General features: G+C 59.3%; 52 protein-coding genes (2 of these 52 cut by a window edge). 29 read left to right on the forward strand and 23 right to left on the reverse strand.

Annotated elements, in window-relative coordinates:
• Nucleotides 1-84 carry the 3' end of a methyltransferase domain-containing protein gene (locus tag K1X75_10945; protein MBX7058571.1) on the forward strand. It extends 753 nt beyond the left edge of the window, so 84 of the gene's 837 nt are visible here — the last part of the coding sequence; the start codon falls outside the window, past its left edge; its stop codon occupies nt 82-84.
• Nucleotides 85-91: 7 nt separating this feature from the next.
• A complete protein-coding gene (locus K1X75_10950; GenBank protein ID MBX7058572.1) occupies nt 92-1,513 on the forward strand; it encodes a sodium/proline symporter in 1,422 nt (473 codons plus the stop codon).
• Here the strand turns inward: K1X75_10950 and K1X75_10955 are convergent.
• From K1X75_10955 to K1X75_10970, 4 genes are all read right to left on the reverse strand, one after another.
• Nucleotides 1,510-2,376: a hypothetical protein gene (locus tag K1X75_10955; GenBank protein ID MBX7058573.1), complete on the reverse strand. Its 867-nt coding sequence runs from the start codon at nt 2,374-2,376 to the stop codon at nt 1,510-1,512. The genes K1X75_10950 and K1X75_10955 overlap by 4 nt on opposite strands.
• A 57-nt stretch (nt 2,377-2,433) precedes the next feature.
• The gene (locus K1X75_10960; protein MBX7058574.1) at nt 2,434-2,808 is read right to left on the reverse strand and encodes a hypothetical protein; all 375 of its coding nucleotides are present in this window, start codon (nt 2,806-2,808) and stop codon (nt 2,434-2,436) included.
• A 255-nt stretch (nt 2,809-3,063) separates the two neighbouring features.
• A complete protein-coding gene (gene dauA / locus K1X75_10965) occupies nt 3,064-4,842 on the reverse strand; it encodes a C4-dicarboxylic acid transporter DauA (GenBank protein MBX7058575.1) in 1,779 nt (592 codons plus the stop codon).
• Nucleotides 4,843-5,032: 190 nt separating this feature from the next.
• Nucleotides 5,033-5,887: an arginyltransferase gene (locus tag K1X75_10970; protein MBX7058576.1), complete on the reverse strand. Its 855-nt coding sequence runs from the start codon at nt 5,885-5,887 to the stop codon at nt 5,033-5,035.
• Between the two features lie 49 nt (nt 5,888-5,936).
• Here K1X75_10970 and serC point away from each other — a divergent pair, with 49 nt between their 5' ends.
• The 5 genes from serC to K1X75_10995 all read left to right on the forward strand — a co-directional run bounded on the left by serC (nt 5,937) and on the right by K1X75_10995 (nt 10,144).
• Nucleotides 5,937-7,019: a 3-phosphoserine/phosphohydroxythreonine transaminase gene (gene serC, locus K1X75_10975; protein MBX7058577.1), complete on the forward strand. Its 1,083-nt coding sequence runs from the start codon at nt 5,937-5,939 to the stop codon at nt 7,017-7,019.
• 6 nt (nt 7,020-7,025) lie between these two features.
• A complete protein-coding gene (locus K1X75_10980) occupies nt 7,026-7,229 on the forward strand; it encodes a hypothetical protein (protein ID MBX7058578.1) in 204 nt (67 codons plus the stop codon).
• Entirely contained in the window at nt 7,226-7,921 is a 696-nt protein-coding gene (locus K1X75_10985; GenBank protein MBX7058579.1) for a hypothetical protein, read from the forward strand. Before K1X75_10980 ends, K1X75_10985 begins: the two co-directional genes overlap by 4 nt.
• A gap of 106 nt (nt 7,922-8,027) precedes the next feature.
• Entirely contained in the window at nt 8,028-9,122 is a 1,095-nt protein-coding gene (locus tag K1X75_10990) for an alkene reductase (GenBank protein ID MBX7058580.1), read from the forward strand.
• Between the two features lie 155 nt (nt 9,123-9,277).
• A complete protein-coding gene (locus K1X75_10995) occupies nt 9,278-10,144 on the forward strand; it encodes an alpha/beta hydrolase (GenBank protein ID MBX7058581.1) in 867 nt (288 codons plus the stop codon).
• A 41-nt stretch (nt 10,145-10,185) separates the two neighbouring features.
• Here K1X75_10995 and K1X75_11000 read toward each other — a convergent pair whose 3' ends face one another.
• The 4 genes from K1X75_11000 to K1X75_11015 all read right to left on the reverse strand — a co-directional run bounded on the left by K1X75_11000 (nt 10,186) and on the right by K1X75_11015 (nt 15,437).
• Nucleotides 10,186-10,497: a hypothetical protein gene (locus K1X75_11000; protein ID MBX7058582.1), complete on the reverse strand. Its 312-nt coding sequence runs from the start codon at nt 10,495-10,497 to the stop codon at nt 10,186-10,188.
• Between the two features lie 27 nt (nt 10,498-10,524).
• Complete coding sequence (locus K1X75_11005; GenBank protein MBX7058583.1) at nt 10,525-12,882, reverse strand: SpoIIE family protein phosphatase; 2,358 nt, start codon at nt 12,880-12,882, stop codon at nt 10,525-10,527.
• Between the two features lie 275 nt (nt 12,883-13,157).
• Entirely contained in the window at nt 13,158-14,735 is a 1,578-nt protein-coding gene (locus tag K1X75_11010; GenBank protein ID MBX7058584.1) for an ATP-binding protein, read from the reverse strand.
• On the reverse strand, nt 14,736-15,437 hold the full coding sequence (locus K1X75_11015) for a transporter substrate-binding domain-containing protein (GenBank protein ID MBX7058585.1): 702 nt from the start codon (nt 15,435-15,437) through the stop codon (nt 14,736-14,738).
• A gap of 253 nt (nt 15,438-15,690) precedes the next feature.
• On the opposite strand from K1X75_11015, the gene K1X75_11020 reads away from it, so the two are divergent.
• Both K1X75_11020 and K1X75_11025 read left to right on the forward strand, forming a co-directional pair.
• Entirely contained in the window at nt 15,691-16,635 is a 945-nt protein-coding gene (locus K1X75_11020) for an NADP-dependent oxidoreductase (GenBank protein ID MBX7058586.1), read from the forward strand.
• 21 nt (nt 16,636-16,656) lie between these two features.
• Nucleotides 16,657-18,426 (forward strand): ABC-F family ATP-binding cassette domain-containing protein, encoded by a 1,770-nt coding sequence (locus K1X75_11025; protein ID MBX7058587.1) that lies wholly within the window; start codon nt 16,657-16,659, stop codon nt 18,424-18,426.
• A gap of 33 nt (nt 18,427-18,459) precedes the next feature.
• Here the strand turns inward: K1X75_11025 and K1X75_11030 are convergent, their stop codons facing one another.
• The 4 genes from K1X75_11030 to K1X75_11045 form a co-directional block, all read right to left on the reverse strand.
• The gene (locus K1X75_11030; GenBank protein MBX7058588.1) at nt 18,460-20,568 is read right to left on the reverse strand and encodes a cation:proton antiporter; all 2,109 of its coding nucleotides are present in this window, start codon (nt 20,566-20,568) and stop codon (nt 18,460-18,462) included.
• 32 nt (nt 20,569-20,600) lie between these two features.
• Entirely contained in the window at nt 20,601-21,464 is an 864-nt protein-coding gene (locus tag K1X75_11035; protein MBX7058589.1) for a methylated-DNA--[protein]-cysteine S-methyltransferase, read from the reverse strand.
• A gap of 71 nt (nt 21,465-21,535) precedes the next feature.
• Complete coding sequence (locus K1X75_11040) at nt 21,536-22,462, reverse strand: patatin-like phospholipase family protein (GenBank protein MBX7058590.1); 927 nt, start codon at nt 22,460-22,462, stop codon at nt 21,536-21,538.
• 78 nt (nt 22,463-22,540) lie between these two features.
• Nucleotides 22,541-23,002 (reverse strand): hypothetical protein, encoded by a 462-nt coding sequence (locus K1X75_11045; protein MBX7058591.1) that lies wholly within the window; start codon nt 23,000-23,002, stop codon nt 22,541-22,543.
• Nucleotides 23,003-23,162: 160 nt separating this feature from the next.
• Here K1X75_11045 and K1X75_11050 point away from each other — a divergent pair, with 160 nt between their 5' ends.
• On the forward strand, nt 23,163-24,599 hold the full coding sequence (locus K1X75_11050; GenBank protein ID MBX7058592.1) for a FapA family protein: 1,437 nt from the start codon (nt 23,163-23,165) through the stop codon (nt 24,597-24,599).
• Nucleotides 24,600-24,609: 10 nt separating this feature from the next.
• On the opposite strand, the gene K1X75_11055 is transcribed toward K1X75_11050, so the two are convergent.
• Nucleotides 24,610-24,942 carry a helix-turn-helix domain-containing protein gene (locus tag K1X75_11055; GenBank protein MBX7058593.1) on the reverse strand — a complete coding sequence of 111 codons (333 nt, stop codon included), beginning with the start codon at nt 24,940-24,942 and terminating at the stop codon, nt 24,610-24,612.
• Between the two features lie 124 nt (nt 24,943-25,066).
• On the opposite strand from K1X75_11055, the gene K1X75_11060 reads away from it, so the two are divergent.
• Both K1X75_11060 and K1X75_11065 read left to right on the forward strand, forming a co-directional pair.
• Nucleotides 25,067-26,038: an NAD-dependent epimerase/dehydratase family protein gene (locus K1X75_11060; protein MBX7058594.1), complete on the forward strand. Its 972-nt coding sequence runs from the start codon at nt 25,067-25,069 to the stop codon at nt 26,036-26,038.
• Nucleotides 26,035-26,511 (forward strand): hypothetical protein, encoded by a 477-nt coding sequence (locus tag K1X75_11065; GenBank protein MBX7058595.1) that lies wholly within the window; start codon nt 26,035-26,037, stop codon nt 26,509-26,511. Before K1X75_11060 ends, K1X75_11065 begins: the two co-directional genes overlap by 4 nt.
• Before the next feature lie 13 nt (nt 26,512-26,524).
• On the opposite strand, the gene K1X75_11070 is transcribed toward K1X75_11065, so the two are convergent.
• The gene (locus K1X75_11070; protein MBX7058596.1) at nt 26,525-27,799 is read right to left on the reverse strand and encodes a hypothetical protein; all 1,275 of its coding nucleotides are present in this window, start codon (nt 27,797-27,799) and stop codon (nt 26,525-26,527) included.
• A 103-nt stretch (nt 27,800-27,902) separates the two neighbouring features.
• On the opposite strand from K1X75_11070, the gene K1X75_11075 reads away from it, so the two are divergent.
• The 4 genes from K1X75_11075 to K1X75_11090 all read left to right on the forward strand — a co-directional run bounded on the left by K1X75_11075 (nt 27,903) and on the right by K1X75_11090 (nt 31,134).
• On the forward strand, nt 27,903-28,847 hold the full coding sequence (locus K1X75_11075; protein ID MBX7058597.1) for a magnesium transporter CorA family protein: 945 nt from the start codon (nt 27,903-27,905) through the stop codon (nt 28,845-28,847).
• Nucleotides 28,838-29,665 carry a hypothetical protein gene (locus K1X75_11080; protein ID MBX7058598.1) on the forward strand — a complete coding sequence of 276 codons (828 nt, stop codon included), beginning with the start codon at nt 28,838-28,840 and terminating at the stop codon, nt 29,663-29,665. The genes K1X75_11075 and K1X75_11080 overlap by 10 nt, the downstream gene beginning before the upstream one ends.
• Before the next feature lie 605 nt (nt 29,666-30,270).
• Nucleotides 30,271-30,522, forward strand: a complete 252-nt coding sequence (locus tag K1X75_11085; protein ID MBX7058599.1) for a hypothetical protein — start codon at nt 30,271-30,273, stop codon at nt 30,520-30,522.
• A 105-nt stretch (nt 30,523-30,627) separates the two neighbouring features.
• Complete coding sequence (locus K1X75_11090) at nt 30,628-31,134, forward strand: SRPBCC domain-containing protein (GenBank protein MBX7058600.1); 507 nt, start codon at nt 30,628-30,630, stop codon at nt 31,132-31,134.
• A 41-nt stretch (nt 31,135-31,175) separates the two neighbouring features.
• On the opposite strand, the gene K1X75_11095 is transcribed toward K1X75_11090, so the two are convergent.
• The 3 genes from K1X75_11095 to K1X75_11105 all read right to left on the reverse strand — a co-directional run bounded on the left by K1X75_11095 (nt 31,176) and on the right by K1X75_11105 (nt 34,644).
• Entirely contained in the window at nt 31,176-31,565 is a 390-nt protein-coding gene (locus K1X75_11095; GenBank protein ID MBX7058601.1) for a DUF427 domain-containing protein, read from the reverse strand.
• Nucleotides 31,566-31,572: 7 nt separating this feature from the next.
• A complete protein-coding gene (locus tag K1X75_11100; protein MBX7058602.1) occupies nt 31,573-32,469 on the reverse strand; it encodes a formylglycine-generating enzyme family protein in 897 nt (298 codons plus the stop codon).
• Nucleotides 32,470-32,547: 78 nt separating this feature from the next.
• Entirely contained in the window at nt 32,548-34,644 is a 2,097-nt protein-coding gene (locus K1X75_11105; protein ID MBX7058603.1) for a right-handed parallel beta-helix repeat-containing protein, read from the reverse strand.
• A gap of 109 nt (nt 34,645-34,753) precedes the next feature.
• Between K1X75_11105 and K1X75_11110 the strand changes: the two genes are divergently transcribed.
• The 3 genes from K1X75_11110 (at nt 34,754) to K1X75_11120 (ending at nt 37,365) form a co-directional block, all read left to right on the forward strand.
• A complete protein-coding gene (locus K1X75_11110; GenBank protein ID MBX7058604.1) occupies nt 34,754-35,380 on the forward strand; it encodes a Maf family protein in 627 nt (208 codons plus the stop codon).
• Between the two features lie 62 nt (nt 35,381-35,442).
• Complete coding sequence (locus tag K1X75_11115) at nt 35,443-36,984, forward strand: hypothetical protein (GenBank protein MBX7058605.1); 1,542 nt, start codon at nt 35,443-35,445, stop codon at nt 36,982-36,984.
• Nucleotides 36,985-37,047: 63 nt separating this feature from the next.
• On the forward strand, nt 37,048-37,365 hold the full coding sequence (locus K1X75_11120; GenBank protein MBX7058606.1) for a hypothetical protein: 318 nt from the start codon (nt 37,048-37,050) through the stop codon (nt 37,363-37,365).
• A 74-nt stretch (nt 37,366-37,439) separates the two neighbouring features.
• On the opposite strand, the gene K1X75_11125 is transcribed toward K1X75_11120, so the two are convergent.
• Nucleotides 37,440-38,108, reverse strand: coding sequence for a PilZ domain-containing protein (locus K1X75_11125; GenBank protein MBX7058607.1), 669 nt, complete (start codon nt 38,106-38,108; stop codon nt 37,440-37,442).
• A gap of 255 nt (nt 38,109-38,363) precedes the next feature.
• On the opposite strand from K1X75_11125, the gene K1X75_11130 reads away from it, so the two are divergent.
• The 5 genes from K1X75_11130 to K1X75_11150 all read left to right on the forward strand — a co-directional run bounded on the left by K1X75_11130 (nt 38,364) and on the right by K1X75_11150 (nt 45,577).
• Nucleotides 38,364-41,228 carry a hypothetical protein gene (locus K1X75_11130; protein ID MBX7058608.1) on the forward strand — a complete coding sequence of 955 codons (2,865 nt, stop codon included), beginning with the start codon at nt 38,364-38,366 and terminating at the stop codon, nt 41,226-41,228.
• Between the two features lie 150 nt (nt 41,229-41,378).
• Nucleotides 41,379-42,332 carry a hypothetical protein gene (locus tag K1X75_11135; protein ID MBX7058609.1) on the forward strand — a complete coding sequence of 318 codons (954 nt, stop codon included), beginning with the start codon at nt 41,379-41,381 and terminating at the stop codon, nt 42,330-42,332.
• Between the two features lie 82 nt (nt 42,333-42,414).
• A complete protein-coding gene (gene gpmA, locus K1X75_11140; GenBank protein ID MBX7058610.1) occupies nt 42,415-43,113 on the forward strand; it encodes a 2,3-diphosphoglycerate-dependent phosphoglycerate mutase in 699 nt (232 codons plus the stop codon).
• Entirely contained in the window at nt 43,113-43,670 is a 558-nt protein-coding gene (locus K1X75_11145; GenBank protein ID MBX7058611.1) for a hypothetical protein, read from the forward strand. The genes gpmA and K1X75_11145 overlap by 1 nt, the downstream gene beginning before the upstream one ends.
• Before the next feature lie 92 nt (nt 43,671-43,762).
• Nucleotides 43,763-45,577 (forward strand): ABC-F family ATP-binding cassette domain-containing protein, encoded by a 1,815-nt coding sequence (locus K1X75_11150; GenBank protein MBX7058612.1) that lies wholly within the window; start codon nt 43,763-43,765, stop codon nt 45,575-45,577.
• Nucleotides 45,578-45,904: 327 nt separating this feature from the next.
• Here K1X75_11150 and K1X75_11155 read toward each other — a convergent pair whose 3' ends face one another.
• From K1X75_11155 to K1X75_11165, 3 genes are all read right to left on the reverse strand, one after another.
• Nucleotides 45,905-46,915, reverse strand: coding sequence for a lactonase family protein (locus K1X75_11155; GenBank protein MBX7058613.1), 1,011 nt, complete (start codon nt 46,913-46,915; stop codon nt 45,905-45,907).
• 184 nt (nt 46,916-47,099) lie between these two features.
• Nucleotides 47,100-48,440: a hypothetical protein gene (locus K1X75_11160; protein ID MBX7058614.1), complete on the reverse strand. Its 1,341-nt coding sequence runs from the start codon at nt 48,438-48,440 to the stop codon at nt 47,100-47,102.
• A gap of 107 nt (nt 48,441-48,547) precedes the next feature.
• Complete coding sequence (locus tag K1X75_11165) at nt 48,548-50,323, reverse strand: SpoIIE family protein phosphatase (protein ID MBX7058615.1); 1,776 nt, start codon at nt 50,321-50,323, stop codon at nt 48,548-48,550.
• A gap of 158 nt (nt 50,324-50,481) precedes the next feature.
• On the opposite strand from K1X75_11165, the gene K1X75_11170 reads away from it, so the two are divergent.
• Nucleotides 50,482-51,495, forward strand: coding sequence for a BMP family ABC transporter substrate-binding protein (locus tag K1X75_11170; GenBank protein MBX7058616.1), 1,014 nt, complete (start codon nt 50,482-50,484; stop codon nt 51,493-51,495).
• Entirely contained in the window at nt 51,492-52,124 is a 633-nt protein-coding gene (locus K1X75_11175) for a hypothetical protein (protein MBX7058617.1), read from the forward strand. Before K1X75_11170 ends, K1X75_11175 begins: the two co-directional genes overlap by 4 nt.
• Here K1X75_11175 and K1X75_11180 read toward each other — a convergent pair.
• A complete protein-coding gene (locus K1X75_11180) occupies nt 52,093-52,917 on the reverse strand; it encodes a hypothetical protein (protein MBX7058618.1) in 825 nt (274 codons plus the stop codon). The genes K1X75_11175 and K1X75_11180 overlap by 32 nt on opposite strands.
• 174 nt (nt 52,918-53,091) lie before the next feature.
• On the opposite strand from K1X75_11180, the gene K1X75_11185 reads away from it, so the two are divergent.
• Complete coding sequence (locus tag K1X75_11185) at nt 53,092-54,009, forward strand: NAD(P)/FAD-dependent oxidoreductase (GenBank protein ID MBX7058619.1); 918 nt, start codon at nt 53,092-53,094, stop codon at nt 54,007-54,009.
• A 5-nt stretch (nt 54,010-54,014) separates the two neighbouring features.
• Here K1X75_11185 and K1X75_11190 read toward each other — a convergent pair whose 3' ends face one another.
• The gene (locus K1X75_11190; protein ID MBX7058620.1) at nt 54,015-55,184 is read right to left on the reverse strand and encodes an acyltransferase; all 1,170 of its coding nucleotides are present in this window, start codon (nt 55,182-55,184) and stop codon (nt 54,015-54,017) included.
• A 105-nt stretch (nt 55,185-55,289) separates the two neighbouring features.
• Between K1X75_11190 and K1X75_11195 the strand changes: the two genes are divergently transcribed.
• Together K1X75_11195 and K1X75_11200 are read left to right on the forward strand one after the other, a co-directional pair.
• On the forward strand, nt 55,290-56,144 hold the full coding sequence (locus tag K1X75_11195) for a polysaccharide lyase (GenBank protein MBX7058621.1): 855 nt from the start codon (nt 55,290-55,292) through the stop codon (nt 56,142-56,144).
• Nucleotides 56,145-56,259: 115 nt separating this feature from the next.
• The coding region annotated (locus K1X75_11200) for a hypothetical protein (protein ID MBX7058622.1) crosses the window boundary (this coding region is incomplete at its 3' end): on the forward strand, nt 56,260-57,671 show 1,412 of its 2,027 nt. 615 nt of the annotated region lie beyond the right edge of the window.

Consider the following 57,671-nt stretch of genomic DNA (forward strand, 5'->3'; position numbering starts at 1 on the left):
ATGCGTTCCGGTCTGCAGCGCTGGATCGAGGCCGGCCGCAGCGGCAATTTGACCTGGGGCGTAATCCAGATGGATCGCCGCTGAGCGCGCCATGGTCATTGGCAGTTTCCTTTTTTTTCTTTCGATCTTTCTGGCAATTGGACTGTGGTCGGCGCGCTACAGCCGTAGCACGCCGGAAGACTATCTGCTGGCTGGCCGCTCTGTGCCGGCCTGGCTAACGGCGCTTTCGGCGGTCGCTACCAACAACAGCGGATTCATGTTCATCGGCCTGATCGGTCTAACCTACAAGGCGGGCATCAGTTCGATCTGGATCATGGTTGGCTGGATTGCCGGGGACTATTGCGCGTGGCGCTTTGTGCACCGTCCTTTTCGTGTGCACAGCGCTGCGCTCGGCAGCCGCTCCATACCGGAGTTCCTGGCCAGCGATCGATCTGGAAAGAGATCGCGAGGGCTTTCGCTGCTGGCGGCGGCGCTGGTAATCGTTTTCCTCGGAGTCTATGCCGCCGCCCAGCTCAAGGCCGGCGCCAAAGCGCTTCATGTACTTTTTGGCTGGGACTACTACTGGGGCGCGACAATTGGAGTCGTCATCATCGCCGCCTATTGCCTGGCCGGCGGACTGCGCGCCTCGATCTGGACCGATGCGGCGCAATCGATGGTGATGATCCTGAGCATGACTTTGTTGCTGGCCGCCGCATTGTGGCAAAGCGGCGGGGTTGCAGAACTATTGACGAATCTTAAACATCAGGATCCACAACTGTTGAACTGGCGGCCGCTGGGATTGAGTTTTGGATTTGGCGCTTACTTGCTCAGCTGGTTGTTTGCAGGCTTTGGAGTTCTCGGCCAGCCGCACATCATGGTACGCCCGATGTCGATTGAGTCGCCGGATAAGATTGCGTCGGCGCGGCGCATCTACTTTCTTTGGTACATCGCTTTCACCGTCGCTTGCGTTTGTGTTGGATTGGCCTGCCGCGCTCTCTTGCCTGCCGAAGGCTTTGACGCCGAATTGGCCCTGCCCCGCCTGACTTCGCAGTTGCTGCCGTCCGTACTGACTGGCCTGACGCTGGCCGGCGTCTTTGCGGCCACAATGTCGACGGCCGACTCACAGGTACTTTCCTGTTCTGCGGCAATCACCCATGATCTGTTCCCGCGAACTGCGGATAACTACTGGGCCAGCAAAGCCGCGACTCTGAGCGTCTCTCTTTTGATTTATCTGGCGGCAGTCAGCGGTTCGCAGAGCGTATTTGAACTGGTTGTCGACGCCTGGGCGGCGCTGGCTGCGGCGCTGGCGCCCCTGCTGCTTTTGCGCGCCCTGCGTCGACCGCTGGGGGCCAGCGTGGCGATCACCATGGCGCTCAGCGGTCTTGCCGCGGCGACTGCCTGGCGTTTTGCTGATCCAGGCTGGCGGAGTTCGCTGTACGCCGCACTGCCGGGAATGAGCGCTGGTTTTCTGGTCTACCTGGCGTCGCGCTTGTTTGCACGAAACGGCGTTATGGGCGGCGACAGCACAGGCTAGAACATGAGTCCGGCGCCAAGACCGATACGCGCAATCTGTAGATTGCCGCGTCGTGGATTCACCAGCGTTTCGGTGCGATCGAAGAAATTCGAGGGCCCGGTTCGCGCCTGATAGTAGTTGTAGCCGCCTTCCAGATTGATGAAGTACTGAGCGGCCAGCCGGAAGCGAAACCCCAGAGCCAGGCCCAGGTGCGCCTCCTGAACATAGGGTCCTTTGCCAACGTAGCCAAGCCAGCCGCGCCCGCCGCCAAAGATCAAACGCGCGTAGGGACTCATTCTGGCCAGACCGTTGGCCCGCCAGATCAGAAAGCCCTCCAGCTGCAGTACGCTGGCCAGCGGGATGCGGCCGGCGCTGCGTTTCGTTACCTGATAGGCCAGCGGCGGACGCAGGTTGCTGGCGTCGATTGGCAGCTCCGGCGAATAGAGATAGGTATCCGGAATATCGACGCGGCCATTGATGTCCAGGAAGGAGAAGCTTGCCCCCCAGGCCAGATCCTGCAGCGGATCGTGCTCGTATTGCAACGAAACAAAATTGGACCAGAGGGCGATCTCTGGTATCCGATAGAATGGCCCGGCCGATCTGACGCCCGGAGTGATCACGGGATTGTAGAGTATGCCCGTATTGATCAGGTCTTCCAGAAATTGCAGCCCGGTCTGGGAAGACCCAATGATGCTGCCGGTTGCGCTTAAGCCGGCGGCGTAGTTTACAGATAGCGCATGAAAGGGCGGTCCGGGGACATCCGCCTGGTCGCCGTGTAAATAGACATCGGGATCAATGGCGCTTGCTTCGGCCAGCAGCGGGCTTGCAAAGAGCGCAAAACATACAAGCAGAAGGGCATCCAGGCTTCGGGGTCCGCGTAGCATAGGACGTGTTCCCCGCGCCAGCGCGGCGGCGCCAGTGTTTCCTGACAGTGGTCCGCGCTATTGTTCGATGGCCGAAGCGATCAGCTGGTAAGGAAAATGTGCGCCATTGTCCAGAGCGATGGAAATTAACGTGAATTCCATTTCTGTCTCAGCGTTCTCTATCTTGCGCACGGCGCCAATGAAAGGATAAGCGCCGTGCAGACCGGGCCCCCAGATCAAACCATCGACGCGCGAACCAGGCACCAGCGGCGGATCGCGCTCAAGGATTGCCAGGTCCAGAGCCTGCGGTCCAATCTCGACTGGCTGCGCGCGAAGCGCAGCGCGCCCGTGGCGCAATTCGATGCGATAGGTGCGCAGATCCTCGCCTACCAGTGTTTTGCGATCTGAATCGCCGTGCTGGATATCCTGGCCTTCGTCTTTTCGGTCTGCCATGCTACGCTCGTGGTTTCAGAGGAGATCCTCTACTGATACATTTACAAGGGTATGGCATTGCGGCAATCCTAAAATGGGGGAATGGCGGCAGGAAGTGATGGCGGCGGGATTTTGTTGCGGCCACTGCGTAAACAGCAAGCATTCCCGGCTGCGCCTGCCTTGCTGCCCTGCGTGAAACTGTCACCACTTTGCAATCTGACAGATCAATTTGCTTTGAGCTGAAGACTGGGCACAAGGCCCGACGCCGGTCGCCGCTCAGACCTTTTCGGCGCGCGGCGAGGTCCGACGATCGTAGTTTGCGGCTCGCTGCAATGCGCCGCTCAAGTCATCAAAATACTCAACGTGGAATCGCTCCGCAAGCCTGGCGCGCTCCAGCAAGCGCTTTGGCTGCTCCTGTACGCCACAGAGCAGCGATAGCGTGTGCGTCGCCTTCAGATCCTGAAGGGCGCTTTCCAGGGCCACCAGGCCGGTGGCGTCCATGGCATGAACCTCGGACATCAAGAGGATTACGGCCCGCGCCTTGGCGGCGGATGTTGCCAGGGCGCCGATCGCCTTCTGAGCGGCGCCAAAGAACAGCGGCCCACTGATTTCATAGACGATAACGCCAGGCGGCAGGCTCGCGCCCTCCAGCATTGGGTGGTCTTCGCCGCCGAGGCGCGCCTGCGTTACCTCGGCCATGCGGCGCATGAAGAGAAAGGCGGCCATGACCATGCCGACGGCGACGCCGGCGGTCATGTCGACCAGCACCGTCAGGGTAAAGCAGACGCCCAGCACCACGGCATCGCTGCGCGGCGCCACGCGTATGGTGTGCACAAAGTGTCGGGCTTCGGACATATTCCAGGCTACAACCACCAGCAAGGCGGCCAGCGAACTCATCGGCAGGTAGCCAAGCAGCGGCGCGAGGGCCAGTACCGCGGCAAGCATCGCCAGGGCGTGAATTGCGGCGGCCAGCGGCGAGCGCGCCCCGTAGCGTATGTTCGTGGCGGTGCGGGCGATGGCGCCCGTGGCCGGAATGCCTCCAAAAAAAGGCGCGGCCAGGTTGCCAATGCCAACAGCAATCAGTTCAGAATCGGGATCATGTCGGGTGCGCGCCAGACCATCGGCGACGACTGCTGAAAGCAGCGATTCAATGGCGCCCAGCATGGCGATGGCAAAGGCGCCAGGCGCCAGCTCGCGCAACAGGGCAAAACTGACGGGGAGCGACTGTCCCTGACTGGAGGGCCATTGCCAGGGCAGCCGAAATTCTGGCGGCAGTTGAGGGATGCCATGGAGCAGTCCCGATGGCGTCTCGGTTATGAAGCGCGACGCGATGGTATCGACCTGAAAGCCTGGAAACCAGATGGGCAGGATGGCCGCCAGCGAAGCGGCCAGCGGCAAGGCGACAAGCGGCGCCGGTATGCGCCGCGTGAGTTTTGGAAAAATAAGTAGTACGAACAATGTAAATCCGCCAATCAATGCCGCCGAGGGCTGAAAGGTGCCAATGGCCGATGCCAGGGCGGCCACGCGGTCGACGTAGTGATCCGGGGCGCTTTGCAATTGCAGACCCAGCAAATCCTTCACCTGCAGGGTGGCAATGACCAGGGCGATGCCGGAGGTGAAGCCGGTGGTCACCGGGTGCGGCACATATTCAATCAGGCGGCCCAAACGCGCCAGGCCCAGGCCCAGCAGAATTGTACCGGCCATTAATCCGGAGATCAAGAGGCCGGACAGTCCGTATTTGGACGCAATCGGCGCCAGGATGACGACAAAGGCGGCGGTTGGACCGCTGACCTGGATGCGCGATCCACCCAGCACCGCCGTCAGGAAGCCGGCGACGATTGCTGTGTAGATTCCGTGCTGTGGCGCCACGCCCACGGCAATGGCCAGCGCCATGGACAGCGGCAGGGCTACCGCGCCAACCACCAGGCCGGCAAGCAGGTCGCTGAGAAAATCGCGTCGACCGTAGCCTTCGCGCAGGGCGGCGCGCAGCGCGGCCGCTGGCAGATGATGAATTGCAAAGCGGTCGGTTGGACTCTGGTAGCGGGTGCGCGGCATCAGGCCAGGGTCGGAGCAGGGCCCATCGGCAGTCAAGAAGCTCAGAACTCTTCAGCCGGCGCCAGCGAAAGTCGCCGCCCCCCTTGCGGGGGGCGACGGAGTCAGAGTTTATCAATCACTCAAGCTATGTATCGGCCGACGGCGATGCTCCTTAATGCGCCGGAATCAATTTTTTACGGCCGCTCATCGGCTAAAGTTTGGGACCGACGCCGCCGCCATCGCGCAAGGCGCGCTGGCCTGATCGCCAGTCGCGCGCGCCAATCTCACGCATCTCGTTGGGGCCAAAGCGAGCCTTGTAGTTCATTGTCGCGCAGCCGTGAACGTAGTAGCCAGGATAATAGTATCGAAGCCCACGCTTCCGCGCCAGCTCCAGTTCACAGAGCATCGAAAAAACGCCAGGGCTCAGCTCGGCGCAATCTGGATCAAAGTAGAAGTACACCGAGGAAAGTGCATCGCCTACCAGATCGACAATTCCCACGCCAGCCAGCTGGCGATCGCGCCACAATCGCAATTCACGAGTGCCCTCGCCCAGAAAGCTATCCACAAAGAATTCCTGGTACTGAGTGTCGCTCAGGGAATTCTCGTTTGTGGCTGCGTGCTGGAAGGCGAGGTAGCGCGAGTAAAGTTCGATTCGTTGTGCATCGACGATCGGCTCCGCCAGTTCGTAACGGAGCGAAGCGGAGGCCCGCCGCCAGACGCGCCGCTGGCTGCGCGTCGGTTGAAAGGAAGCCAGGGGCAAACGCAGAATGCGACACTCGCGGCAGCCGCCGCAATCGGGTCGATAGATGTGCTGTCCGTGCCGACGGTAGCCGCGGTCCAGGAGCAGGCGGTAGAGTTTGCCTACTTCCCTGCCGTCCAGCAGCATCAGCGCTTGCTGGCGATCTGGCAGATAGGAGCAGGGGCCGCGCACATGGCCCAGGTAGAGCTGATCTTCGAGCACATCGGCGCAGAGCTCCAGCACATCGACGTTGCGCATGGTCAGTCCAGAGATCAGGCGCCGCTCTCGCCATGGCAAGCGCGCTTTGGCGGGCGGCGCGTCAAACATGGCAGCTGATTGGTTTTGACCTCGGGATGACAGCCAAAAACCTGGCGCCATGAGTCGTGCAATCAACTTCTCCGCCGGTCCGGCTACCCTGCCCCTCGAAGTCCTGCAAGAGGTGCAAAGCGAGCTGCTCGACTACAAAGGCAGCGGCATGTCGATCATCGAGATGTCGCATCGTGGCAAGGTATTCGACGCCGTTTACAAGGAAAGTATCGAACGATTTCGTCGTGTGGCTGCCATTCCGGAGCGCTTCGACGTACTCTATATCCAGGGCGGCGCCTCGCTGCAGTTTGCAATGATCCCGATGAACCTTTCCGGGAAAGGGCGCAGCGCCGCCTACGTAAATACCGGCGTATGGTCGGAAAAAGCCATTGAACAGGCAAAGATCCAGGGATTGGAGCTATGTCTGGCGGCCAGCTCGGAAGACCGGAATCACAACTATATTCCAGCGAAACTGGAGCTGCGTCCCGGTCTGGATTATTTGCATCTAACAAGTAACAATACAATCTACGGCACACAGTGGGCGCAATTCCCCGATGCCGGCGACTGCCGCCTGGCGATTGACATGTCATCGGATTTTCTCTCGCGGCCCATCGACTGGCGCCACATTGGACTGGCCTATGCTGGCTTGCAGAAGAATGCCGGACCCTCCGGGCTTACCGTCGTGGTCATTGACCGCGAGTACTACGGACGCGAGGCGGAGCATACGCCGACCATGCTGCGCTACAGCACCTACGCCAAAAACGACAGCATGTACAATACGCCTCCCACCTTTCAGATCTACGTTTTCGGGCTGATCCTGAAATGGATCGAATCAATGGGCGGATTGACCGGCGTGGAGCGGCACAACCAGGCCAAGGCGGCGCCAATCTACCAGGTCATCGATGAGTTCCCGGAATTCTACGCCGGTCATGCGGTGCGCGAGGCGCGCTCGCTGATGAACATTACCTGGAATTTCCCCAACAAAGAACTGGAAGCGGAGTTCTTGAAGGGCGCCGAGGCGCTGCACATGGATGGCCTGAAGGGTCATCGTCTGGTTGGCGGATTGCGCGCCTCGATCTACAATGCCATGCCGCTGGAGGGCTGTCAGGCCCTGGCCAATTTCATGCGCGAGTTTGCACGCCAGAAAGGCTGATTGGCCATGTGGATCCGGCTGGGCGACAACGAACTTCTCAATCTGGATCATGTAATCTCGATTAAGAAAGGCGGCCAGTCGACGCTGGAGATGCGCTATGCCAATCCTGACGCCAATCGGACGGTGCGCTTTCGCACCGATCAAGAGCGCGATCTGGTTTTCGAACGCGTGATCAAGAATATGGTAACGCTTGGCCTGGCGATGGAATGAGGCTGCGCATCTTCCAGCACGTTCCCTTTGAGAGCGCGGCGATGATTGGCGATTGGGCGGAGGCCCGCGGCGTTGAAGTGCTTGTGACTCGCCTGTTTGCCGGCGAGCGACCGCCAGGCCACGCCGATGCCGACCTGCTGGCGGTGATGGGCGGACCGATGGGCGTCTATGATGAAGGACGGCATCCGTGGCTGATCATGGAGAAGATGGCCCTGCAGCAGTGGCTGGACGCAAAACGGGGCATCCTTGGCGTTTGCCTGGGAGCGCAGCTACTGGCCGAAGCGCTTGGCGCCCGCGTTGAGAAAAATCGAGAGGCGGAGATTGGCTGGCGGCCTGTAATCTTCAGCGATAGAGCGCGCCAGCATCCGGCCTTTGGTCATTTTCCCTATAACCCGATGGTCTTGCACTGGCACGGCGATGTCTTTTCGCTGCCCCCCGGGGCCTTGCACCTTGCTTCCACCGATCTGACTCCAAACCAGGCATTCTTGCAGGGCCGCGCCCTTGGCCTGCAATTCCATCTGGAAATGGACCAGGATGCAGTGGAGCGCATCATCGCCGCCTGTGCTGAGGATTTGCGCCCTGGGCCTTTTGTGCAGAGCGTGCAGCAATTGCAGAGCGGCGTCCAGGCCTATGCCGAGAGCTGTCGGACGCTGCTCTACCCTGTGCTCGACTGGCTGGCCGCCGGCGCCTGAATTTTTTTTGCAGCGGCAGCCACGGGCCAATAAATGTAACGCCAACTGATACAAATATTGGCTCTTTCTTCGATGATGTCGTGGCCTTGAACCACGGAGGAGATAGATGGTGAGTGCTGAACTATTTGGACCTTATCGACTGGGTCCGATCGAATTGAAAAATCGGGTGGTGATGGCGCCGATGACGCGCAGCCGTTCTGCGGGCAATATCCCGGGCGAAATTGTGGCGCGCTATTATGCCCAGCGCGCCAGCGCCGGCTTGATCATTACCGAGGGAACAGCGCCCTCGCCCGATGCTCTGGGTTATGCGCGCATCCCTGGCGCATATTCCGAAGAGCAGAAGCAAGGCTGGCGCGGCGTGGCCGAGGCCGTTCATGCCGCCGGCGGGCGCATCTTTGTGCAACTGATGCATACCGGCCGCGTGGGACACCCGCTGAATTTGCCGGCCGGCGCTGTGGTGCGCGGACCGACGGCAAAGCCGCTTTCTGGAGAGATCTATACGGACGCCTCTGGCATGCAGCCCTACGCCGTGCCGCAGGCGATGAGCCAGGCGGATATCGATCGCGCCGTGCAGGAATTCGCCCGCGCCGCGGCCGTCGCTGTGGAGGCTGGCATCGATGGCATTGAGCTGCATGGCGCCAACGGCTATCTGCTGGATCAATTCTTGAACGCCAATATCAATGATCGCGACGATGCCTATGGCCGCGATGCTGGCGCTCGCAATCGACTGACGCTTGAGGTTGCTCGCGCTGTGGCCGGCGCTATCGGCGCAGATCGAACAGGCATCCGGCTGTCGCCCTATGGGGTCTTCAACGATAGCGGGGCCTTTGCCGGAATAGATGCGCAGTACGAAGCGTTGAGCAAGGAACTATCGGCGCTTGGCCTGGTCTACATTCATCTGGTCGACCACAGTGCAATGGGGGCGCCAAAGCCGCCGCAAAGCCTGGTGCAATCGATTCGACAGAACTTCAAGGGTACGCTGATTCTCAGCGGCGGCTATGATCGCAAACGCGCCGAAGAAGACCTGCAGGGCGGACGCGGCGACTTGATTGCCTTTGGACGACCCTGGCTGGCAAATCCTGATTTGCTGGAACGATTGAAGACCGGCGCCGCCTGGAATGAGCCGGATGCTGCCACTTTTTACACGCCAGGCGAAAAGGGATATCTGGACTATCCGGTGCTGAGCGCCGCCGCGCGCTGAAGGCCGCCAGGTTCGGGCAGGCCGCGGAGCATTGTTGTTGCTGCGGCCTGCCCATTGGCGGCGGGCAGAGATGCCGGGACTATGCGGCGTCCGCTGGCGGCAACGTCCGCCAGCGGCGCCTTGACCTGCGCTGGCATTTTTGCTAGTCTGTAGCAATGGTCGTGTACGGTCGTAGCGGACTATTGCTGGCGCCCTTGCTGTTTGCTTTGCATTGCAGCGGCTTTTCCTATTTTGACAGGCCGCAATCCCCGGGTCTATTTGTGCAGCGCGATGTGGTTTACGCGGCCTCCGCTGCCGGCGAGCTTCGCGCCGATCTCTATCTGCCAGCGGCTGATGGACCGCGCCCGGCGCTGATTGCCCTGCACAGCGGCAGCTGGCGTCGCGGCAGCAAGGAACGCATGTCTGCAGTCAGCTTCGCCCTCGCCGCTCATGGCTATGTAGTACTGAATATCAACTATCGATTCGCCCCGCAGTGGCCCTTTCCTGCCCAGCTGGAGGACGCGCGGGCTGCCGCGGCTTACCTGCGTACGCATGCTACTGAACTGCAGGTCGATTCGCAGCGCATTGGAGCGCTGGGTTATTCAGCCGGCGGGCACATTGCGCTGATGCTGGCCTATTCCGACGCCGGCGCCGCCGCGCGGATCCAGGCCGTGGCTGCCGCCGGCGCCCCCAGCAACTTGAATGAACTCTATGACCTGCCCGTGCTGCAAGGGCTGGTTGGCGCTGCGGATATTGCCAGTTCCCAGCGCGCCGAGCTGTACCGTCAGGCATCGCCGCTGCGCCATGTCAGTCGCGACGATCCGCCCACGCTATTGATTCATGGCCGCTACGACCGGATTGTTCCAGTCGAACAGAGCCGCCAACTCCAGCAGGCCCTGATTCGCGAGCAGGTCTTCGTGGAGCGCCGCGAACTGCCGCAGGGCCACATGCGTACGACCCTCGGCTACAACGAAACCGAAGTCCAGCTACTGTTGGCCTTTTTTGACCGCCACTTACGACGCGCGGGAAGCGCGGCTCGCTAGAGGGCCGGCAACTCCGCGCGCGTCGTCTTATGCAATATCGGTCAAGATGGTTCGGCCTGCTGGTCGTCGTTTACGGCTGCAAGCGCGGCCTCTGACTCCAGGCTGCGTGCGCGATCATCTACGCCTTTGCTGCGGTACAGCGCGGCCAGGCGTCGCAGATTGGCGGCGTTCTCCGGATGTCGAATGCGCATTCGCTCGCCGCAGTCGATCGCTTCGTCGATAGCGCCAGCCGCTTCGAAAATCTGAACGCCCAGCTCCAGGAAGCGCGAATCAGCGGGACGCATAATCAGATAGCGGCGTGCAAAACTGGCGGCCTGACCATGGTCCTGCAAGCGGTGCAGTACGCGCGCCATGCCGCGCAATACCAGGGCTTCGTCGGCCTATTGCTCCAGAGCGCCTTCCAGGATGCGCCGGCTCTCGCCAAAATTCTTGGACTGCCAGGCCTCGCGCGCCCTGCGCAGCGCCGCGCGCATTGCTGGGTTCTGTTCTTTGGGAAGCTCGCCCCTGCGGTACTGGACGCGCAGCAAGCTGAGATCGTCGGTCAGTTCGCCGCTGGCCTTGATCAACTCTATGATGCCGTCCAGATCGCCGCCAGCTTGTTCGACGTGGCGGAGAAAAAGCGTTTCATCCTCATTCATACGCCGTTCGGCGTTCGCTGTGTTCGTGGCGACATCGTCGCGTCCGTCTGAACCAAGGATCAATATGTCTCCTGCAATTAATTCGTGCACGGCAATGCGCAGCCGACTGCCAGCGACGCTATAGCCCAGTTTGCGTAGCGGAGTGTCATTGCTCAGGAAGCGAGCTTCGCCGGCGCGATACAGCGCCGACTCGGGATGCTCGGCATTGATCATGAACAGTGCGCCGCTTTCGTCGTCGATCAAGCCCAGCACCAGCGACACCAGCATCGAGCCATCAAAGCTCTTGAATACGCTGTGCATTTCGGTGAAGGCATACTTGAGCCACTGCTCCGGCGATTGTCGTTGGATCAGCGGCGATGCCAGCGATCGCTCAATGTTAGCCTGAATCATCGAGCCGAGCACCAGAATGCCGCCGGCCCCCTGCATCGATTTGCCCATGGCATCGGCGTTCAAGAAGACTGTGCAGGGACGATTGCGCAGAACAATACTGCGCGCCAGACTCAAGTCGCCGCCGATTGACTCCTGGCGCTTCTTGAACTCAAAGGTCTTCTTCTGCAGCGTCCGCTCCTGAATTTCAACGAGGTCGCTTTGCAGGCGAATTCCGCCAAGCGGTTTGAGCAGCAGCGAGGTCAGGAAGTAGTCGCCGTCCTGCTGGTATTTCAGTGCGCGGATTTCGTCGAGGCTGGCGCTCAATTCATGGGTGCGATCCAGAACCTTTTGTTCCAGTTCAGAGTTCAGCTGCAAGAGCGATCCATAGCTTTGCTGCAGCTCCCGCGAGAGAGAGTTGATTACATCCGCCAGCTGTCCCAGCTCATCCTTGCGCAGACTGGGAATTTCCTTCTCATGCAGTCGATCAAATTGTCGCGCCGCTACGGCGTCGCCCAGCTCGCGAACGGCCTGGGTGGTGGCGCGCATCGGGCGGACAAAAAAGCGATGCAGCAGTATGCCGGCGACCAATATGCCAAAGAGAATCGTCGCGCCAACCAGCGTCAGAATGAAGCGATTGATCTTGGAAGCGACGGCCTGCATCTCCGAGAATGGCTTCACAACTACCAGTTTCCAGTAGGAGTCGGGCACGTGGAAAATGAAGGCTTGCGAATGCTCGCCCAGCAGGAAGTCGCTGTCCATGGGGAATTGGCGGTAGAGGCGCGAACTTTCCGTTCGTTCGCGCAGCGGATCGGCGATGACGGCGGCGATGAATTCAGCTTCTTCCGGCGTGATCTGATCGCTGTCGGAATTGACCCGACCGGCCACATCGGCGCGAAATCGCGGCGAAGAGCGTGCGCTGCTCAGGATGTCGCGGTTCATGTCCTCGACTACCTGAGCGATCGGCCCAAACAACGGCTGGCGTCGGGCAAATTCGCGCACTGTGATGAATTCCTCTGTGCGCTCGCCCCGCGAATCTTTGCCAACCAGCTTGACCATTTCCGGTCGCGGGAAAGTCAGGAACTTGTTGTTTCGATCCAGTAAGAACACATAGCCGCCTGTCCGCTCCTGAATCTTCTGCATGAAGGCGTGCAAGCCCTCGAGCTTCAAGTCGATGGTTGCCACGCCGATAAAATCCTGCTCCTGTCGCATGGCCACCGTGCAGGTCACCATTGGCTGGTAGGAGTATGGGTCCATGTAGGACTTGCTCCAGAAGCATTTGCCATCGCGCGAATAGCGCACCACCGGGTACCACTCATCGTGATGGTAGCCGCGGCCATGGTTGTAGTCGTCAAAGTATTGCAGTGCGCCCTGGTTATCGCGACCGTAAAAAAAGCTGCGTCGCTCCACGCCAGGTAAGAAGCGAAACGGCTCCGGCCAGAGGCCGCCGCCGGCAACATCGCGGTCGGAGTCGAAGTCGATGACGCGCGGGGCAACCCGTTGCACCAATGAAATGTCGTGGGGCACCTTGACGCCGACTGCTGCCAGGCTGCGGGCCAGGGCTTCGATCTGCAGCGAGCGTTGACCTATTTCGGCGATCGCATTGTTGCCCTGTTGCTCGACCAGGCGCGCCGATTCTTGAACCACCAGGTCCTTGGCCTTGGTGCTCATGATCAAGGCAATGCCGGCCATGTCCCAGAGCGGAATGACCGTGAGTGCCAGAACGATGAGCACAGTAATGCTTTTATACCATTTTATCTTTTCAACAATTTGATGCATGAACAGCGCCTTTTTCTCAAAGTGCGCAGAGCGAGATTTGATGGTCTAAGTCTCAAGTATTTTTGGCTCGCTCCCGCTTTCTGGCGGGCGGCGACGCCATTTTATTGCATCCGGGGGGCGTTGCCGTGCGGCGCTACGGCCGACGGCCTTTCGGTCGACGCCAGGGCGCCAAACTTTGGGGCGAAACGGCGTACAATCGGGCGCCGCTTGCGCCGTCCGGGCGTCCCGACTCAGGCGGCGTTGGAATTGCGGGCCTCGTCTCTGGGCGGACCGAAGCGTTTCATCAAGGTTACTTGATTGCCGGTCTCATTGTAGCGAATGACATCAAATACCTGGCGGGTCAACAGTATGCCACGGCCATGGTAGCGATCGGCGTCAACCTGCTCGCGCTGCAAGGCCGTACGGTGGTCAAAGCCTGCGCCCTGGTCGCGAATGACAAACAGCACGCGTTCGGGTCGCAAGGAGTAGACTACGGTCACAGTGCGCTTTCGGTAGTCCGGGTGTTGCTGCCGTTGCTTGATCAACTGAAAGTGGGTGCCCTCGCTGGTCGAGCGGTGCTTTTCATCGAAGCTGATGGCCAGATTCCCGTGTTCAATGGCGTTCATCAGCATCTCCTTGACGCCAGCCTTCACAGCGTAGGCCGTATCTTCGTCACAATAGCGACTCAAGTTCGAGGTGATTGCATCCAGAACCAGATCGGCCATCGAAACATAGTTGCCGATTACAAAGCGTCGCGATTCTCGTTCGGTGTGCTTGGCCAGCAGGTTTTCGAAGGGCGCCATGGCCTTGCCAAAGGTTAGAGTCGCCCCGCTCTCGTCCGTGACGCGCTCAAATTGTACGATCATTTCGCGCGGTTCATTCTGCGCCGTGCCCAGCTCCAGATTGACCTTGATCGACGGCTTTTCGGCGCTCAGCTGTTGAAAGGTCTGTACAATCTGCTCCATGCGCAAGAGGTCGCGAATCGTTCCGCTGCGATACAGCAAATCCACAAAGGGAATTCCAATAGTTGAAGAAATGCTTCGCCCCAGCAAGCGACGGACAGCTTGATTGATGGTGGCGATTTCTCCGGCAGCATTCAAAGCAAAGATGATATCGCCGGAGTCTTCTACCAAAAAGCGGTACTTGCGTTCTGATTCGCGCAGTTCGGCGTCGCGCTTCTGAATACGCTCCGCCATTGTGTTGATGCCGGCGATGATCTCATCCACGTCAAGGCGCTGCGAGGGCTCGATGCGGTGCTGGTAGGCGCCCTCGGACAGCAGCTGCAGGCCGCGTTTGACCGGGGCCAGGGGCGCCAGCAGCAGTCGGCGCAGTAAGAAATTTGTCACAATCAAGATGGTTGCAATGGAAGCGGCGACAAAGGCCATGGTAGCGCTGAACAGCGTTAGGCGCAAATTGCGCACTGAGTTGCGCGTCACAAAGACGCGGACCTGGCCAAGACGCTGGTCGCGCAGCCGGATCTCTCGCTCTACGACAAAGTCCGAGCCAGGCGCCGGTTGCGGTCCGAAATCGTAAACAGCGCCGCTCTCATCGCGCACCTCAATGCGAGCTATGTCGCTGGAATCGGAATAAGCGCGACCAATGCGCCGAATGGAGTCCTCATCCAGGTTCCACATCGGCAACGAGAGCACTTCGGCCAGACGGTCGGCGCGTTCCGCGGTGCGCTCACTGAGACGCATTTCCTGATCTGCGGCCAGCACCAGATAAACGACCAGCCCCAGGATCGCCAGCGTCAGCGAAACTGCGGCCATCAGCGCCAGCGCCAGATCGCGGGCCAGGGTCCTGCCGCGCAGCAGTCGCTGCAGCCACATCTACTTCCAGTCTCCGAGGCCGTAGGCTTCCAGAATCCTGGCCAGGCGGCCGCTGCTTCGCAGCTGGCGGATGCCATCATCCAGCAGCGCCGCCAGCTCAGCGGAATCCGAACGCTTTGGCGAAAAGCCAATGTAAGTGCGCTGCTGGACGCCCGGCGAACCGGCCGCTTCCACCTGTGCGGCGATGTCAGGATTGCGGTGAAGGAAATAGCGCATCCTGGTTTCATTCTCGACCGTAGCGCCAATGCGATCCAGAACCAGTTTGCGCATATTCTGGTCAAGACCGCGGTCGCCGTATACAACCTCGATGCGATCAGGATTGCTTCGGTTTGCTTCGACGTAGGCGTCCACCTCTTCGCCGTAGCCGTACTCGTGGACCACGCCCAGTTTTGTCTCTGCCAGGCTGTTAGGGCCGCGGTAGCGCCAGCGGTTGCCGCGCTGTACCATAAAGATGTCGCGCGATCGACCAATCTCCTCCGCGGGGAAAATGAAGTCCGGCGCATCCGATTTGTAAGCGCCGACAATAGCTGAAAATTTCCCGTCGCGCGTTTCTTCGATCGCGCGCGCCCAATTCATCAAGGCATAGTCCACTTGAATTCCATGCAGCGCAAAGGCCTCGCGGGCGATATCAATCATGAAGCCCTGCTGTTGACCCTGGGCCTCGCAATTGAAGGGACACCACAGATCAGCGCGAATACTCACAGTGCGATCCGCCGGCGCCGACTCGGCGGCAGTGTTCGTCGACGGGTCTGATGGGGCCGGCCCGCAAAGCGTCAAAAAGAAACAAACCAGGCAGAGGCCTGACGACAAAAAAATTCGCTGATACAAGGCGACGCCCTCCGCGAACGATCTCAAAGTTCCTGCGCTTTCACACAACTCGATTTCGATGAGTACTTGCCGCTACTTGCAACTGCAAGAACTACGACAAATCGTTTGAGGGGGATCGGAGGAAGAGATGAAGGCAATTCAATTTGCGAACTTTGGCGAGCCAGATGTTTTGAAACTGGTCGAACTCGCACAGCCAGAGCCGGGCGAAGGCGAGGTGCTGGTTCGCGTTCGCGCTGCTGGCGTCAATCCAGTTGACTTCAAGATTCGTCGCGGCAGACTGGAAGGCTTTTTGCCAAGCAAACTGCCGGCAATCCCTGGCTGGGATATGGCTGGCGATATTGTTTCCCGCGGGCATGGCGCCTCGCGCTTTGAGGCGGGCGACGCTGTCTTTGGCTACTGCCGTCGACCCTGGATCGAGAAGGGATGCTATACGGAGTACATGGCTGTACCGGAATGTTACCTGGCGCGTAAGCCGGCGCCGCTCAGTTACGAGCAAGCGGCGGCCGTGCCGCTGGCCGGACTTACCGCTTATCAGTCGCTCTTTGATGCCGGCAAATTGCAGCGAGGTCAACGGCTGGCGGTTCTGGGCGGCAGCGGCGGCGTGGGCAGCTTTGCTCTGCAGCTGGGTCGATTGACCGGCGCGCATGTGACGGCCGTGGCCAGCGAGCGCAACCACGCCTACATGAAGGAGCTTGGCGCAAATGAGTGCGTCTCCTACGACCAAAGCGATTGGCTCCCGGCATTGAAAAGCCGCGGCCTTTTTGATCTGGTCTTTGACTGCGTTGGCGGCGAGCTTACGGAAAAGGCCTACGATTTGTGCAAGAGCGGCGGCGCACTGGTCTCCATTCTCAAAAGCGCAGCGGGTACGCTGGCTGCAGATAAGGGCATACGCCATGAATATGTTTTCGTAGCCCCCAGCGCTCGCCAGCTGGAAATACTGCGCGAGCACTTTGAGCATGGCCGACTGCAAGCGCCGGCGCTGGAGACCTTGCCGCTCAGCGAGGCGGTGCGCGCTCACGAGCAGATCGAGAAGCTGCACACGCGCGGAAAGATTGTATTGCAAATCGGTTGAGGTCCATTATCCAGGCGGCGGATGAACCTGATCTCGCTCGATTCCCTGGGACATAGCAGCGGCGACCGGGCGCTATTCAGCGACTTATCCGTCGGGATCGACGAAGACGAGCATGTGGCTTTGATCGGCGCCAATGGCGCCGGCAAGTCGACCCTGCTCGCCATTGTCTTTGGCGCAAGCGAGCCCGAGCGCGGCAGGGTAGTTCGAAAGCGCGATTTGCATATGGCGCTCTTGAGGCAGCGTCCCGAGTTTGCCGCTGGCCAGCGCGTCGGCGACATACTGATTGCAACTGAGGTCTCCAGCGAGACGGCGCGACGCCGGCATACGGTACTGCAGGGCCTGGGCGCGCCGTCGCCGGAGCGGGTCCTCTCCGAACTTTCGGGCGGCGAACTGCGCAAGGCGGAATTGGCCAGGGTATTGCTCAGCGGCGCCGAGCTGCTACTACTCGATGAACCCACCAACCATCTCGATGTGGACAGCATCCTCTGGCTGGAAGCCTATCTGCGAGATTTCCCGGGCGCCTTCCTGCTGGTAACTCACGATCGCTATTTTCTGGATCGCGTTGTTCATCGTATACTGGAGCTGGATCGCGGCAAGATGCATCAGACGCGCGGCAGTTACAGCGATTACCTGGAAGCGCGAGCCGCTCGCGAAGCGGCGCTGGCCCTGAACGAACGGCAAGCGCGCAGCTTTTTGCGCAAAGAAAGCGAATGGCTGCGACGACAGCCGAAAGCTCGGGGTACGAAGCAGAAGGCGCGCATCGATCGCATTCGAGCCGTGGAAGAACGCGATCGCCCGCAGCAAAAGCGCTCGTTGCAGCTGGAAAGCGATGGCCAGCGTCTGGGCAATAAGATCCTGGAACTGAAAGACATCGGCAAACGATTTGGCGCGCGCTCTGTATTTTCCGGCTTCACGCGCTACTTTCGAGAGGGCGAACGTCTGGGGATTGCCGGGCCCAATGGCGCCGGCAAGAGTACGCTTCTGGCTGTGATCGGCGGGCGACTGGCGCCGGACGAAGGCGAAGTCATTGTCGGCGTCAATACACGCATCGCCTACTTCGACCAGCAGAGCATGGAAATGCCGGAAGAACAGAAGGTCATTGATTTTGTGCAGACCCAGGGAACCGAACGCTTCAACTCGCCGGCCGGCGCCCGTTCACAGGCGGCGCGCCTGCTGGAACAATTCTTATTCGACGAGAACCAACAATATGTACAGATCAAACAGCTGTCCGGCGGCGAGCGGCGAAGACTGCAATTGGTCTGCCTCTTGATGCACAACCCGAATTTTTTGATTCTCGACGAACCGACCAACGATCTGGATATCGATACCCTGAGTGCGCTGGAAGAATTTCTCGAGCAATTCCGCGGCGTCGTACTGGCTGTATCGCATGATCGCTACTTCATGGATCGTGTTGTCGATGAACTGCTGATCCTCGATGGTCAGAGCGACGAGATCGCCGGTCATGTCGGCCCTCTTAGCGAGTATCTGGCCCAGCGCTCCGAGCAAGTAACGATGTTGTCTGAAGACAGAGCGGGCGTCGCCGATCTACAGCGCGCCACTGAAAAGGATCGAAAAGTCGGACCAAAGATTGCGCCGCAGGAGCGTCGTCGTCAGGTGCAGGCTCTGGAGCGACGCATTGCAGCGCTGGAAGAAGAGGAGCGCAGCCTGCGCAACACGCTTTCCGGCGGCGAGACGCTGGCCGAGCGCATTGCCGCTGCTGCACAGCGCCATCCCGAGGTAGAGCGCGAGCTGGCCGAATTACTGGAACGGTGGTCGGAATTGGCCGGCTAAATCCTCCGCCGGCCGCCGCTGGAGGGCGCGGTCTCAGCTATGGCGCCGTAGCCAGCGTCCAGCGGCGCGCAATTTTTCCAGACTGTCGAGCAATACGCCGGGCGGCGGGGCGCCCGGCTCCAACCACGTGTCGGCGCTGCGATCCTGCTCCGGATAAAGAATGATGACGTTGGACTGATGCAAATTCTGGATCACATGTTGGGGCGCGGTTTCCATATGTCGCTGGTAGGATACGCCGCCCTCGCGCGAAGCGACAAAGACCAGCAGATCGTCGGGTCCCAGCGTGGACAACAGGTCATTCAGATTTTGCCAGCTGGACATGGGATGGTAGTGCGCCTGCCCCCTGAAGCGCCAGCTATGCAACAGGCCTTGAATGGCGTTGAGGCCTGAAGCCGGTCCATAGAAGCTGATGTCACGCCCCAGCTGCCGCGACAATCGCATCATACTGCGCAGCCAGTGTTCAAAGCCGGCCTCGCTTTCGGCGTTTTCGGGAATGATCGTTGCCATGCGCTTTACGGTATTGAGCGGCTGAACGATGCGCGTTACCAGCACCGTCTGGCTGGCCCGGGCCAGCACGCCGTCCAGCACGCTGCCAAAGAGGCGCGCCGCCGCAGAGGGGGCCGCGTTCCAGCCAAGGACGATATCCGTCGCTGCCAATTCATTGGCGGCGCGCAGGATGCCAAGCGCAGCATTCAAATCGATGCGCGTAATGATTTTGGCCTGCTGCCCGGAAGCGGAAGCCAATCGCGCCGCGCCTTGCAGCATCTTTTCTGTTGCTACCACGCGCTGGCGCGCTTCTTCATCGTCGCGCACCACCGCCAGTGCGTAAATTGGATCGTGATTGTCCGGCGCCTTGATCATTAAGGACAGACTGATCAGCGCGCCAATCGTACGCGGATCGGCAATGGGCGTCAGGATCTTTTGCTGCCGACCGCCGCTATCCGGCAGCGACTCTGTCTGCAGCGCCAGCTTGCGCGCCGAGCGTTCTACAGCGATGGAACTGAGAATGGACGTGGCCAGAATCAGCAGCACCGCGCCATTGAGCACTCTGGCATCAAGAATGCCCAGATCAAAGCCGACCAGAGCGACGGCCAGCGTGGCGGCGGCGCGCGCCGTGGAAAGGCCAAAGATCATGCCGCGATCGGCGGCGCTGAAGCGAAAGATTCTCTGAGTGGCAAAGGCTGCCAGCCACTTGCTGGCCACGGCCACGACAATCATTGCCGCCGCCAGCAGCAACGTATCCCAGCCGGCAAACAGCGCGCGAAAATCTACAAGCATGCCGACGCCGATCAGAAAAAAGGGAATAAACAGCGCGTTGCCGATGAACTCAATGCGATTCATCAACGGCGAGGTATGCGGGATCAGTCGGTTGAGCGCCAGGCCCGCAAGCAAGGCCCCAATGATAGGTTCCAGTCCCCCGACGTGGGCGACAAAGGCTGAAAGAAATACCGCGCCCAGAGCAAAGGTGTAATGGGCTACCTCATCTTCTACGTACTTGTAGAAGATTCGTCCAAGCAAAGGAAAAGCCCAGACGGTGATGGCGCCGACCACGCCGATTGTTAGCAGCAGCCGCAGCCAGAAGACCGGAGTGAGCTCGCCGCTGGCCCCGCCGGCGACCACGGCCAGAGCCAGCAGGGCAGCCGTATCAGTAATCAATGTTCCGCCAATGGTTACGCCGACGGACTCCGCCCGCGCCACTCCCATGCGGCTGACCAATGGATAAGCCAGCAAAGTATGCGAGGCAAACATGCTGGCGACCAGAATGGAAGTCGGCCAGCCAAAGTTCAGGGCCCGCGACAGGGCGATGCCCAGCAACATTGGGATGGAAAAAGTCAGCAGGCCAAAGACCAGACTGCGATAGCGGTTCTTCTTGAAGTCGTTAAGGTCGACTTCAAGGCCGGCCAGAAACATAATATAGAGCAAACCAACGGCAGCAAATAGTTCGATGCTGGCGTCGCGATCCAGCAGATGAAAGCCGTGGGGGCCAATAACGGCGCCGGCCAGAATGAGACCGATGATGCCCGGAACGCGCAGGCGACGGGCAAGGGCCGGTGCGGCCAGAATCACAAATAGCACGATGGCAAAGATCAATACCGGATCGCTGACCGGCAGTTGCAGCTGGTTGCGCAGGTAGTCGAGCATCGGCGCCCTATCTGACGGCGGCCATCAGAACTTCAAGGCAAAGAGCCCGGGCCTTTTTCAAGTTCGAGCAAGCGCCGCTTGCGATCGGGATGCCAGCGGTAGCCGCGCAGGGCGCCGTCGCTGCCAACCACTCGATGACAGGGAATGATCAGGGCAATGCGATTGGCGGCGCAGGCCCCGGCCACCGCCCGACTGGCGCGCGGCTGGCCGATGCTGGCGGCAATGGCCGCGTAGCTGCGCGTTTGACCGTAGGGAACCTGGCGCAGGGCATCCCAGACGCGACGTTGAAACTCGGCCCCGATCAGATCAACATTCAGGTCCAGATCACGGCGTTGCCCGCCTAGATAGGCAAGGACCACGGCCCGTTCCGATTGCAGCTCGCTGTCGGAGCGCAGCAGCTCCGCCTGGCAGAACTCGGCCAGCAGCTCCGCTTGCAGCGGGACATCGCCATCGCCCAGGTACAGCGCACAGATTCCTCGCTCGCTGGCCGCTAAGAGCGCGCGCCCCAGCGGCGACGAAAACAGGCAGTAGCGGAGTTGCAGTCCCCGTCCGCCGCGACGGTAGGCGCCGGGGCTCATGCCCAGCTCGCGCGGCGCAAGTTCGTAAGGACGGCGCAGCGAGTCAAAGCCGGCGTCGAGCGCTGCCGCCAGCACGTCCTCGCCGCTGCGCAGCGATTGCTTGAATTGTTGCAGGCGACGCTTCTCCTGATAGCGACGCGGCGATAGGCCGACAGCCTGGCGGAAACGGCGCTGCAAATGAAATTCGCTGAGCCCCACGTGGGCCGCCAGCTGGCCAAGGCTGAAGCGCTGGCCCTGCTGCAGACCGCCTTCCAGCCAGTCCAGCGCCCGCCAAACGGCGGCCTCGCCGGCCGCAGATTTTTGCGTTGGTCTGTCCATAGCGTGGAGTATGGCCGATGTTTGCCGGCGGCGCTTCCCGAAGCTTGCGCTTCATTGCCTGCCGTCAGAATTCAATAGGGATCGTCGCTCAGACCAAAGAAGCTGGCCAGCTGATTTTTGGCGTCCGTATAGCCTTCATGGATCAATTGATCCGCCTGGCGTTGACTGAAATTCATGATCGAGCCAAACCCAAGCATGCGCTCCGGCGCCACTGTTGCCACGCGCAGTCCGTCGACATTCAGGAAGCCGCGCGTCAAGCGCCGAAAAACGCCGCCGCGACCCATCTTGAAATTCCAGGCAAGGTGCGACATGAAGGCCTCATAGCTGCCGTTCAGCGATTGCTCAAAGACGCGCTCCAGGGCCTGACGGCGGTTGCGCGGCAGAGGCAGACGTCCGCCGCCTACCGGACTGAGCAAGACTACAATGATCTCGCTGGCCCCGCGCTCCAGCGCCGGCAGAATGGGCGTGTTCATCATGACGCCGCCGTCCCAGTGCGGTACGCCATCAATGTACTGCCAGGGAAACAGAATGGGTATGGCGCTGGAAGCCATCACATGTTCCAGATCGATGACGCGATGGTTGAAGAATTTCAACTGACTGGTCAGAATGTTCACTGCAGCGATTACGATTTCGATATCGCTCTTGCGCAGCTGAGGCAGGTTGAAGCGCTCTTGCAAGAAAGCCTTGAGCGGCGCAGTATCCATCACCGGAGTAAAGCTGCGTCGCGTAAAGAATTGAATGATCTGCGTCAGCAGCGATACGCGGTACACTTTGCCGCGCTCAATTGTCTTCCAGATTTGGATCAGCTCTTCCAGATTCTGGCCGCAGCCGATGCCCACTGCGTTGATGGCGCCTACCGAAGTGCCGCAGACCAGATCGGGCTTCCAGCCCATGCTCAGCAGGAACTTCCAGACTCCAACCTGATAGGCCCCGCGAGCGCCTCCGCCGGACAACACCAGAGCGCGGCGGTATTTCTTCTTTTCGTAGCGTAGCGCCACAATCGCCAGGCTGCCGCCCGCAGGGGCGCGCTACAAGTCCTTTCAGTCAGCAGCGTCGTGCGGCTGAGCCGGCTGGCTTCAGCCTGGATCGTCGCTGTGGCTATCCGCCGGCGGCGCCGAGCGGACGATGGTGTGAATCTGAAATTCGGACTGAACGAAGCGCTCGGGGTTGGCGCGATAGCTGACAAAGACAGTGTAGTTGCCGGCGCGCACAATCCACATGAACTCCGTTTCTTTCAGGTAGGGCAGCTCCTGGAAAATACCGCGCACAAAGGCCGACGCCCTGGTAATCCGCTGGTAGCGAAGACCGCTGGCCGTCAAATTGCGTACGAACTGCGGGCCGGAGAAAGGATCTTCGCGCGGGATGTTGCGCACCACGGCGCTCAGCAGGTTCCGCTCCAGGGTTTCCTGGCGGACCTGGCGCTCGTTGGGCAGGCTGTCCAGATAGTCATTGTAAAACTCGCGGTCCAGATCCGCGGCGGATGCAGGCTGCGATGCTGCGGAATGAATCGCCAGCGCGCACAGCAGGCCGGCAATCAAGGCGCAGGCGAGCCTTGTTGTGCGGGGACGCCGATGCGACAAGTGCAGGACCATACTGTTTAAAGTATCGGCGAAAAGGGGGCGGCGCAGGGGCCAAATGCTCCGAAACTGAATAGTGCTGGCGCGCAAGAATGAGCCGCTCAGCTTGTTGTAACTAGGCATGACGCAGCCACCTCCGACAACGGTTGAAGTCTCTGGCAATGAGATTCGCAAGGAACTGCAGATCAGCCCCGACGGAATGGAGGCTCGTCTGCTGGTGCGCTCCCAGCAGCCTGTCGGCCTGACCTTTGATGAGGTCATGGACCTGCTGAACAGTCACAAGATCGTTTTTGGCATTGATCACGTACAGATTCGCCGGCAGCTGGACGAGTTTGCCCGCGGGACCAATCACCACCATTTTGAATCGGTCCTGGCGCGCGGGTTGCCGCCAAGCCCTGGCCAGGATGGCAAGGTGGAAGTTCTGATTCCGCCGCCGCCGCCGGTCACCATTGATGAACATGGCCGCGCCGACTACCGCAACGTGATGCGCTACCGTATGGTAGAAAAGGGCCAGGCGCTGGCCAGGCTCTTTCCGCCCATTCCAGGCAAAGCGGGGATGGACATCTTTGGCGAAGAGGTCGAGCCGCCGGCGCCCAAACGAGCGGATATTGTCGATGGCCCCAACGTACAGATTTTGACTGGCTCCAATGAAATTGTGGCGCGCGTCCGCGGCGTCTTTGTTCACGAAAAAAATCGCATTGATGTAAATCCGATTCTACAGATCCCCGGCAACGTCGGCCTGGAATCCGGAAACGTAAACTACGATGGCCACGTGCGCATTGGCAATACCATCGAGCGCGCCGCCGAGGCCTACTGCACCGGCGATATGGAAGTGGGCGGCGCCATGGAAAGCGGCCAGGTGCGCGTTGGCGGAAGTTTGACGGTGCGCAAAGGCATCAACACGCGCCATGAGGGGCAGGTATTTGTTGGCGGCGATCTGGCGGCTACCTACATCGATAACTCTGTCGTGACGGTGGAGCGCGACGTTCAAGTTTACAAATCGATCATCTCCAGTCAGGTTCTGTGCTATGGCAATGTGAGCGTAGCGGGCTCCAATTCGGCGCTGGCCGGCGGCGAGCTGACCGCATATGGCTCGGTGACAGCGGACAACATTGGATCGCGGACAGAGACGCCGACCAAAATCAATCTGGGCGTCCATGTCCGTAACATGCAGTACTACAAACTGCATATTAAAGAGTTGGAGGACACAGAGCGCGACCATGAGAAGTTGCGCGATGATGTTGCCAAGATCAAGAACTACATCACGAGAATGCGCGGGCAGGTGCCGGTGGACAAGCAGGCCCAATTTCGCGCCGTCTACCATCGCTACAAGGAACTGGTGGAGCTGCGCGAGCGCCTGGGAAAACAGATTGCCGAGTTCCGCGAGTCGCGATTCAATCCGGCCGAGGTGCGCGTCATAGCCAGACAGGCCATCTATCCCGGCGTTGAGATTCACTACCGCGACGCCATTGAAAAGATTACGGTGATGCAGACGCGCGTGGTGCTGCGTTTCGTTCCAGGGATGCTGAAGGTGCAGATGGAGGCGTGGAAGGGTTGAGGCAAGGGAGCTATCGCGGCAACCGCAAGGCGCCCTGTGGCTTGTTTTTTAGAAAGGCAAGCAGCCGGCGGCGCGTGGCTGGATTGGCGCTGCAGGCTAACTGCTTGCCGATGCGTTCGGTACTGATCAATTCGGCGCGAGCCAGTTCGCGCACGTGATGCGAAACAGTAGGCGACCCGACGCTCAGCCCGCGCACAATGTCCGATAGATAACATTTGCCGCGGGCGTGGATGCGCTGCTCCTGGCGCTCCACGATTTCCAGGTAGAGGCGCAGGCGATTGGGGTTGGCAAGGGCCTGAAATACGGCAGCCATCTTCTTGATTTCCTGAGGATCGGGCGACATTCCTTCCGACATGGTCTGCAGCGCGAAAGCGGGCCAGCCAAATTTGCTCCGCTTGCGCCAAATCTGAATTGACGATTCCATAGTTCGATATATATCGAACTATGGAATCGTGCGGGGGCCCGAATTGAACATCTTCCTGACCGGCGCCTCCGGATTTATCGGCGGCGCGATTGCCGCAAAATTGCGCGGCGGACATCGACTGTTGGCCCTTTCGCGCTCTGAAAAGAGCGACGCCAGTATCGCGACCCTGGGCGCCGTCCCGTTGCGCGGCCAGCTGGGCGCAATCCGACCTGACGATCTGCGCGGGATTGATGTCGTCATCCATTGCGCCGCCTACGTCCAGCAGTACGGTCCGCGCGAGGCCTTCCAGCAAGTTACCATCGAGGGCACAAGGCAATTGCTGGAGGCGGCCAGAGCGGCCGGCGTGCGACGCTTTTTGCACGTCAGCAGCGAGGCGGCGCTCTTTGTCGGGCAGGACATGATCGACATTGACGAGGAATACCCCTATCCCCAGCGCCAGCGCTTCCTCTACTCCTGGTCCAAGGCCGAGGCCGAGAAACTGGTCCGCGCTGCCAATGAAGACGGCGTCTTTGAAACCATCTGCCTGCGGCCAAGACTGGTCTGGGGACCCGGCGATCAGACGGTGCTGCCGGCGCTGGTGGATATGGTTCGCAAGGGGAGCTTTGCCTGGATGGACGGCGGCCGGGCCCGCACCTCCGTCACGCACATATATAACTTTGTTCACGCAATTGAGCTGGCGCTGCAGCGCGGCAAGGGCGGCAGCGTCTACTTCATCACCGACGATGAATCGATGACCTTTCGCGAATTTCTTACGCGCTTGATGGCCACGCGCGGAGTGCAGGCGCCGCAGCGGTCGATGCCCTCCTGGCTGGCGCGCGCCAGCGCCGCCGCGCTGGAATCAATCTATGCCCTGCGCGGGGCCGCGGCCGCGCCGCCTTTGACGCGCTTCGCCGCGGCAATCATGTCCGCCAGCTGCACAATTCGAATTGATCGCGCCAGGCGGGAGCTGGGCTATGCGCCTGTTCTCAGCGTGGAGCAAGGACTGAAACTTCTGGCAGAGGAGCAAGCAGCATGAAGGATTACAGCAACATCGGTCGACTGGCAGTGCGCATTGTACTTGGAGCGCAACTGCTGTTGGGCTTCGTATTCAATTTGTTGCACTGGCCGGACACCGTCGCCACCAGCGCGGCGATGCTGGGCGATAGCCTGGCGCCGTGGGCCAGCGCCGGTGCCATCGCCCTTCTGGGACTGAGCGGACTTTCCTTGATGTTTGATTTTCGCCCACAGTGGGGCGCCATCCTGCTGGCGCTCTTTCTTCTGCCGGCAACGCCCTCGCACATCCTATCGGCGCGGGAAGCGCGTCAACAGGGCGAGGCGGCCGTGGCGGCGCAGCCGGAGGAAGCCGGTCGCCTGCCCATTCGTCGGCTGACTGAAATTGCCGATCGCGGTCAGATAGCAAACGTTGGCAAAAATCTGGTCTTGCTGGCCGCCGGCGTCTGGCTGGCGTTGAGCGCTGGCCCGCGCAGCAAGAAGAAGGCAGCCGGCTGAATTTGCTTTCGGCTTACTGGCAGGCTGTTTCGCGGCCGATCATGTAACAAACATAGACCCAGCTGCCGTTACGCAACTCGCGCCAGCGGCCCTGCTTTTTGCCAACGGCGTACTCGCCTTCGCCGACGATTTGACCGCCGGCGCCGTAGAGCCGCCAGGCGCCGTTGCGCGCCATGCCGCTGATCTTCAACTCGTCGCGTTCCTGGTCGTACTTGACCAGGCCAGCGGCAACCTCGCCTTCGCCAACCTTGTGGCCGTCTTCGTAGACAACCGCACGTCGCGGCGAGAAATCGTTGCTTTCAAAGAAGTACTGACCGAGGATCGCGCCGCTTTTGGCATAAAAGGTCCACAGTCCGTTGCGCGTATGTTCGCGCGGACCTTCCGCCATCTTCTGTCCGCTCTGGTAGTACTCGACCCAGCGTCCGCTGCGTCGACCGGTCTCGGCGTTGTAGCCGCCCTCCGTGGAAACGCGGCCCGGCGCATAGTAGGAACGCCACTGACCGGTGCGCTTGCCACAATTGGCGCGCTGGCCGCCGGGCGGTTCACGCAAACAGGCCTCCGAGGTATCGGCGCGGAACTCGCCCTCGCTGAGCACCTGGCCTTCTGGATTGAGAAACTGCGCCCGGCCGTCGCGCAGGCCCTGGCGGTAGCTGCCGCGAAAGGCGATAAACCAGGCTCGGGTTTGAGGATGTTGTTCGCACTCTTCCCAGAGGCCGTCCTTTTCATCGTCTCGAAAATTGCCATGGGACAGGCAGTTGCTGTTGGCTGCGGCACGGATTTCCCAGGCGCCGTTTTTCTTCCCGCCCGCATTCTGTCCGCGTTCCTTCCATTCCGAACCGCCGGGAAAATATCCGATCTCCTGCCCTTGCTTCTGGCCTTCATGAAATTCAATGGTGCGCGTCAGCTGTCCCTGTTCATTGAAAAAACGAAACTCGCCTTCGCGTTTGCCAGCGACAAAGACGCCGCGGTAGGCTATGGCGCTGGAGTTTTCATGGAAGAAGAGCCATTCGCCGGTCCGCGGCAGTCGCCGTTTTTCCAGGTCGCTTGCGTCTTCCATTTGATCGCAGGTCTTCCCCTCCGGAATCTCGACGGCGCCAGCCTCGGTGCGCTTGCCAGTTTCGCGGGAAAAAACCGCCAGCTGCGGCGGGTTGCCGCATTCCAGTTCGGCGCGGAAACCGCCGCTGGCCCCCTCTTCTTTTTCTTCCCCGTTGCTCTTGCAACCTGGCGTCCAGAGCAACGAGAATAGCGCCGTACAAAGCAGCAAAATCTGGCCAAAACGTCGAACCACAAGAGCCTCCAGGGACAGCTCAGCTGAGGTCGTCGCAGGGCCCGGACAATTCTTTTTTTGCACTTGCCCCACCCTGATTCCCGGGCCAATTCGACAGTCTGCCATGCGCGTCCGATTGCTGAGCGCCAACCAACAGCTGGAGTGCCCTGAGCCCGCCGAGCTTCCGGAAATCGAGACCTATGAGCCTGGCTGGTTGCATATCACAACCAATAACGAATTCAAGCTGGAGACCGCCCTCGCCCCCTTTCGCATCCACCCGCTGACCATCGAGGACATTATGAACCCGATGACGCGGATCAAGAAAGAGAAGTTCGAACACTATGTTTTTTTTATCTTTCGGGCCTTTCGACTGGAGGGGCACACGCTGCAGGCCTTGAATTTCTATTTTATTTTGCTGAATCGATTGGTGATCACCATAACCGTCGATGATCGCAATACCATCGATGATCTCTGGAAGAACGCAGACATTGCCCGCGGACTCTTGCAGCGCGGTCCGGAATATCTGGTGCATCGCATCCTGGATACCGAAACAGACCGCGTGATGGCCATCATTCATCAGCTTGAGGATCGCGTTGATTTCTTTGAAGACTCCGTGTATATGGAGGATCTGGAAATCCCCATTACCGAAGTATTCAATTACAAGGGGATCCTGCAGCATATCAAGCGAGCGATTCTCAGTCATCGCGAAATTTTTGAGAACTTGATGCGCATCGACGGATTCGATCCGGATGCGCTGGTCTTTTTTCGCGACGTCAACGACCACTCGATACGCATTATTGAAGGCGTGGATAGCATAGTCGAGTCGATCTCGTCTGCGATCGAGGCCTACATGGCGCTTTCCACGCGGCGCACCAATGAAGTCGTTAAAATTCTCACCACGCTCACCGCCATATTGCTGCCGGTCTCATTGATAGCTGGCATTTACGGAATGAACTTTGAATTCATTCCTGGCGGACGTAGCCCGTATGGTTTTGCACTGACGGTCGGCGGCATGGGTCTTCTGGGCGCCGGACTCTTTTATGTTTTCCGGAGGCTGAAGTGGATTTGATGCGGCGATTGCAATTCTGCGCTACGGGCCTCGCGCTGCTACTGGCGACTATCTCTCATTTTGCCTGCAGCGCCGGCGGCCCGCCCTTTCGCAGCGCGCCGGCGGGTGCGCCGGCGGGACTGCAGGGAAGCTACGCCTTCCATCCGGCCCTGCCCTTTTTCAAAAGCGATCAACGCGGCGAGGTCTACTTCCGAAGTGCGCACAGTCGCCAGCCAAAGACGCTCTTTTTCTTGCGCGTTTTTGGCCGCGACGATGAGGACGTTATCCGCGTGCGTCAGTATGAAGGCAGCGCCATCGAAGTAGAGGGTCGCCTGGAACTGCGTAGCGAACGCTGCTATTTGTTTGGCAAACGCAATCTCGACGATCGCCTCACAGCTCTGGAACGCTGGGACTGCGATCATTTGATCTTTGCGTTTGCCCGGCAAGCAAACCAGGTTGGCGGCGCGCTACTGCAGCCGTTAACCGTGGAGCGCAGCGAATTCAGCAATTGGTTCCAGATGCAGCCCTTGTTTCCGTTGCCGCTTTCGAACAGCGGCGCTTCGCCGGCGCATTTTGCCGCGCAGGTAATCGCAATTCGCGAGGAGCAGTCCCTGCCAGAAAATGCGGATGTTGTGGTTTGGGGCATGTATGCTACTGAGCTGACCCGCAACGGCAATGTGCTGGAAGCCGAAGACGGCGAAGGTCGGCCGGCGGGCAGGCTGCGCATTGTGGCGCGCGTCAGCGACTTTTTGTTCTGCAAATGGCTGGAACGCGGCCCCGGACGGCCGGCAGTCGCTTACACTCTGAAATCGCAGGTGGGCGGCGTTCAGCTCTTTTGAAGCGCCGGCGGGACCTAACCGCCGGGATGAATTATCGCTGGTCCGGGACAGGCGCAATGTATTCATCCAATGTGCAATTAATGCGTCTCCTCTTAGTTGTAGGAGCAGCTTTTGCAACAGGCTGCATTGGCTTTGCTTCGGCCTCCGATGGCCGCTTTCGAACCAGAGTTACGGTTCGAACTGAATCGCGATATTATCTGTACTCAGATATCGATGAGCCGCCTGGGATTGGAACTCTCCCAAACAGCGCAGAGCAATACAGCGATTCAGAAATCCGTAGCATCCTGTCCTACTCGCCAGAAGGGAAATTTGGCGCCCAGCGCGCTTTGATCATTTCGCGCAATTGGGTCTGGGAACCAACTCTCCAATCAAGAATTGCAGGGCACGCCGGGCAATCCGGGCAATTTAGGTCCACGACGCTGCCTCTGCCTGTCGGCCAGGAACTGCTCCGTGTCTTTCGGAGCGCGTCAATTGAGTACGAGGAGCCGCGGCGAGTCTCATCGGAATATGATCTGGTCATTTATGCCGACGCTGTCGCCAGTACCAGCTATGATGGGCAGGGCGCTATAGACACTTGTTTGCCAATTGTCTCGGGATTGACTCTGATGACCATCCCCGCGCCTGTCAAAAACTACGTGATTGGATATCGCATCGTTACAAAGGATAGACAAGGTCGGATGCTCTGTGAAAACGCAATCGCAATTCGGCGAACAGACTGGATCAGCTGGCTCTTTCTTCTGGCGCCCTGGTGGGTGGAATTCTCCTCGCCGCCGCTGCTGCCGCCGGAAACGGCTGCCTCGGTCTTTGCATATCTCATTGAGAATTGCGAGGCCAGCAACGATTCGCAAAATCGGTAGGCAAGCTTCTGAAGAAGCCTGACAGTCGCCGCCCAAGGCCAGTTCAAATTACATCTCAAGCGAAAAAGTGCTGGCTTGCAACGCTGTCGACGTCGGAGTCAAAGAATGAAGTCCCACTTGTCCCTTCTTTTGCTGACGATGAGCGCCGTGATGGCATTTGGCGCACAATGCGCAACAATCGAAACGAAAATTGAGATTGAGGCGCCGCGCGCGGCGGTCTGGCAGCAATTGCACGATACAGAACACTACCCGGACTGGAACCCCTTCATTCGCTCTCTGAGCGGCGAATGGAAGCAGGGTGAAACATTGAACGCTACGATTCAACCCGTTGGCAAGTCGGCGATGAGCTTCTCGCCTGAAGTTCTGGAGGTCGAAGAGCAGAGCGTCCTGGAATGGCGTGGAAGATTGGCCGGCATCCCGGGACTGTTTACCGGTCAGCATCGCTTTGAGCTGGTGGAGCTTGGTCCGGCGCGCACCGAGTTGCGCCAATCGGAACATTTCTCCGGCTGCCTGGTTCCGCTCTTTGACCTGACGCCCACCGAACAGGGTTTCCATGCCATGAATCGCGCCATCAAGGAGCGAGCAGAAGAGCAATTTCGTCGGCGGCCTTAGCGTCGCCGATTGCTCGGGCTGGCGTTGCCCACAAATCCGACTTATTTTTTGCGAATGGCAATTGGTTCGATCGGCGTCCCGTCCCTGAACAGGGCAACGCCGCGACTCTGATCGAAAGCGAAGTGATCTTTGACTGGCGCCGCCGCGGGCAACGGCCGCTCATAGCCCCACATCACATCCGTCGCCTCCGGCAGATCCCAGTAGGAAGCCTCGCCTTTGATCGGACAACTGGTATGTCGTTCATTGCCAGTGAACATGCCGAAATCAATCGATGCCCTGGGGAAATAGTAGACCGGCGGAAACTCATACGATGGATGAAATTCCTGCAGGGCGCAGACTGCGTTGCTTCGGGCAATTACTTTGCCCTGAAATTCGGCGTGAAAATCCCCTGCCACCGTTTTAAACTCTGCGTAGTGTTCTGGCTGATTCATGTTTTCCTCACGAGCCCTGGTTTGGAAGGTTCAAGTCGCGCGCACAGCGAAATCCAAAATGGTGGAAGGGATGGTTGGCCGGGAAATGCGGCCGCCGGTTGCTGCCTGCGGCATACTCCCCGTCCCACCACCACGAACCGCCGCGGACGATTTTCTCAGAATAGCCCGGACAGACGTCGGCCCCATTGCAAGGTCCGCGCGGATCCCGTCCCAGACAGGCGGCGCCACATTCAGCATAACTATGTGAGTACCAATCATTAACCCACTCCCAGGAATTGCCGGCCATATCGTACAGGCCGTAACGATAGACGGGTCTGGACTGGACGTCCCAGGTTCGGCCGGTTCCACAGCCCTTCTCCCCGCTTTCCTGAATGATGGCGCGCTGGCAGGTCGCCGGTTCATTGCCCCAGGGGTAGAGTTCCCCATCCGGTCCGCGCGCCGCCTTTTCCCATTCCGCTTCGCTGGGCAATCGCTTGCCCCGCCAGCGACAGTAGTCGCGCGCCTGGAACCAGGTGAGCCCGACCATCGGCTGACGCGGCCCGTCGTAGTGACGATAGTTGGGATGTGCGTAGCTGCATACGCCTGCCTGCACGCATTGCTGGTATTCAGGATAGGCGACTTCGCGGACATCCATCAAGTAGGCGCTCATCTCGATGCGCGCAACAGGCGCCTCATCGTGAATGGGCTTCTGAGTATCCTCGTCTCTGGATTGGCGATCGCTGCCGCGCGTAAAGGCCCCGGCCGGAATACAGCGCATGTCCTCCGGAATCGCAATGTCATCGCAATCGGGCGCGCCGTTGCGCAGGATGCCGCAGGATAGCAGGAGCGAAAGTGAAGCCAGCAGGCCGAACAAAGCTGCGCCGGCGACTGATTGAGATCGATTCTTTGCTGCTGCCGGCTTCATTTCTGACAGGCTCAGCAGCAGCCGCCAGGCGGCAAGCCATCGTCTACTTTTTAGAGCGCGGCGCCCGCCGCATATCTTCTAAATGCAGCCGTTCTCTTGCTCGTAAGCGCCCATACTCGGGCCGACGCCGGCGGCAGCCGGCGCGGCGCCAGTGCGCGCAACATTGAGACGATCGACGGTAACTGTTCCGATCAAGGCCGGGTCGCCGCCTTTCACCACACTGCAGGGCGCCGAGGCCGTGAGCTGGAAGCCGGTGAACAGATCGCTGGTGTTATTATATGCCGGGGCATCTGTCACATTAAACGGAAATCCGGCGCCGCCCAGCGCCGCCGGCGTTGTGAAGTCGGTAGCAGGAACCACACGCCGATAAAGGGCCGTAGTGCAGATCAAATCATTGTAGCTGAAGGTAGCCGCATTGGCAATCGCCTGCGCCTCCAGAAAGCACACCTGCCCGGCGTGCAAAATATTGTTGCGCACGTCAGGATTACTGGGAGTGACCACCGGCGCCTGATTCTCTATGGCGTAGCTCTGGCCTGCGGCGCTCAGGGCGACCACGGTATTGTGGTAGATCGTGACCAAAGCGCCTGTGTTTACCAATCCAATGCCAGCGGATAGCGCGCTCGTTCCGTCGCTGCGACCGCCGACGATCACATTGTTTATGATGCGCGTAGTATTCGTCGGCAAGCCCGCGATATAGATGCCATAGGCTGTCGCGCCGCCGCCGCTGTCGCCTCCGCTGTAAACTATGTTGCGCGCCATCAAGGCGCGCGAGACGCCAGCCACTCGAATGCCATTGGTAGTAGCTCCCTGGCCGCCATTGATGACGTTATCCTGCACGGCTACATCCGGGCCAAGGGGATTCCAGATCATGACGCCAATGGACGTTGTTGATGAGCTTCCGCCGCCGAGGATCGTATTGTTGCGGATGGTGGCGCCTCCCAACCCGGTGTTCGCGCCGGCAAAGACGCCGGCTACGGTGCCGCCGGCAGCAGCTCCCTGAATTGTATTATAGAGTACTGTCCCGCCATCGCGCATTGAAACTGCAGCGCTGTAGGTGGCGCTTTCTGGACCTTGAATGGTGAAACCTTGAATCGCTGCACTGGCATTCAGGTTGTCGGTAAAGCGCACTGTGGCGCAGGGATCATTTGCCAAATTCAAGCCAAGCGTGCAGCCGCCCGGATCTCTCAGGATTGTTGCATATTGGATGGGGTTGTTGACCGTGAAATCAGTGCTGTAACCGCCAACCACGGCCACAAAATTGGCCATGCTGGCCGTCTGCACGTAGGTGGAGCCGCCGCTTGCCGCGCCGACCAGAACAACACACAGGTTTGGTCCAATCGCACAACCTACGCCGCCGGTCAAATCGGCGATGGCGTTATCGATAGTAGCCATTGCCGTTGCCGGCGAGAGTCCATCGCCAGTCGCATCGCTGCCCGAGGGAGTAACATAGTGAACGTGAGTCGGATTAAAGACAAAAACGCCGCTTACAATCGGATTTGCAACAGGCGGCAAACTGTCTGCATCCAGGCAGCCAACCAGTTCCAGGGTGCGTCCGGGAGCGGAAGTGAAGATCGACCATGGACCATTTTGCAACGTCAGCGTATCGTTTGCGTATTTGCTGCTGCTCCAGACATAGCCGGCTGGCGCCGGCGTTAAGGTCGTCGCGCCGCCAAGTATGCAACTGCCTGCTGTCATCGAGCGATTGAAGCGCACAACAATGTCCTGGGAAGTGGCCAGAATGCCAGGCAAGGGAGGCTGCACAGAGCTTACCGCAGCCGAACACTCCAGCTGCGCAGTCACGGCTTGATCCAGGGTCCCGCTGGCAGCGCCGACGAAACTGCAGGTCTGGGCCGGGCTGGCCGGCTGCGACGTAACGCTCAGGCTGTAGTCCTGACCAAGCTGAGATTGCGAAAAGGGGGCCAGGCCATCGCTGCTGACGCTGACAAGCTCGCCCGTCGCTGCGTTTTGTATCTGCAGACCCGAGCCCACCAGGTAGCGGACGTCGACGTTCAGCACGCTGCCGCCGCTGGCCAGCGCCAGCAGGAGACTGTAGGGCGGAGAACTGCTGAAACTGCCAAGGCAGCCGAACTGCAGCGTCGCGCCTACAAGGACGGCGGCTGCGCTGCGGCTCAGCATTTTGCGCGAGCCTCGCTGCATTCGGATGCCCTTCACCATTCTATGTAGATAACGGCAGCAGGCGGGCGCCTTTTCAACAGAATTACGCGACGAGGGTCAATGATCCGGGAAGGGTGGACGCACAATCACCCAGTATTAGCCTGCCGAAATGTTAAAAAACCAGGCGCCGCCTCACCTGGCGCTGGCTTCCGCTTCTCCCCGTCGCCGGCAGCTGCTGGAACAGCTTGGGCTGCGTTTCAGCGTCATCGCCACAGAGGTCGCCGAAGACCATCTGGGCGCGACACCCGCCGAAACCGTCCAGGAATTGGCGCGTTGCAAGGCCCGGGCCGCGGCCGCCAGCGAACGCAACAGCATCATTGTCGGCTGCGACACGCTTGTTTTTCTTGGCGACGAGCCCTTCGGCAAACCGCTCGACCGCGCGCAGGCCAGGCAATTCCTGCATCGCCTGTCCGCCAATCTACACTCCGTATGGACCGGATTGTGCGTTTGCTCTGTTGACCGCGACGGCGTCGTTCTTGACGAGCGTGTTGCTGCTCGACAGAGTCTGGTACGCTTTCGTCAACTCAGCGCCGACGAAATCGAGGACTACCTGGATAGCGGCGAAGCCATGGACAAGGCCGGCGCCTACGGCATTCAGGGCAAGGGCGCACTCCTGGTCGATAGCATCGAAGGCGATTATTTCAACGTCGTTGGATTGCCGCTCACTTTGCTTCGCGATTTGCTGTTGCACTTTGGATTGGATATACTAAAAACTGGTACGGTTTTGAATGCCTGAGCTTTGAGCGTGGGGAGCTTTTCCCCCTTTTCTGCGCAGCAACTGTATGCAATCCTGAACACATGATGCATCAAGCTTTCAGAATCTGCCGTAATCTTTTTTTTGTGCTGCTTGCCGGGCTGTCTGGCGCGGCCTGCGTTGAATTCGAGTGTCGCGCCAGCGATCCGCTCTGCAGCCCGCTGGCCGCACTGTTGCTGTACGGTCAGCAGCGCTTTCGGCCCTGCCGCGGCGGACCGACAACGACGGCAACTTTTTACGGCTACGCCGGTGCGGCTGGCGGCGATGAGGGACGAAGTGTGTGCCTCACCGCCAACGGAGGCATTGTACTCGCTGGCAGCGTCGCTGCAGACATACCAACCCTGGGCGGAAAGTCAGCGCTCAATCCTTATGCTGGCGCCGGTCAAAACGGATTGATCGTTCGCCTCGACGGAAGCGGTGCAGTGGACTGGTACAGCTTTGTTGGTGCGGCCGGCGGAAATGTCTTCTTGAATTCGATCAGCGAAACTGCGGACGGCGGAGTCATTCTTTTTGGATATTCCTCCGTCAATATCGCTGCGCTTGGCGGTCTTACTCCACGCAACGCCTACACAGGCGCCAACGACGACCTCGCAGTGAAATTGAATTCATCGGGCGTCGTTCAGTGGTATACCTTTCTCGGCGCCGGCGGCGATGATCAGGGCAAGAGCGTAATCGGCCTGGGCGACGGTTCCGTTCTTGCGGCCAGCACCAGCGGCGCCAACGTACCCTCCTTGCAGGGCAAGAGCCCGGTCAATGCTCATAGCGGAGGGAGCGACGGCCGCCTCTGCAAACTGGACAGTAACGGCGATGTGCAGTGGTACACCTTCTTTGGCGATCTGGCGGCGGTGAACTTTGTGTTTGGTCTTAGCAGTGAATCGGACGGCGGCGCCGTTCTGGCCAGCAGCGTCAGCGCCAATGTTCCGGCTATTGAAGGCCATGCGCCGCTCAATGCCTACGTTGGCGGCTACGACGGGATGCTGGCGCGCTTTGATGCCAGCGGCCACTTGCAGTGGTACACCTTTGCTGGCAGTGCGGGCTTTGATCAGTACTTGAGCGTCGACGTCGATTCTCAAGGTAAAATCGCGATTAGCGGAACTGTTCTGGCAAACTTAGCCAGCCTGGAAGGGCATTCGCCGCTGATCCCCTTTGCCGGCGCTGGCGATGGCATTGTGGCGCGCTACAATCCAGAAGGGACGCTGGATTGGTATTCAATGATCGGCGGAGGCGGCGCGGATCAACTTAACGCTGTCGCCTTTGATGCAACGGATAACGTCTACGCGGCCGGTCTGGTCGGCGGCGGAATTGTCAGTCTTGGCGGTCAAGCGCCCCGCAACGCATTTTCGGCAGCAAACGATTTGCTTGCTGTCAAATTCAGTCCGACCGGCGCCGTGCAATGGTTTACAATGCTTGGGGCCGCCGGCGATGATCGAGCGACCAGCATTGTGCCAACGCCATCTGGCGGCGCTGCCTTCAACGGATACTCTGATGCCAGCGCGCCAACTCTGCAGGGTAAGACAGCGGTTCTACCCTACGCCGGCGGCGTAGATCTCTTTTTTGGACGCATCGATGCCAACGGCGATCTCTAGGCGGAGAAACAATGGCAACCGGTAAATTAGCTCGGTCGCCGGGCCTTGATGCGGACGACTGCCATGGATAACGAGCGGATGCTTGTCTACCGTCTGGCTGATGTTCCCGACGACTATCAGCTCATCGAAGAGATCGAGTTAACCGTGAAATGGGAAACGGCGCTCAGCGAAGACGCCGGCAATCAAAGCTTCACCGGCATTGATGAATTGAACCAGCTGCTCCGGCAGCGAGTCGAACGGATTCTGTCCGAAAAGCAGGCACGCTGCGCCCGGGTGGTCCACGAAACTGTGACCCACACAACCAACTATGGCGCCGGCGCGAGGGTAATGCTAGGACAGTACCGCATCGATCTTTTTGCGCCGACAGCGCCGGTTAGCTGAGTCGACAGCATAGCAATTGAACGTGAACAATGCTCGCCTTGTTGAAGCTAAGAATTTCGTCCTCAATCGGACGGCTACGCCGCAGCGCTTGCGCCCTGCAGCGCGCTTCGCAGCCGCCTGGCATCGCTGCGACTCAAGTTGCGAAATGCAATTCCACAACCGTCGGCATCGATACGCACCAGACCGGCATCCAGAGCAAAACTTTCGCCGCCCAGATCAAACTGCAATTTCAGCGACGCTCCCGGCGATAGCCGACCTGCGTCCCATGCGACATAAACGCCGCGATCGCTGGCGTCGCGCATAACAACCGACTGGCCTTCCACCCGTACAGGAAATTCTACCGGTACGCGTCGCTGAAAGCGCCAGCCTCGAGGATACATGCGCAGGTAGGGAGCGGCTATATCGCGTCTTACAAAAACAAAGATCGCCGCGATAGCCGCACAGGTTTCGAGCAGTGCAACCAAATTGTAACGCGAAACAGCGGTCGAAAGTGCGTAGATATTGTAGAGAATCAATAGCACCCCGAAGACCAGGAAGGAGTACCAGCCCCAGCGTTTTACGCGGAGCAGTCCGATCCCTACCGGAATGGCCAGTACCATCAAAGCCAGTTCTATTAGATTAAGACGACTGAGTATTTTGATCGGGTATTGCGGCGGTATCAGGAGATGATAGGAAACAGCAAGGTAATTGAATAGAGGCAACAACAACAGGATCAGACCCGAGATCAGCAGCGATCGGGGCATCTTCATTCTGCGGCGGCGATCAGATGGCAAAGCGGTTTGGCTCATTTCCAGTCCATCAGGCGGCAAAGCGCGACAATCTGTCAAGAATGAGCGGCAAATTGCGCTCCCGGGCGACGTTCAAGTCTGAGCCAAAAAATCAAAAGTGATTCAAAAATTTTTGAGAAGGGCAACGGCCCAAATCGTAGATTCCCTGCCGTTGCCATACGCAGGAATTGCTACGAAGCGCGTGCAGGCAAGGCTACACGGAGTGACAATGTGAAGCTTGAACGATTAACCTGGCCAGTACTGGCCTTCCTGGCCTTAGCCAACTGTCTAGGCATTTCCAACCCCCTGGACGGAACAGAGGACGAAGGCGTTAGCCCGCTGGCGTGGCTGCTTGCAGCAGCGCCAGCCGCTGTACCGGGACAAATACCCGGTTTCGATCCGGCCAACCCGCAGCAAATGACCTCGCAGTATGTTGTCGCTGAACAGGGCGCCACACTCTACCTGAACAACGAAGTCCAGCTTCATATTCCGCCTGGCTCGCTGGAAGAGGACACCTTAATCGAGATTCGCAAACTTGAGACCCCCACTGCTGCGCCCATGCAGGGCTTCCATGACCTGGGACAGGCCTACGAATTGCTGCCCTCCGGGACGACCTTTGATCCCGCAAATCCCGCAACGCTGCAGATCCGCTACAACGCTGTCGCGATGGCCGATGCCTCCCTCGATCCGCAACTGAGCGAGGTCATGTACTACAATGAGGAGAATCAGAGCTATATTGGCGTGCCCAACTACGTCGATGTATCGAACGGGACTATTACGGCCGAGGTGACGCACTTTACACAATACATCCCCGCGGCCCTCGGTTATCAGGCCGCGAGCACCGCTCCCAGGATAGTGATATTGGATACATTCCCCGCTACGCCGGTCGCTGGCGCCCCGCTATATGTTCGCGTACGCGTTGAACAGGGCACGCCGCAGCCGCTTGGGGCAATCGCTGAAGTAAATCTTACTTATCAACGTCTGCTGGGAGGCGCCTCTGCACCAGTAACAGTCGAGATGCAGCCTATTGAAGGTGCGGACCCTGCACTTGCGGGTTCTACCCTCGCGGAAAGATTTCGCGAAAACGTGTACGGCTACATGATCCCCGCCTCCGTGTGGGCGAGCGATCCATGCACTGCGGGGCAAGTCGGCGCAGGCCCTGAGCTGTCGCTACAGGTTTCGGCGCTGGACAATGTCAATCGCACGGCGAGCTCGGCCTTCCCCCAGAATATTAATCAGATATTGATTCCGGGCACCGCAGGTTTACATTCCAGGCAGGACGATTCAGCTCTGCCAGCTATGCGACCGCCACCAATCACTGCCGGCTTCTACCGGACTTATCAGCTAACTGCGCAATTTCGGAATGCTTGCGGCGGCCCCGCTGCCGGAACCAAAGCCATGGCAGTTGAGCAAAACCAGATCGTTCCTTTCCCAATTGCACCGGGCGCTGCACCGGAACAGCAGAATCGGGCGATCGCCAATCCCGCGTACAATACTATTACCGTGCTTGGCAGGCAGGCTGGGGACTACAGCCTGCTCGTGAACTACACGGCAATGGATGCTCCTTTTCTCGCCATCAAAATTCTCCCCGGCCAAATCAAGACCATTCAAGTGCTTGATACGAATGGCGCGGTTCCGGCAGGTCCGATTGTAGTATATGGACGGGACACCTACGCAATGGACGCACGAGGCGTGGATGCCTACGGAAACTACATACCCATTCTACCATCGTCCTGGAATATTGATGCAGCCGGCGGCGCCGTTGACGCGAACGGTGTTGTATCTACTTCGAACAATCCAGTAATCGCAAATGTAAGCGCTACGCTTGGCGCAAAAACCTCGCCGGCGGTGCAGCTCAACATTATTCCGCGCTTCAGGGTCACTGCAAATGTGACGGGCCTGGTTGGCACGGCGAGACTCTCCGTAGATGGCAATCCCGAACCGGCAACAATCAACGCCGATGGCGTTTATCCGCTAACTGGCTGGGCGGCAAACTATGCGCAGGTAACAGTTGGATCGGCCCTGAATCCCTTTATGGGCGCCTGCAATGGAGAGGTTGCGATGGTGGTCGATGCAGATCTCACTGTCCCGGTTCGGTGTGTTCAAATCGTAAGCGGCAACGTCTACTCTGCAACGCCTCCGGTCATACCGGCCAATGCAAAGGCAATTACGGCCGCTGGCGCTCCCTCGGCTGGAGCGATCAATGGCGTCGGTGGCGCCGCTCGATTTCATCATCCGAATGGCGTAACAACGGATGGTCGCTATATCTACATCGCTGACCAGCTAAACCATGCCATTCGTCGCTATGACACCAGAACAGCAATTGTGGACACCTTAGCTGGCGCTTCTTATACCTCAGGTTCATTGAATGGCCCAGCCCTCGGAGCTCGCTTCAATGAGCCTTACGGAATCACGACCGATGGATCCAATCTATTCGTGACGGAGATCGGCGGGCACACGGTGCGAAAGATTGACCTGTTTACTCGCCAGGTCAGCACCGTAGCAGGAGTTGCCGGCTCGCCTGGAATTACGGACAATACAAACGTGGGTGCACAATTCAACCAGCCGCGAGGGATCATTACAGACGGCGCCTATCTATATGTTGCCGATCTAAACAATCATGCTGTGCGACGCATCAATCTGGCGACGCAATATGTGGATACCCTGGTCGGCACTATCGGTCTAGCCGGGGACGTACTCGGAACGGGTGCGACAGCTCGTATCTATCAACCGCAGTCGCTGGCAACAGACGGATCACGGATCTTTCTGGCGCATGGCGGCGGAAGTATCAGTTACTCCATTCGTCAGATCGATCCTGCGACCAGAGCACTGACTGCCTTTGCGGCTACCGGCGAACCAAGCCTGGCATTTGGAGCAATCACGTATGCCGGCGGAATATTGTACATGGCGCAATATACTGGCGCAAGCGACGGCGGCGGGCCGCTCTATCGTCTGCGAACAACGGATGCAAGCGGATCGCCGGTAGGATTCCTGGGTACGGATCCCATTGCCAACGACATCTACGGGCTGACATTTGACGGCAACCGTCTCTACGCTGCGGAATGGCGGCTCCACCGGTTGCATTTCATTCAATAGGCAACTTGTTCGCAAAGGGCTCCTGTAGATCTGCGAGGGGAGCGAAAGAGCCCGCACCGTTTCCGGTGCGGGCTCCTTTTTCCTAAGCGGGACATCATCTTCGGCACAATCAAATCTTTGACCATTTTTACTATTGACTGGGGCAAAGGATTGTCCGGCCCCCCCTGCATGATCAATATTGACCGCCGTCGCCAGGCTGCGATTGCCCTCGCCCTCTGGGCTGCAGTCTGCTGCGCTGCGCCCTTCCTTGTGTCTCCGCTGGGCGCCAGGCCGCTGCACGAAAATGAGATCTCGGTTCGGCTGCAGTATGAGGAACTTCGTCAACGAAGTTATCTATTTGCGGCGCAGGACGCTCAGCTCAGATCCTATGGCTACCTTCCTGGATCGGTTTCCGGGGACCAAAGCTACTCCACGCCGCTGGCGTTTGGCTATGGTCTGAGCGATCAATTTGAACTTGGCTTCAAGGCAAAAACCTATACCCTGGAAAACCCGCGCCGGACCGTTGCGCTTTCATCGTTCTATCCGGCGGCATCCCTGGGCTATGGCCGCATCGAGACCAGGGAATTTGAACTCTATGGCGCTTACCACTGGCAGTTGAGCGATGCCCTGTACCTGAGCGCGGCAGTGGGTCCTATCTTTCGCAGAATTGATAGCCATGCTGCAGCAAGTTTCGAATCTTCCTTCAGCGAAGAACAAACACGGGCTTTTGGCGCGGTCGCAGCCATTTCTCTGGAAGTACAGCCTTCGCCGCTCTTCTACCTGCGCGCTACCGGACGCTGGTATCGCGCATCCGGACTGTGGCGATACAACAATTCATTTGCGTCAGGCAACTATGCCGCAACATCGTATTCGGGCGAGGGCGATCGCGCGCGCATCATTGGGACCTCGCTGGGCGCCGAAATTGGAATTCAGGCCTCGGACAATATTACCTTTTTCATTGCACAAACCTATAGCAATCAATCCTTTCAGGTAAATCACTTCAACGTAGTATCCTTTCCAGGCAGCACGGGAGTTCCGGATTCGGCAAGGATTGCACTGGGGCGTGTCGGCGTGCAACAGGATGACCTTCGCGAGACTGGGCTCGGGGTCGAATTCCGCTTTTGAATCGGGAAGACTTGCCAGGGTTCGGCCCTCGTCGTCCCCAATCCCGCTTGCCAGCGCAGCAAGGCCCCGCTGATAGTTGGCCATGCACAAGCTCGTACTGATTCGCCATGGCGAAAGCGTCTGGAATAAGGAAAACCTCTTCACCGGCTGGACCGATGTGCCGCTATCAGAGAAGGGCGTCTCCGAAGCGATGGAGGCCGGCCGTCTGCTGAAAGCAAAGGGTTTCAGCTTTGATCTGGCCTTCACCTCGCGCTTGAAGCGCGCCATCAAGACGCTCTGGCTGGCGCTGGAGGAAATGGATGAGATGTGGATTCCGGTGCGTCACAACTGGCGCCTGAATGAGCGTCACTACGGCGCTCTACAGGGACTGAACAAAGCGGAAACCGCGAAGAAGTACGGCGAAGAGCAGGTACATATCTGGCGCCGCAGCTTTGATATTTCGCCGCCGGCGCTGGAGAAGAGCGACAAGCGCTATCCAGGTCACGAAGCCAAATTCGCCGATCTGAAGGCAGAGCAACTGCCGCTGACAGAAAGCCTGAAGGACACGATCGCACGATTTCTGCCGGCCTGGCACGAAGACATCGCACCGGAAATCAAAGCCGGACGCCGCGTCATCATTGCCGCCCACGGCAATAGCCTGCGCGCCCTGGTCAAGTACCTCGACAAGATCAGCGACGAGGAGATCCTGAACCTCAACATTCCTACCGGCAGCCCGCTGGTCTATGAGCTGGACGACGCGCTTCAGCCCATTCGAAACTACTATCTCAAGGATGCTGGTTGATGCTGTCGCGCCGGCCCGGCATCACCGCGGTCGGCGCCGCTATAGCGGCATGGATCTGGATCGGCTGCGCCCCACTGTCTGTTTTTGTGAACGACCGTCCGGATGCAAATCAGGAGCAGGTCGCAGGGAACCATGCGACGGCAGCGGGCGAGCAGCCCTTCTTTGTGCGCTACAGTTCCAGTACGCAGACGATCGAAATTGTTGAGGATCAAATTCGTCATACCTTGCGCCACGAGGCCTTTGACAACCCCGCCAGTCCGGTCCCTGCCTCCGTGCAGTTGCAAACGCGGCGCGCTACGCTCAACGCCGCACAGCGACAGGCGCTGGTCGCAACCATTCGCGACTCGGGATTTCTGGATCTGGGCCCCTCCTATGGCGCCGCCGAGGGCGAACGCTACTACCCCTATCGCCTTGAAGTCAATCTCGATGGGCGCGCCAACAATGTGCTCTTTCGCAGCAACCCGGCCTTTGAACGCGCGCCGCAGGCTTTTTCCCGGATCGAAGCAGCCTTAACCGAGCTGCTTGGCAGCATCCATGACTGGCGCGCAGACCGCTGATAGCTGCGTCAACGCAATGAGACTTTTCTGGACAGGCTGCTGGCCCTGGCACAACTGACCGGCAGCCAGAAACAGGAAATCTGCGCACTCCAATGAAGACTTTGCTGCAAATCTCACGCCTGAAAAAGTCCTACGGCGCACGCTTGCTTTTCGAGGATGCTACCGTATCTTTTCTGGAGCGCGAAAAACTTGCAGTCATCGGCCGCAATGGCGCCGGCAAATCAACCTTGTTTCGAATCCTGACAGGCCAGGAAGATGCGGATGCGGGAGAAGTGATTCGCAGTCGCAATTTGCGCCTGGCCTATCTGGAACAAAAGGATCCCTTTCAACCGGAAGAGACGGTGCTGGGTTTTCTGCAACGCTACAGCGGCGCAGAGGCCTGGCGCTGTGGCAAGGTAGCCGGACGTTTTGCGTTGAAGGGCGCCGACCTTGAAAAACGCATCGGCGATTTGCCCGGCGGACGACAGATGCGCGTCAAGCTGAGCGCGTTATTGCTGGGCGAGCCCAATCTGCTGTTGCTTGATGAACCAACCAACTACCTGGACCTGGGGACGCTGTTGTTGCTGGAACGATTCCTGGCCGGCTACTCCGGCGCCGCTCTGGTGATTTCTCACGATCGCGAGTTTCTCAAGCGCAGCACTGAAGCCACCCTCGAAATCGACGACGGAGGCATGTACTACTTTCCTGGAGAACTCGAGGACTACTTTGAGTTCAAAGAACAAAGACGCGAGGAGCTGGCGCGACAGAAGCGCAATGTCGAGGCGCGACGCCGCGAGATTCAGGACTTTGTCGATCGTAACCGGGCCAAGGCCAGCAAAGCGCGCCAGGCGCAGTCGCGCTTGAAAATGCTTGAGCGCCTGAGTCCAATCGAAATCAAGCACCGCACGCGCAACGTAGAAATGAAGCTGCCTGCGACCCGGCCGCGCAAGGGCCGGGTCCTGAGCATCGAGGCTCTATCCATAGGCTATGCGGAGCGGACGGTAGCCGAGGAAATTAGCCTCGAATTGAGCGGAAGCGTGCGCCTGGCGGCTCTGGGCGACAACGGCGCCGGGAAAACGACCCTCTTGCGCACCTTATCCGGTCTCCTGCCGCCTCTATCCGGGAAAATGCGGTGGGTGGACGGGCTTCGCATTGGCTACTACGCACAGCATGTCTACCAGGCGATCAATCCAGAGGCAAGCGTCATCAGCGCCATTGAAAGCATGGCCGCACCAGGCGTCTCCCCGCAGCAGGCGCTGGATATGGCCGGCGCATTTTTGTTCTCCGGCGACGATGCCAAAAAATCCGTAGCCCTGCTTTCCGGCGGCGAGCGCGCCCGCGTCGCCCTGGCCGGTCTCTTACTTGGTCGCTACGATGTCTTACTGCTCGATGAACCAACCAACCACCTTGACTTTGATACGGTGGAGGCCCTGGGTCTGGCGCTGGCTCATTATCCCGGCGCCATCATCTTTGTGAGTCACGATCGAACCTTTGTTTCACTGGTCGCCACGCAGATTCTGGAAATTGCCGGCGGCCGCGCGGCGCTCTACCCGGGGACCTATCCGGAGTATGTGTTTGCCGCCGAGCAACGTCTTGCTGCGGAATCGGAAGGCGTCGAAGCGGCTGCAGCGCCGGCGGCTCAGGCTGCGGCTCTCCGGCCGGCTGACAACGCGCGCGACGGACATGAAATGCGCAAGGCGCAGAAGCAGGAACGGTCCCGGAATCAGAAGGAGCTCGCTGAACTGGAGCGCTCCATCGCGCGCCTCGAACAGGAACGCGCTGGCATCCATGATCGCCTTGCCGGCGGCGCATTTTCACAAGAGGAAAATACGCGGCTGGCCGCATTGAACGCCGAGTTGGAAAAGAAGGAAAGCCGCTGGCTGGAACTGGAAGGTCGAAACGTTGCGCCCGATGCTGCCAAATCCTAAACGCCTGCGTACCTGACTGGCAATATCGCAGAGTCCACTTTTTGGCAAGTCCTGGTTGACAATTTTTCCTGGCCCATCATCGTTCTGTCAGCCAAAAGGAGGTGATCCGCGCATGAGTGATAGTAGTAGTCGCTTGAAAATGACCGGTGAGGTGGCTGAGCGGTAACGCCAGGCCCTTCGTGCAATAAGCTGGCTTAAGGCTTACTGCAATACCATCAGACCACCGGCCCGCATAGCCCCCTGAACTGGTCACTCAAGAGGGCGCACTGCAAAGGCGCAGCAGCTATGCCGGGTCACCCTCCTTCGCGCACTTCAGACTCGCCTGAGCTAGAAGCCTGGCTTGTAATACGAGGCCAGGGCCAGGCCATTGCCGCCAGCCGTCACCGCAGTGGTAGACGCCAGGCTGAGGACGCTGCCGAAATTCAAGACCTGGATTTGCGCTCCATTCAGGACGTAGATATGCAGACCTTGCGGATCCATTCGAATCGTCGTTGGCGCCCCGCCGACGTTTAATGATTTTGTAAGATCCGGCGTCAGCGACAGGCCGCTGGCGCTTCGCGGAATAGCCATGATCAATGAATTGCTTGCCTGGTTGGCAAACTCATAACCCGCCAGCGGCGAATGAGCCAGCGAAGAAAAACCGTTAAGAATTCCGGCAAGCGAAATGGTTCCAATCGTACTCCCGTTCAACGGCGCCGTAGCATAGGGCCCTGAGCCAGGCGTGGAAAAAGCGGCGTAGATATTCTGGCCGGCAGGATCAGTGGTCAGATCATTTGCGCCGCTTCCGCTGAACACGCTGGAAACGCCAACTTGATTGAGCGCCGGTACGCTGGCGTCCACGGTGAAGATCTGTGCTGCGGGATTGGCGCCGGTGGAAAGCCCGTACAGGAAGGCGCCGCTGGGATGCAGGGCGATGATGTTGGCGCCTGACGCCGTGAGAAATTTATTGCAGGTCCCCAGTGCGCCGCTGCGAGTATCGCAGACCATTTCACCGCCAGCGCCGGAAGTGACCGCGGCCACATATCGATTGAGCGGATCGAAGGCAATGCTGGAAGGTGCAGAGAGCAATTGTGCATCCGAGCGATCGAAAGTCAAATCGCCAGTTTGCGGATTGACGCGATAGAAGTACAGAGCCTGCGGACCCAGGCCGGCTGCCGCCAGCATCGTCCCCGATGGACTTACAGCCATCACGGTTACGCCCGAAAGCGTGGCGGCGACGACCGGGCTGGCAAGCGAGCCATCGGCCGCGATACTGGAACGCATGATCTGGCTGCCGCCGCTATTGGAAAAATAGAGATACTTCGCCTGTCTGCTTACCAGAATCGAAAGCAAACCCATCGCCGAGCAGGTAGGGTCTGCGTCGGAGCAGATACCCGACCTGCATTGCAGAATAGCGACGCAGATCAGAATTGCGCAAATAGATTGGCGCAAGCAAACGATGCAAGCTTGGATCCGGGCGCCGCTGGCGGTCTGCATTTCCATACTGTTCCCTGCATCAACGGCGCCCGGGCCGCCAGTTCGATCAATTGGCTGGCGGCTGCCAGTTGGACGGAACTGCCGGGCCGTTGCTCATTGGAAAAAATCTGGCGCTCACGCTGTAGTTTCCGCCAGCATTTTCCTTGTAGCTGGTCACAATCAATTTGATTGGGCCCGCTTGCGCCACATTGATCGCCAGAATAGAGCGATGCTCATCGCCATTGTAGTCATCATTCTGGTGCCCTTGCCCGGCGACAATGGCGCGCACGATTGGATCGAAATCAGCAGACTTCACCTCTGCCAGCAGAATGCCCGGACCGCTAACCTGCAACGGATAGCTTCGTTCAAATCGAGAGATGACTCGCTGGTCGCCCTGCTCCAGGGCGCCGCTCACATTGGCCGAGCGCAGACGAGCATCGGCGGCGCCGGCGCGCAAAATGCCAATCTGGAACCGACCGCTGCTGGCGCCGGCCACGGAACTTACTTTGATTTCCATGGTCTGGCCGGCCTGCATTTCGATGGCGGTCAGCGAGTTAGTTCCTTCGCCATTGTCATCGTTGGAGGCCGTGGCATTGGTCTGTTTATTGACAACATCCAGTTTGATATCAAAATCGGAGGAGACGCCGCGAATCAAGTAGAGGCCGCCGGCAGCAGCTTGAAAGGTGATGGCATCGGTCCGACCGTCGGTCAGGCGACCCTCTACAGGCGTGCGCGCCATCATCGCCGGAAGCGTCTGAAGAGCGTATGCGCCGCCAGCGTTCAGGGCATAGCTGCTTACCTGCAGCTCTAGATTGCCGTTTTGTTCGGCTTCGATGAGCAGCATATCGGGATCATCGCCGGACTGGTCTTTGCCGCCGGGCGTGTGCGCCCGCAGCACAAAATCCGATGCCGGATTCTGAATGCGACTGAAGATGAACTGTCCGCGCTGCATGGGCAAAGTATAGCGATCCACAAAGCGCCCCTCCGTTCCGCCGATCGTCTCGCTGAGGGCATCGCTTTGTTGGTTGAGCAGCGACTGCCCGTCGTGCAGCGCTGCATATTGCAAGGTGTAACGACCGCGCGCACTTGCTTCTACGCCGCTTACGGTCATGAAGGCTTCGCCGTCGGCGACGCTTTCGGCGATAACGACAGATACATTCACGTTGCCGGGCGCATAATCATCATTTTCCAGGCGCGCCCCGCCCGGCATGGTTACGGCAAGTTTGGCATCGAAGCTGGCCGTAACGCTGGCCAGCAGCCAGTCGCCGCGCTTGACCGGAGCATTGCTGACATCGGAACCCTGTCCAAGGTCGCGGACAACAGATGCCGGACCAGAAAGACAGGCGCCAAAACTTGCGATGGCCAGCAGCGGCAGGATTTTTGAAAGAGGAAACGGCCGGATTGCCATAAGCGAGGATCTCCTTTTGCTTTGCATTGCGGGGCTATGGAATTGCATACCATCGGCGCGCTACAACCGGGCAAGCGACTTTTAGACTGCGATCCGCCGCCGCGGGTTCATTTGCCCGGCGGCGAAGGCAACGAACCGGGCGCGCTCGCCTGGCGCCGCTGCAGGGCCACGACGGTAATATCATCTTCCGGCGCCATCCCGGCGAGGTGCTCCTGGACACTGCGCTGGATCCGTTCCAGTCCCAGTTCGGGGCTGGCCAGACCCTGGCCCCGGAATTCGCGCGCCAGGCGCGCTTCGCCGTACATCTGCGAATAGCGGTTTTGCGCCTCAATGATGCCATCCGTAAAGAGCAGCACTGTTTCGCCGGCGGCCAGTTCTGTTTCTTCTATTTGAAAAGGCAGACTCTGGGAAAGTCCAATGATTGGCGCCGTTCGCCGCAACCTCCGCGTCCCGCCGTCGGCCTGCAGCGCCAGCTGATCGCCCAGTCCGGCAGAACAGTAGCGCAGGCGACCGTCGATCGCATCGACATCAACGATGATCGCCGGAAAATAGATCGGCATGCTCTGGTAACGAAACATCATCGCTTGATTCAATTGTCGCAGCGCTTCGTCCGGATTTTCAGCGCCGCGCTTGAGATGTTCATATTCGCTCTTGATCATCATTGTAACCAGCGCCGCCTGGACGCCGTGGCCCATGGCGTCGGCCAGAAAGATGCGCACCAGCCCTGGCTCGCGTTCAAAGATGTCATAGATATCGCCGCCAATATCGCCCGCCGGCTGGTAGAGCGCGGCAACGCGCAGCCCGCGAAAACCGTCGACCCGACGCGGCAGAATATTTTGCTGAACGACTCGCGCCAGTCCGATATCGCGCTGGATTGTGCGCAGTGCGCTTTCCAGCTGATTGCGCTGGCCGACCAGCTCCGAATTCAAGCGCGAAAGCTGTTCCTCAGCAGCCTTGCGCTGCCGAACCTCGCGCTCCAGCGATCGATTCCACAGATAAAACAGAGCGAAGGCCGCCGCCACGCCGGCGCCGATCAGAAGTCCGGTGCGTATCACCTCGGCCATGTCCACGCCGTACTCGTAGCGTACTGGCAGCCACTTCTGATTGATGGCGTTGCTCTCCGCCGCAGTAATGCTGGCCAGGGCCTTGTCCAGAATCGAGCGCAACTCCGGCTGGTCGCTGCGCACGGCCATACGCATCTCTGAACGGTATTCGGTGGGAGCGGCAATCTTGAGATTGGTCAATCCCATGCGAGAAATCTGCTGACTCATGACTGCCAGGTTATCGATCGCCGCGTCGGCCTCGCCAATGCTCACCTTGCGCAGCGCCTGACCGATCGTATCGGTATAGAGCAGGCGAACGCCGGGATAATCCTGAATCAACAGATCCGCCGTATAATAGGCGCGCGGCGCCGCCGCCACCTGATCATTCAGGTCGCCCAGCGCGCCCACAAATGGAGCGTCCGTTCGAGTCACAATGACAATCGGGTAGTCGATGTAGGTGCGAGTGAAGAGCAGGAATCGGCGATGCCGTGTGCTGTCGCTGATGCAGGGCAGTAGATCGATGCGGCCCTCTTCGGCCTGTTGGATCGAAGTCTGCCAGTTGAGTCCCGGCTGCGGCTGAAAGTGCAGGCCGGTACGTTGCTCGATCAGTTTGAGATAATCTGCCGCCACGCCCTGGTAGAGGCCATCGCTCTGGACAAATTCAAAGGGCGGCCAGTCCGTCGTGTAGCCGTGGATCACAACCGGATGCTGGCGAATCCATGCGCTTTCGGCGGCGCTCAATGCGAGACCCTGGACGCTGCCCTGTTCTGCGCCCAGCGCCGTTGTGGCGGCGACCTGGCCCAGCAGCAGGAAGAGGAATACCAGGGATCTGCGGGCCATGGGGCGCCAGGATAGTCGCTCTTTCGCCCGGGTCGTCAACTGCATTCGGGGCAGCGACGCTCTGCCGGCGGGCAAATGGAGCGGCGCCAGTTTCGGCTTGCCAGGCGAGATTTTCCGGTTCAGAATCGGCGCGACCGAGGCGCCGGACGGGCGGAGGCATGCGCAAGATTTGTAGTTTCATTCATTGCCTGCTTGCTGTGGCGCTTGCCGCAGCGCAGTGCGATCGGCCTGCGGAATTGCCGCGCGCCGATGGGGTGGTTGTAGGGGCGCTCTTTGGCGCGGGGGGGCAAGGCGATCAGAGCTTCAACGACATGACCTACAACGGTTTGATTCGGGCGCGCAAGGATTTTGGCTACGAGCTATTGAGCGAAGCGCCAGGCCCTTCGCCCGCTGAACGCGAGCGCGCCTTGCAGCGATTGCTCAAGGCTCGCGCCCAGGTCATTGTAGTCAGTGGATGGGAATTTGAACAACTCATCCGCAACGCTGCCCGTCAACGACCTGACGTACGTTTTGTATTTCATGACTTGCCGATTGAGGGCTATGACAATGTCTCCTCCACTGTCTTCAATCATCAGCAGGGCGCCTATCTGGCCGGCGCGCTGGCTGGATGGCAGACAGAGAGCGGCGTGGTCGGATTCATTGGCGGAATGGATAGTCCGACCTTGCACGAATTCCAGCAGGGATTCAGCGATGGCGCGCGCTTTGCGCGGCCGACGGTGCGCGTCCTGGCAGCCTACGCTGCTGCGGAGGGGGACTTTCATGGCTTTGAGGATCCGGATCGCGGCGCAGCGCTTGCATTGCAGCAATATGCAAACGGCGCCGACATCATTTTTGCCGCCGCGGGTCTTACTAACAATGGCGTGATCGAAGCCGCCCGGCGCCAGCGCCGTTTTGCGATTGGCGTTGATGCCGATCAGGATCACCTGGCTCGCGGCTATGTGCTGACCAGTATGATGAAGCGGCTGGACGTGGCGACTTACGAAGAACTCCGACAAATCGCCGGAGGGCAGTTCAAACCCGGCGTCCACCGCTACGGCCTGGCCAGCGGCGGCGTGAGTCTGAGCGAAATGAAATACACGCGCGATAGAATCCCTGAGTCGACGCTGCAAAAGCTGGAAGCTCTGCGCAAGCAACTGATCGAAAGCGAGCAATCGGATGCGGGCGGATCATGAAGGCTTGCTCCATTGCGCTTTCGATTTTCTTGCTTCTTTCGTCCGGTTGTAGCGCTTCGTTGCAAGCATGGCAGCTGCAGCGCGAAACGGAAGAGCTGGCCCGGCGCTTTGATCGCGCCACAGTAGAAAAAATTGAGATCCTTTCCGGGGAGTGCCAGGCGCGCGCCCATTTTGACTGGAGAAGATCAGACGTACAAGACGCCTACCTGATCCCCAACAATGCCGAACAATTACGCGAGCTCAACATGCTGGACGAGTCGCTGGCGCTGCAGGCTCTGCTGGCCCAGGCGCGACGCGCCGAAGAATGGCGCTTCGATACGCTTGCGTTGTTGAGCGCCAGCCAGACTCCCGAAGGTTTTGCGCGCATCGTAGCCTTCGAGGCGCCGCCGCCGCAAGGCATAGTCCCCTGCACTCTTTTGCAGCTGGCCGGCGCGCCGGAGGCGCAACAGGCGCTGCGCGGAGAAAGCGCCCTCGGACCCCGGGAGCGCGACGCCTTTGGCTATACACAGAGCGCCGCGGCGCCCTTGAATGCGGCGCCACACAGTACGACGCCAGCCCTCTTGCGCATCCACGCACTGTATCGCCGCCTCGCGGCGCTCAATGCGCGCGTCGTTTCCAGAGCGCACTGAGCAACAACAAGGCGATGCTCAGCAGGTCGACGGCCGGCAAGAGCAGCGTGATTGGATGCAGAATACCCAGTGCTACCAGCGCGGCAAAGAAGAAACAGGTAAACAGTCCGCCGCGTTTCCCGGCCTCGATCAGCGGCGTCAGACGGTAGGCAACGGCGCAGAGATTGTAGGCGGAAAGCAAAATCAAATTCCAGGCCAGCAGCGGCAGCGGGCCCGCCAGCAGGCGTCCGACAAAATGATCAGGCGGCAAACGAAAGAAGTCGAGGAAACTTGCCGGCGCGGCAAGAATCCACGCCGCCAGGCCAATCATGTAAATGGCAAAGAGCAAACGATTCCACTCCGCCATGCCGCGCCCGGCAGCGTCGCCTGCCGACGACGGATCTTGCTGAGCGCGGCGCAACTTGAAGTGCAAGATGATTCCGGAAAGTCCGTGGCTCAAATCGAGAAAGGCCGCTATGCATAGATAAACTGGCAGGTGCAGCGCCAGCAGCGGCGCCATCTCGCCGCCATCCTCCAGCATCCGCGCCGCGCTGAGGCCAAAGGCGACGGCGTTGAGACTGCGGCCCACAGCGCTGACCAGCTGAAAAGGCGCCAGGGCAGCGCCTTTGGCATGCCAGATGGCGTAGATGCCATGAAAAAGCGCCAGCGGAACAATATAGACCCACGTAGAAATCGGCGCGCCGCCGCGCCACTCGACAAGCAGCCAGGCCAGCACGCCAACCGCACTCAGCGCCTGAATCAAGCTGACCATGCGCATCCAACGCGTTGCAAAGGACAGTTCTGCTGCGACCATACACATCTGCAAAACGGCCGCATGTCGCAGTCATCCTCTTTTTGGGAAGTCCATTGCGACCGCTCCGCTGCGGCTGGCAATCGCTTGTCGCTGCTGACCGGATGGAGGCTCCTGACCGTGGCGACCTGCATGCTCAACTCGAAATGTTCGGCTCTCTGATTTATGAGTACAGATGTGAATCGTGATTTTGATGCGCTGGTGATAGGCGCCGGACCGGCGGGAGTCAGCGCCGCCATCTGGCTTCAGCTCCTGGGCCTGCGTCCGCTACTGATCGAACGCTCGAAGCGTGTTGGCGGCCTGCTCTATCAATTTGATCAGCCCAATCTCTGGATGCCGGGATTGCCGGCACAGAGCGGACCGCAGTACGCAGCAGCGCTGGCGGAACACCTGCAACTCGTTGGCGCAGAGTTGCGTCTGCAGTCTGAACTCGTCGCCGTTGAAAGAAATGCAGATGGCTTTCATTGCCAGGTGCAAAATGCTACTGGCAGTGCGCTGGAGCGCATCCAGGCGCGTCGCCTGGTCATGGCCAGCGGCGTGCGGTCCCGGGACGGCGGATTGCAGGCGGGCCCGGGAGTGGTGATTGGGCCCGGCCAGGCCCTGGACCAGGCGCCGGTGGCTGGATTGCGCGTTGCTTTGTTGGGCGGCGGCGACAATGCCGCTGAATACTACACGATTCTAAATAAAAAGCATCCAGCCTTGATTCACGTCTACGCCCGCACGCTGCGCGCGCGCCCGGCGCTGGCCGAGCGCATTGCCGAAGGCGACCTTTTTGCCGGAGCCTACAGCGTGGACCTATCGACATTGCAGATTCAGCGCGACGGTCAACGGCGCAACTACGACCTGATTGCAGCGCTCTACGGCTGGCAGGCGGTCCTGCCGTCGGCGCTGCGCGCGGAACTTGGCGACGCACTTGATGAGCGCGGTTTTGTGCGGACTGATGCCAGTCGACAAACGCCGGCCGCCGGCATTTACTGCGTTGGCGAGGCAGCGCAGGCCGTGCATCCCTGCGTGGTCACGGCCCTGGCCGACGGCGTCGTGGCGGCCAAAGCAATCGAGGCCGAGCTGCGCGGGGCCCGCAGCACTCCAGAATAGCGCGTTCAGCGGGCCCGACGATTCGCGGGATCGGCCGGAGGCAGCGCCAGCGCAGCTCGAAGCAGTCGCCAGTCCGGAAGCGCGCGGTGCAACAGCCAGGCCAGGCCAAAGGAGGCAATCCACAGCGCAGGAATGAGCAGCAGAAGCGGAATGCCTGGCCAGCTCCAGAGAATCGCTCGTAGAATCCAGGTATGGAACAAGAAGACGACAAAACTCAGCGCGGCGCCTTGAATGATGCAACGTGTTAGCCGCGATCGGATCAAGAGCTGGGGCTGTAACACGCTATCCCAGGCGGCAAAGAATCGAATCACGGCAAGACTCAACAGAACTACGACCTGCCGATTGAAATGATCGTAGTCGTCCGGCGCCCGGGCATGATAAGAATTGCCAACATATTCGTAGAGCGTTAGCGCCAACGCCAGCAATACGGCGATGCTTGCCATCCAGCGCTTTGACTCCAGTTGCTGGCGGGTCTCCTGAGCGGCAAAGGCAAAGGCAACGCCGCTGTAGAAGTAGAAGATCCAGTAAATCAAGAACGCAGAAAAGAATGCGGGACGTTCCAGACCAAGAGCATGAAAGATCAAGTGCGATGGGGAGCTGAAGGCCAGCTGCAGAATCAACAGCGCAACCCAGCATACCGCACGCCAAAGCGGCGCCATATGACGGATGAAGACAAACAGCAGCGGAAAAACAATATAGCATTCAATGATAATATGGAAGAAATAGAAGTGGTAATCGGCGCCCTGACGGTAAAGCAAGGGCGCCAGCGTTTGAGCAAAGCGCAAGGCCGCCTCGCCAAGGGCCGCGCCGGCGACCAGGTCCTGGGGCAGTTGAAAGCGCGGCGAGAAGGCAAAAAAAACAAGCGTCCAGACCAGAAAGGGAAGCCCGACGCGCAGCGCGCGGCCGCGCCAGAAGTCGAGCGTTGTTGCCAGATCGAAGCCAGCGCCGGATGCCTGCAATTGCCGTCGGTACTTCAAGGCAAGGCCGTAGCCTGATAGAAAGACAAAAGAGGGTACGCTGAATCGCGCCAGCTGGTTGAGCGTCACGCCGACAAAGTCCGCCGAAAGAAAATCGTGATGTTGACGGAAGGCCTCTTCCCAGCGCCACGTACTGTGAATGATCAGGACGAAGGCAATTGCCAGCAGCCGGAATAAATCGCCTGTGATGCGGCTCATGCCGGGCCAGGCTCTGCAGCGGCCCTCCATCGACTAGCCAGAAATGGCTCGCCGGACCCGGCGATTGTGCGCAGAATCGATGATCTTTTACGTCTGATGTTTGGTATGTGCAGAAGCAGCGGATGGTTGACGCTAATTCTGATGCTGATGCTGGCTCACTGCCAGCAATCCAGCGACGATGGACTGGCCGATCTACTGCTGGGAGCCGGACTGGCCCAGGCGGCCTCCTGTAATGCCGACCTGCAGCGCAGCCAGGCCAATCGACAGTTTCTCAGCGGCTTTGAAGCAGTCAGCGATTTCAATGGCTTCTACCTGACGCCGCAGAATTACCAGAACGCAGCCGCGCACGAGTTGCAGAATACAATTGCACGCACGGGCAACGCCCACCGCGGCTACGTCTATGCCAGCGGCCCCAGCTGTCCCTTCTGGCAAAACTGCAACCACCGCGGCTACCCGACAGTACAATTGCACAAGAGCAGTCAGGGCTCTTTCCGTACGCCTGTCTACATCGAAATCTATACGCGACTGGACATGAACGTCGCCGACCAACAGTGGTTCAGCTTTATGACGCTCTCTGCCGATGCCTCTGACAGTTGGTCGCGCGTGGTGCTGGTCAATCTTGGCAATCTCAATCGCGGAACCACGAACTTCGTCCACCTGATGCACGTTCCATTGCATGGTCAGAGCAACTGGAGTTACCAGACGACGGAAACGAACTCGCCAGCGCCCTACGTCAATGGCGCCTTTGTACGGATCGAGGCTTGCATCGATTTCGATCCCAATACAGGCTTTGCCAGGGTGCGCCAGAACGGGGTACTGGTCTCGGAAGCGCCGGTACGCGGGGCCTGCGGCGTTCTGCATCAGGCGCACTTTGGTCTGTATGCCATTCCGACGATCAGCAGCGGTTCGATCTACAATGACGACCTGACAATTCGCGAAGTGAGCGCCTGCCCCTTTTGAAAATCAGGGCGTCGGCAATCGTCGCACTGAATGAGCCGTAGCCATCCAGCAAAATTCTAGTTGCCCGGGCAGTATGATCCACGGCGCACTTTTCTTCCTGTAACCCGAGGCAGGAATGGAACTATCCCGTTTGCGCAATTCGCTCCCTCTCGCCTTCGTCCTTTGGGCTATTCTGTGCAATTCGGCCATACTGATCATTGCCGGGATGCAATTGAGCGCCAATACATTCTGGCTTCGCTTTTTGGGGTATCAAGCTGGTGCGTTCTTTGTCAGCGACGCCCTTTACCGTTTGCTGCTTTACTGGCCCCTGACTCTGCCGTTCTGGCTGCCGCTGTTGAAGGTTGGCGGATGGCAGGCGCCGCGGCGATGGGGATGGCAGGCAATGGTACTTGTTGTGTTGCAACTGGCATTGTCGGTCCCGGTTGCACAAATCGATCTAAGTCAGACTATTCAGTGGCGGAGTCTTGGCGAAGGCGCGGTCATCGCCGGCCTGAGCCGGCCGCTTGCCGCTGCCACGCTGATTCTGGCACTGACCGCGCTGGTCACGAAGTCTGCTCCTGCTTGCAAAGCAGGCTGCCTGCTACTTGCTCTGGCGACCATTGCGGCAAGCTATCTGGGGCGGCTCCTGCTGGAAGGTCCGGCCATTCCGCGCCTGGAGGATGAACTGGCCTACTGGATTCAGTCGATTCTGATCCGTGATGGCCGCCTGGTCGGCCTGTCGCCACCGCCCGCCGGACTGTCCGCCGGTCGTTGGGAAGAGCTAACTCTGTTGCCATATGTATTGCGCGATGGCAATCTTTTCTTCAGCGCACACCAGCACGGCTGGTCCTATCTGCTGGCCGCCTTTCATCTATTGAGCGCGGCGCCCTATGCCAATCTAATTTTGGGATCAATCAGTGTAGTTCTACTCTGGATTACAGGGCGTCGCCTCTTTCCAGATTCAGGGAGAGGAGCACAATGGTTGGCGCCAGGCGCGCTTATTTTGATGCCGGCCCATTTCTTCGGCGCCGGAAACCTGATGTCACATATGTCCGCGCTGTGCCTGGAAATGGCCTCGCTTCTTGCATGGTTAGCCGCTGGCCAGGCGCTTTCACGTTCTCGCCAGATTGGGATGGCATTGCTGACTCTTGTGGCACTGATGGCCCTATGCTTCGTGCGGCTGCAGTCCGGAATCGCATTTATTCTTGGCCTCAGCGCAAAGGAGGCCCTCGCTCTGCTTTTTTCCGATCTTCGCCAACCGGGCGATCGACAGGGCCCAGCGCTTCGATTGGCGTTCTTAGTTTTTTCTGTCGCCATAATCTTGTCTGCGCTACTGGCCTACGCCTCGCTTTTTCCGGGCGGGCGAGTCTTTTTTACCAGCCTTTATCTGGACCGGCACTTTCACCCCGGATGTCAGCTGCCCGGCTTTGGTCCGGAATATGGCTGTGTTCCGACCTACGGGACTATGGGCCACTCTCTGCGCAAGTTGCTGCTGAATGGGCTGGAGATTCTCCAGTCTTTGAGTATCGACTTGCCTCTTTTTGGACT

The sequence above is a fragment of the Leptospirales bacterium genome (assembly GCA_019694655.1).
GTDB lineage: Bacteria > Spirochaetota > Leptospiria > Leptospirales > Leptonemataceae > SSF53.

Bases quoted from the DNA above. Each gene is read 5' to 3' on its own strand.
- K1X75_10950 (MBX7058572.1), top strand. From the start codon at position 92: ATGGTCATTGGCAGTTTCCTTTTTTTTCTTTCGATCTTTCTGGCAATT.
- K1X75_10955 (MBX7058573.1), bottom strand. From the start codon at position 2,376: ATGCTACGCGGACCCCGAAGCCTGGATGCCCTTCTGCTTGTATGTTTT.
- K1X75_10960 (MBX7058574.1), bottom strand. From the start codon at position 2,808: ATGGCAGACCGAAAAGACGAAGGCCAGGATATCCAGCACGGCGATTCA.
- dauA (MBX7058575.1), bottom strand. From the start codon at position 4,842: ATGCCGCGCACCCGCTACCAGAGTCCAACCGACCGCTTTGCAATTCAT.
- K1X75_10970 (MBX7058576.1), bottom strand. From the start codon at position 5,887: ATGTTTGACGCGCCGCCCGCCAAAGCGCGCTTGCCATGGCGAGAGCGG.
- serC (MBX7058577.1), top strand. From the start codon at position 5,937: ATGAGTCGTGCAATCAACTTCTCCGCCGGTCCGGCTACCCTGCCCCTC.
- K1X75_10980 (MBX7058578.1), top strand. From the start codon at position 7,026: ATGTGGATCCGGCTGGGCGACAACGAACTTCTCAATCTGGATCATGTA.
- K1X75_10985 (MBX7058579.1), top strand. From the start codon at position 7,226: ATGAGGCTGCGCATCTTCCAGCACGTTCCCTTTGAGAGCGCGGCGATG.
- K1X75_10990 (MBX7058580.1), top strand. From the start codon at position 8,028: ATGGTGAGTGCTGAACTATTTGGACCTTATCGACTGGGTCCGATCGAA.
- K1X75_10995 (MBX7058581.1), top strand. From the start codon at position 9,278: ATGGTCGTGTACGGTCGTAGCGGACTATTGCTGGCGCCCTTGCTGTTT.
- K1X75_11000 (MBX7058582.1), bottom strand. From the start codon at position 10,497: ATGGCGCGCGTACTGCACCGCTTGCAGGACCATGGTCAGGCCGCCAGT.
- K1X75_11010 (MBX7058584.1), bottom strand. From the start codon at position 14,735: ATGTGGCTGCAGCGACTGCTGCGCGGCAGGACCCTGGCCCGCGATCTG.
- K1X75_11020 (MBX7058586.1), top strand. From the start codon at position 15,691: ATGAAGGCAATTCAATTTGCGAACTTTGGCGAGCCAGATGTTTTGAAA.
- K1X75_11025 (MBX7058587.1), top strand. From the start codon at position 16,657: ATGAACCTGATCTCGCTCGATTCCCTGGGACATAGCAGCGGCGACCGG.
- K1X75_11030 (MBX7058588.1), bottom strand. From the start codon at position 20,568: ATGCTCGACTACCTGCGCAACCAGCTGCAACTGCCGGTCAGCGATCCG.
- K1X75_11035 (MBX7058589.1), bottom strand. From the start codon at position 21,464: ATGGACAGACCAACGCAAAAATCTGCGGCCGGCGAGGCCGCCGTTTGG.
- K1X75_11050 (MBX7058592.1), top strand. From the start codon at position 23,163: ATGACGCAGCCACCTCCGACAACGGTTGAAGTCTCTGGCAATGAGATT.
- K1X75_11055 (MBX7058593.1), bottom strand. From the start codon at position 24,942: ATGTCGCCCGATCCTCAGGAAATCAAGAAGATGGCTGCCGTATTTCAG.
- K1X75_11065 (MBX7058595.1), top strand. From the start codon at position 26,035: ATGAAGGATTACAGCAACATCGGTCGACTGGCAGTGCGCATTGTACTT.
- K1X75_11075 (MBX7058597.1), top strand. From the start codon at position 27,903: ATGCGCGTCCGATTGCTGAGCGCCAACCAACAGCTGGAGTGCCCTGAG.
- K1X75_11085 (MBX7058599.1), top strand. From the start codon at position 30,271: ATGACCATCCCCGCGCCTGTCAAAAACTACGTGATTGGATATCGCATC.
- K1X75_11090 (MBX7058600.1), top strand. From the start codon at position 30,628: ATGAAGTCCCACTTGTCCCTTCTTTTGCTGACGATGAGCGCCGTGATG.
- K1X75_11095 (MBX7058601.1), bottom strand. From the start codon at position 31,565: ATGAATCAGCCAGAACACTACGCAGAGTTTAAAACGGTGGCAGGGGAT.
- K1X75_11100 (MBX7058602.1), bottom strand. From the start codon at position 32,469: ATGAAGCCGGCAGCAGCAAAGAATCGATCTCAATCAGTCGCCGGCGCA.
- K1X75_11105 (MBX7058603.1), bottom strand. From the start codon at position 34,644: ATGGTGAAGGGCATCCGAATGCAGCGAGGCTCGCGCAAAATGCTGAGC.
- K1X75_11110 (MBX7058604.1), top strand. From the start codon at position 34,754: ATGTTAAAAAACCAGGCGCCGCCTCACCTGGCGCTGGCTTCCGCTTCT.
- K1X75_11115 (MBX7058605.1), top strand. From the start codon at position 35,443: ATGATGCATCAAGCTTTCAGAATCTGCCGTAATCTTTTTTTTGTGCTG.
- K1X75_11120 (MBX7058606.1), top strand. From the start codon at position 37,048: ATGGATAACGAGCGGATGCTTGTCTACCGTCTGGCTGATGTTCCCGAC.
- K1X75_11125 (MBX7058607.1), bottom strand. From the start codon at position 38,108: ATGCCCCGATCGCTGCTGATCTCGGGTCTGATCCTGTTGTTGTTGCCT.
- gpmA (MBX7058610.1), top strand. From the start codon at position 42,415: ATGCACAAGCTCGTACTGATTCGCCATGGCGAAAGCGTCTGGAATAAG.
- K1X75_11145 (MBX7058611.1), top strand. From the start codon at position 43,113: ATGCTGTCGCGCCGGCCCGGCATCACCGCGGTCGGCGCCGCTATAGCG.
- K1X75_11150 (MBX7058612.1), top strand. From the start codon at position 43,763: ATGAAGACTTTGCTGCAAATCTCACGCCTGAAAAAGTCCTACGGCGCA.
- K1X75_11155 (MBX7058613.1), bottom strand. From the start codon at position 46,915: ATGGGTTTGCTTTCGATTCTGGTAAGCAGACAGGCGAAGTATCTCTAT.
- K1X75_11160 (MBX7058614.1), bottom strand. From the start codon at position 48,440: ATGGCAATCCGGCCGTTTCCTCTTTCAAAAATCCTGCCGCTGCTGGCC.
- K1X75_11165 (MBX7058615.1), bottom strand. From the start codon at position 50,323: ATGGCCCGCAGATCCCTGGTATTCCTCTTCCTGCTGCTGGGCCAGGTC.
- K1X75_11170 (MBX7058616.1), top strand. From the start codon at position 50,482: ATGCGCAAGATTTGTAGTTTCATTCATTGCCTGCTTGCTGTGGCGCTT.
- K1X75_11175 (MBX7058617.1), top strand. From the start codon at position 51,492: ATGAAGGCTTGCTCCATTGCGCTTTCGATTTTCTTGCTTCTTTCGTCC.
- K1X75_11180 (MBX7058618.1), bottom strand. From the start codon at position 52,917: ATGGTCGCAGCAGAACTGTCCTTTGCAACGCGTTGGATGCGCATGGTC.
- K1X75_11190 (MBX7058620.1), bottom strand. From the start codon at position 55,184: ATGAGCCGCATCACAGGCGATTTATTCCGGCTGCTGGCAATTGCCTTC.
- K1X75_11195 (MBX7058621.1), top strand. From the start codon at position 55,290: ATGTGCAGAAGCAGCGGATGGTTGACGCTAATTCTGATGCTGATGCTG.